The 52366-nt window shown below is 62.0% G+C and carries 66 protein-coding genes (2 of these 66 cut by a window edge); 34 read left to right on the top strand and 32 right to left on the bottom strand.

Going from position 1 to position 52366, the window contains the following annotated elements; translation table 11 throughout:
* Both ACR0FC_RS18305 and ACR0FC_RS18300 read left to right on the top strand, forming a co-directional pair.
* Positions 1-450: the 3' portion of a GntR family transcriptional regulator gene (locus ACR0FC_RS18305; protein ID WP_093965127.1), read on the top strand. The gene continues 198 nt to the left of window position 1, outside the view; 450 of the gene's 648 nt are visible here — the last part of the coding sequence; its start codon lies beyond the left edge, outside the window; the stop codon is at positions 448-450.
* A gap of 112 nt (positions 451-562) precedes the next feature.
* On the top strand, positions 563-1702 hold the full coding sequence (locus tag ACR0FC_RS18300) for a lytic murein transglycosylase (protein ID WP_170342791.1): 1140 nt from the start codon (positions 563-565) through the stop codon (positions 1700-1702).
* A gap of 4 nt (positions 1703-1706) precedes the next feature.
* On the opposite strand, the gene ACR0FC_RS18295 is transcribed toward ACR0FC_RS18300, so the two are convergent.
* Both ACR0FC_RS18295 and ACR0FC_RS18290 read right to left on the bottom strand, forming a co-directional pair.
* Complete coding sequence (locus ACR0FC_RS18295; protein ID WP_170342789.1) at positions 1707-2669, bottom strand: acetyl-CoA carboxylase carboxyltransferase subunit alpha; 963 nt, start codon at positions 2667-2669, stop codon at positions 1707-1709.
* A gap of 130 nt (positions 2670-2799) precedes the next feature.
* Positions 2800-3387: a LysE family translocator gene (locus tag ACR0FC_RS18290; RefSeq protein WP_170342786.1), complete on the bottom strand. Its 588-nt coding sequence runs from the start codon at positions 3385-3387 to the stop codon at positions 2800-2802.
* A gap of 72 nt (positions 3388-3459) precedes the next feature.
* Between ACR0FC_RS18290 and ACR0FC_RS18285 the strand changes: the two genes are divergently transcribed.
* Together ACR0FC_RS18285 and ACR0FC_RS18280 are read left to right on the top strand one after the other, a co-directional pair.
* Positions 3460-3912, top strand: coding sequence for an Lrp/AsnC family transcriptional regulator (locus tag ACR0FC_RS18285; RefSeq protein ID WP_170342784.1), 453 nt, complete (start codon positions 3460-3462; stop codon positions 3910-3912).
* Positions 3913-4031: 119 nt separating this feature from the next.
* Positions 4032-4607 (top strand): PA14 domain-containing protein, encoded by a 576-nt coding sequence (locus ACR0FC_RS18280; protein ID WP_170342782.1) that lies wholly within the window; start codon positions 4032-4034, stop codon positions 4605-4607.
* A 55-nt stretch (positions 4608-4662) separates the two neighbouring features.
* Here ACR0FC_RS18280 and ACR0FC_RS18275 read toward each other — a convergent pair whose 3' ends face one another.
* The gene (locus tag ACR0FC_RS18275; RefSeq protein ID WP_170342781.1) at positions 4663-5625 is read right to left on the bottom strand and encodes an L-malyl-CoA/beta-methylmalyl-CoA lyase; all 963 of its coding nucleotides are present in this window, start codon (positions 5623-5625) and stop codon (positions 4663-4665) included.
* 293 nt (positions 5626-5918) lie between these two features.
* Here ACR0FC_RS18275 and dgcN point away from each other — a divergent pair, with 293 nt between their 5' ends.
* The 3 genes from dgcN to ACR0FC_RS18260 all read left to right on the top strand — a co-directional run bounded on the left by dgcN (position 5919) and on the right by ACR0FC_RS18260 (position 8830).
* Complete coding sequence (gene dgcN / locus ACR0FC_RS18270; RefSeq protein ID WP_170342779.1) at positions 5919-6920, top strand: N-acetyltransferase DgcN; 1002 nt, start codon at positions 5919-5921, stop codon at positions 6918-6920.
* 72 nt (positions 6921-6992) lie between these two features.
* The gene (gene dgcA / locus ACR0FC_RS18265; protein WP_170342777.1) at positions 6993-7958 is read left to right on the top strand and encodes an N-acetyl-D-Glu racemase DgcA; all 966 of its coding nucleotides are present in this window, start codon (positions 6993-6995) and stop codon (positions 7956-7958) included.
* Positions 7959-7969: 11 nt separating this feature from the next.
* Positions 7970-8830 (top strand): D-amino-acid transaminase, encoded by an 861-nt coding sequence (locus ACR0FC_RS18260; protein WP_170342774.1) that lies wholly within the window; start codon positions 7970-7972, stop codon positions 8828-8830.
* Positions 8831-8872: 42 nt separating this feature from the next.
* Here the strand turns inward: ACR0FC_RS18260 and ACR0FC_RS18255 are convergent, their stop codons facing one another.
* From ACR0FC_RS18255 to ACR0FC_RS18245, 3 genes are all read right to left on the bottom strand, one after another.
* Complete coding sequence (locus ACR0FC_RS18255) at positions 8873-9187, bottom strand: DUF1244 domain-containing protein (protein ID WP_170342773.1); 315 nt, start codon at positions 9185-9187, stop codon at positions 8873-8875.
* Positions 9188-9258: 71 nt separating this feature from the next.
* Positions 9259-9498, bottom strand: a complete 240-nt coding sequence (locus ACR0FC_RS18250; RefSeq protein WP_093965143.1) for a DUF6868 family protein — start codon at positions 9496-9498, stop codon at positions 9259-9261.
* An 86-nt stretch (positions 9499-9584) separates the two neighbouring features.
* Positions 9585-10322: an N-formylglutamate amidohydrolase gene (locus tag ACR0FC_RS18245; protein ID WP_170342771.1), complete on the bottom strand. Its 738-nt coding sequence runs from the start codon at positions 10320-10322 to the stop codon at positions 9585-9587.
* A gap of 117 nt (positions 10323-10439) precedes the next feature.
* Here ACR0FC_RS18245 and pyk point away from each other — a divergent pair, with 117 nt between their 5' ends.
* Positions 10440-11885, top strand: coding sequence for a pyruvate kinase (pyk, locus tag ACR0FC_RS18240; protein ID WP_170342769.1), 1446 nt, complete (start codon positions 10440-10442; stop codon positions 11883-11885).
* Positions 11886-11887: 2 nt separating this feature from the next.
* Here the strand turns inward: pyk and ACR0FC_RS18235 are convergent, their stop codons facing one another.
* Entirely contained in the window at positions 11888-12373 is a 486-nt protein-coding gene (locus tag ACR0FC_RS18235) for an Lrp/AsnC family transcriptional regulator (RefSeq protein ID WP_093965149.1), read from the bottom strand.
* A gap of 189 nt (positions 12374-12562) precedes the next feature.
* Between ACR0FC_RS18235 and ACR0FC_RS18230 the strand changes: the two genes are divergently transcribed.
* The 6 genes from ACR0FC_RS18230 to ACR0FC_RS18205 all read left to right on the top strand — a co-directional run bounded on the left by ACR0FC_RS18230 (position 12563) and on the right by ACR0FC_RS18205 (position 17211).
* Entirely contained in the window at positions 12563-13000 is a 438-nt protein-coding gene (locus ACR0FC_RS18230) for a universal stress protein (RefSeq protein WP_093965150.1), read from the top strand.
* Positions 13001-13014: 14 nt separating this feature from the next.
* Complete coding sequence (locus tag ACR0FC_RS18225) at positions 13015-14568, top strand: alanine/glycine:cation symporter family protein (RefSeq protein ID WP_170342767.1); 1554 nt, start codon at positions 13015-13017, stop codon at positions 14566-14568.
* A gap of 181 nt (positions 14569-14749) precedes the next feature.
* Positions 14750-14950: a 50S ribosomal protein L35 gene (gene rpmI / locus ACR0FC_RS18220; RefSeq protein WP_005981143.1), complete on the top strand. Its 201-nt coding sequence runs from the start codon at positions 14750-14752 to the stop codon at positions 14948-14950.
* A 14-nt stretch (positions 14951-14964) separates the two neighbouring features.
* Positions 14965-15330, top strand: a complete 366-nt coding sequence (rplT, locus tag ACR0FC_RS18215; RefSeq protein ID WP_093965154.1) for a 50S ribosomal protein L20 — start codon at positions 14965-14967, stop codon at positions 15328-15330.
* 279 nt (positions 15331-15609) lie between these two features.
* Positions 15610-16203 (top strand): hypothetical protein, encoded by a 594-nt coding sequence (locus ACR0FC_RS18210; RefSeq protein WP_170342766.1) that lies wholly within the window; start codon positions 15610-15612, stop codon positions 16201-16203.
* Positions 16204-16434: 231 nt separating this feature from the next.
* Positions 16435-17211, top strand: a complete 777-nt coding sequence (locus tag ACR0FC_RS18205) for a methyltransferase domain-containing protein (RefSeq protein WP_170342764.1) — start codon at positions 16435-16437, stop codon at positions 17209-17211.
* A 121-nt stretch (positions 17212-17332) separates the two neighbouring features.
* On the opposite strand, the gene ACR0FC_RS18200 is transcribed toward ACR0FC_RS18205, so the two are convergent.
* Positions 17333-18724 (bottom strand): aminotransferase family protein, encoded by a 1392-nt coding sequence (locus ACR0FC_RS18200; RefSeq protein ID WP_170342762.1) that lies wholly within the window; start codon positions 18722-18724, stop codon positions 17333-17335.
* Between the two features lie 222 nt (positions 18725-18946).
* On the opposite strand from ACR0FC_RS18200, the gene ACR0FC_RS18195 reads away from it, so the two are divergent.
* Positions 18947-20575 (top strand): acyl-CoA synthetase, encoded by a 1629-nt coding sequence (locus ACR0FC_RS18195; RefSeq protein WP_170342761.1) that lies wholly within the window; start codon positions 18947-18949, stop codon positions 20573-20575.
* On the opposite strand, the gene ACR0FC_RS18190 is transcribed toward ACR0FC_RS18195, so the two are convergent.
* The 7 genes from ACR0FC_RS18190 to hmgA all read right to left on the bottom strand — a co-directional run bounded on the left by ACR0FC_RS18190 (position 20572) and on the right by hmgA (position 27196).
* Positions 20572-20913 carry a DOPA 4,5-dioxygenase family protein gene (locus ACR0FC_RS18190; protein WP_170342759.1) on the bottom strand — a complete coding sequence of 114 codons (342 nt, stop codon included), beginning with the start codon at positions 20911-20913 and terminating at the stop codon, positions 20572-20574. The genes ACR0FC_RS18195 and ACR0FC_RS18190 overlap by 4 nt on opposite strands.
* A gap of 90 nt (positions 20914-21003) precedes the next feature.
* A complete protein-coding gene (maiA, locus tag ACR0FC_RS18185; protein ID WP_170342757.1) occupies positions 21004-21642 on the bottom strand; it encodes a maleylacetoacetate isomerase in 639 nt (212 codons plus the stop codon).
* Positions 21639-21830: a DUF2783 domain-containing protein gene (locus ACR0FC_RS18180; RefSeq protein ID WP_005981201.1), complete on the bottom strand. Its 192-nt coding sequence runs from the start codon at positions 21828-21830 to the stop codon at positions 21639-21641. The genes maiA and ACR0FC_RS18180 overlap by 4 nt, the downstream gene beginning before the upstream one ends.
* A 5-nt stretch (positions 21831-21835) precedes the next feature.
* The gene (locus ACR0FC_RS18175; RefSeq protein ID WP_170342756.1) at positions 21836-23446 is read right to left on the bottom strand and encodes an FAD-dependent oxidoreductase; all 1611 of its coding nucleotides are present in this window, start codon (positions 23444-23446) and stop codon (positions 21836-21838) included.
* 134 nt (positions 23447-23580) lie between these two features.
* Complete coding sequence (locus ACR0FC_RS18170) at positions 23581-24531, bottom strand: MBL fold metallo-hydrolase (protein ID WP_170342754.1); 951 nt, start codon at positions 24529-24531, stop codon at positions 23581-23583.
* Between the two features lie 10 nt (positions 24532-24541).
* Positions 24542-25798, bottom strand: a complete 1257-nt coding sequence (fahA, locus tag ACR0FC_RS18165; RefSeq protein ID WP_170342753.1) for a fumarylacetoacetase — start codon at positions 25796-25798, stop codon at positions 24542-24544.
* A 42-nt stretch (positions 25799-25840) separates the two neighbouring features.
* Complete coding sequence (gene hmgA, locus ACR0FC_RS18160) at positions 25841-27196, bottom strand: homogentisate 1,2-dioxygenase (RefSeq protein ID WP_170342752.1); 1356 nt, start codon at positions 27194-27196, stop codon at positions 25841-25843.
* A gap of 56 nt (positions 27197-27252) precedes the next feature.
* Here hmgA and ACR0FC_RS18155 point away from each other — a divergent pair, with 56 nt between their 5' ends.
* Together ACR0FC_RS18155 and ACR0FC_RS18150 are read left to right on the top strand one after the other, a co-directional pair.
* The gene (locus ACR0FC_RS18155) at positions 27253-27705 is read left to right on the top strand and encodes a MarR family winged helix-turn-helix transcriptional regulator (RefSeq protein WP_093965172.1); all 453 of its coding nucleotides are present in this window, start codon (positions 27253-27255) and stop codon (positions 27703-27705) included.
* Between the two features lie 59 nt (positions 27706-27764).
* Entirely contained in the window at positions 27765-28997 is a 1233-nt protein-coding gene (locus ACR0FC_RS18150) for an adenylate/guanylate cyclase domain-containing protein (protein ID WP_170342750.1), read from the top strand.
* Here the strand turns inward: ACR0FC_RS18150 and ACR0FC_RS18145 are convergent.
* Entirely contained in the window at positions 28994-29803 is an 810-nt protein-coding gene (locus ACR0FC_RS18145) for a division plane positioning ATPase MipZ (RefSeq protein WP_093965175.1), read from the bottom strand. The two genes, ACR0FC_RS18150 and ACR0FC_RS18145, sit on opposite strands and share 4 nt — an antisense overlap.
* Positions 29804-30021: 218 nt before the next feature.
* On the opposite strand from ACR0FC_RS18145, the gene ACR0FC_RS18140 reads away from it, so the two are divergent.
* Entirely contained in the window at positions 30022-30909 is an 888-nt protein-coding gene (locus ACR0FC_RS18140) for an AEC family transporter (protein WP_170342749.1), read from the top strand.
* Between the two features lie 25 nt (positions 30910-30934).
* The gene (locus ACR0FC_RS18135; protein ID WP_170342747.1) at positions 30935-31255 is read left to right on the top strand and encodes a Dabb family protein; all 321 of its coding nucleotides are present in this window, start codon (positions 30935-30937) and stop codon (positions 31253-31255) included.
* A 64-nt stretch (positions 31256-31319) separates the two neighbouring features.
* Here the strand turns inward: ACR0FC_RS18135 and rpmE are convergent, their stop codons facing one another.
* Together rpmE and rplS are read right to left on the bottom strand one after the other, a co-directional pair.
* The gene (gene rpmE, locus ACR0FC_RS18130) at positions 31320-31541 is read right to left on the bottom strand and encodes a 50S ribosomal protein L31 (RefSeq protein WP_093965180.1); all 222 of its coding nucleotides are present in this window, start codon (positions 31539-31541) and stop codon (positions 31320-31322) included.
* Positions 31542-31552: 11 nt separating this feature from the next.
* Entirely contained in the window at positions 31553-31936 is a 384-nt protein-coding gene (rplS, locus tag ACR0FC_RS18125) for a 50S ribosomal protein L19 (RefSeq protein WP_093965183.1), read from the bottom strand.
* 395 nt (positions 31937-32331) lie between these two features.
* Between rplS and ACR0FC_RS18120 the strand changes: the two genes are divergently transcribed.
* Positions 32332-33135: a glycoside hydrolase family 25 protein gene (locus tag ACR0FC_RS18120; protein ID WP_170342745.1), complete on the top strand. Its 804-nt coding sequence runs from the start codon at positions 32332-32334 to the stop codon at positions 33133-33135.
* On the opposite strand, the gene trmD is transcribed toward ACR0FC_RS18120, so the two are convergent.
* Genes trmD through ffh form a run of 10 tightly spaced genes read right to left on the bottom strand, consistent with a single transcriptional unit; the run spans position 33132 to position 39448 of the window.
* Positions 33132-33941, bottom strand: a complete 810-nt coding sequence (gene trmD, locus ACR0FC_RS18115; RefSeq protein WP_170342744.1) for a tRNA (guanosine(37)-N1)-methyltransferase TrmD — start codon at positions 33939-33941, stop codon at positions 33132-33134. The genes ACR0FC_RS18120 and trmD overlap by 4 nt on opposite strands.
* Positions 33938-34756 (bottom strand): hypothetical protein, encoded by an 819-nt coding sequence (locus tag ACR0FC_RS18110; RefSeq protein WP_170342742.1) that lies wholly within the window; start codon positions 34754-34756, stop codon positions 33938-33940. Before ACR0FC_RS18110 ends, trmD begins: the two co-directional genes overlap by 4 nt.
* Positions 34753-35256 carry a ribosome maturation factor RimM gene (gene rimM / locus ACR0FC_RS18105; protein ID WP_093965189.1) on the bottom strand — a complete coding sequence of 168 codons (504 nt, stop codon included), beginning with the start codon at positions 35254-35256 and terminating at the stop codon, positions 34753-34755. The genes ACR0FC_RS18110 and rimM overlap by 4 nt, the downstream gene beginning before the upstream one ends.
* Entirely contained in the window at positions 35249-35398 is a 150-nt protein-coding gene (locus ACR0FC_RS18100; protein ID WP_170342739.1) for a hypothetical protein, read from the bottom strand. Before ACR0FC_RS18100 ends, rimM begins: the two co-directional genes overlap by 8 nt.
* A gap of 6 nt (positions 35399-35404) precedes the next feature.
* Positions 35405-36040: a 5,6-dimethylbenzimidazole synthase gene (bluB, locus tag ACR0FC_RS18095; RefSeq protein WP_170342737.1), complete on the bottom strand. Its 636-nt coding sequence runs from the start codon at positions 36038-36040 to the stop codon at positions 35405-35407.
* Positions 36041-36052: 12 nt separating this feature from the next.
* A complete protein-coding gene (rpsP, locus tag ACR0FC_RS18090) occupies positions 36053-36448 on the bottom strand; it encodes a 30S ribosomal protein S16 (protein ID WP_093965193.1) in 396 nt (131 codons plus the stop codon).
* A gap of 41 nt (positions 36449-36489) precedes the next feature.
* On the bottom strand, positions 36490-36786 hold the full coding sequence (locus ACR0FC_RS18085) for a chorismate mutase (protein ID WP_170342735.1): 297 nt from the start codon (positions 36784-36786) through the stop codon (positions 36490-36492).
* Complete coding sequence (locus ACR0FC_RS18080) at positions 36783-37334, bottom strand: GNAT family N-acetyltransferase (protein ID WP_170342733.1); 552 nt, start codon at positions 37332-37334, stop codon at positions 36783-36785. Before ACR0FC_RS18080 ends, ACR0FC_RS18085 begins: the two co-directional genes overlap by 4 nt.
* Positions 37331-37939: a GNAT family N-acetyltransferase gene (locus ACR0FC_RS18075; protein WP_170342732.1), complete on the bottom strand. Its 609-nt coding sequence runs from the start codon at positions 37937-37939 to the stop codon at positions 37331-37333. The genes ACR0FC_RS18080 and ACR0FC_RS18075 overlap by 4 nt, the downstream gene beginning before the upstream one ends.
* Positions 37940-39448: a signal recognition particle protein gene (gene ffh / locus ACR0FC_RS18070; RefSeq protein WP_170342730.1), complete on the bottom strand. Its 1509-nt coding sequence runs from the start codon at positions 39446-39448 to the stop codon at positions 37940-37942.
* Positions 39449-39706: 258 nt separating this feature from the next.
* Here ffh and ACR0FC_RS18065 point away from each other — a divergent pair, with 258 nt between their 5' ends.
* A complete protein-coding gene (locus tag ACR0FC_RS18065) occupies positions 39707-40237 on the top strand; it encodes a prolyl-tRNA synthetase associated domain-containing protein (RefSeq protein ID WP_170342729.1) in 531 nt (176 codons plus the stop codon).
* Here the strand turns inward: ACR0FC_RS18065 and ACR0FC_RS18060 are convergent, their stop codons facing one another.
* On the bottom strand, positions 40238-40978 hold the full coding sequence (locus tag ACR0FC_RS18060) for an aspartate/glutamate racemase family protein (RefSeq protein WP_170342727.1): 741 nt from the start codon (positions 40976-40978) through the stop codon (positions 40238-40240). It lies immediately after the preceding gene.
* A 73-nt stretch (positions 40979-41051) separates the two neighbouring features.
* Positions 41052-41633 carry an FMN-dependent NADH-azoreductase gene (locus tag ACR0FC_RS18055; RefSeq protein ID WP_170342725.1) on the bottom strand — a complete coding sequence of 194 codons (582 nt, stop codon included), beginning with the start codon at positions 41631-41633 and terminating at the stop codon, positions 41052-41054.
* 121 nt (positions 41634-41754) lie between these two features.
* Here ACR0FC_RS18055 and ACR0FC_RS18050 point away from each other — a divergent pair, with 121 nt between their 5' ends.
* From ACR0FC_RS18050 to ACR0FC_RS18035, 4 genes are all read left to right on the top strand, one after another.
* A complete protein-coding gene (locus tag ACR0FC_RS18050; protein ID WP_170342724.1) occupies positions 41755-42633 on the top strand; it encodes a LysR family transcriptional regulator in 879 nt (292 codons plus the stop codon).
* Positions 42630-43544 carry a DMT family transporter gene (locus tag ACR0FC_RS18045; protein ID WP_170342722.1) on the top strand — a complete coding sequence of 305 codons (915 nt, stop codon included), beginning with the start codon at positions 42630-42632 and terminating at the stop codon, positions 43542-43544. The genes ACR0FC_RS18050 and ACR0FC_RS18045 overlap by 4 nt, the downstream gene beginning before the upstream one ends.
* Before the next feature lie 57 nt (positions 43545-43601).
* Entirely contained in the window at positions 43602-43871 is a 270-nt protein-coding gene (locus ACR0FC_RS18040; RefSeq protein WP_170342720.1) for a hypothetical protein, read from the top strand.
* A gap of 74 nt (positions 43872-43945) precedes the next feature.
* Positions 43946-44359, top strand: coding sequence for a universal stress protein (locus tag ACR0FC_RS18035; protein WP_170342718.1), 414 nt, complete (start codon positions 43946-43948; stop codon positions 44357-44359).
* Here the strand turns inward: ACR0FC_RS18035 and ACR0FC_RS18030 are convergent.
* Positions 44356-44691, bottom strand: coding sequence for an ArsR/SmtB family transcription factor (locus ACR0FC_RS18030; RefSeq protein ID WP_093965326.1), 336 nt, complete (start codon positions 44689-44691; stop codon positions 44356-44358). The two genes, ACR0FC_RS18035 and ACR0FC_RS18030, sit on opposite strands and share 4 nt — an antisense overlap.
* Before the next feature lie 231 nt (positions 44692-44922).
* On the opposite strand from ACR0FC_RS18030, the gene ACR0FC_RS18025 reads away from it, so the two are divergent.
* From ACR0FC_RS18025 to ACR0FC_RS17990, 8 genes are all read left to right on the top strand, one after another.
* Positions 44923-45255, top strand: coding sequence for an AtpZ/AtpI family protein (locus ACR0FC_RS18025; protein WP_093965213.1), 333 nt, complete (start codon positions 44923-44925; stop codon positions 45253-45255).
* Positions 45256-45257: 2 nt separating this feature from the next.
* Positions 45258-46013 (top strand): F0F1 ATP synthase subunit A, encoded by a 756-nt coding sequence (locus tag ACR0FC_RS18020; RefSeq protein ID WP_093965215.1) that lies wholly within the window; start codon positions 45258-45260, stop codon positions 46011-46013.
* 69 nt (positions 46014-46082) lie between these two features.
* Positions 46083-46307 (top strand): F0F1 ATP synthase subunit C, encoded by a 225-nt coding sequence (locus ACR0FC_RS18015; RefSeq protein ID WP_005981269.1) that lies wholly within the window; start codon positions 46083-46085, stop codon positions 46305-46307.
* Positions 46308-46393: 86 nt separating this feature from the next.
* On the top strand, positions 46394-46945 hold the full coding sequence (locus tag ACR0FC_RS18010; protein WP_093965216.1) for a F0F1 ATP synthase subunit B': 552 nt from the start codon (positions 46394-46396) through the stop codon (positions 46943-46945).
* Between the two features lie 5 nt (positions 46946-46950).
* A complete protein-coding gene (locus ACR0FC_RS18005) occupies positions 46951-47511 on the top strand; it encodes a F0F1 ATP synthase subunit B (RefSeq protein ID WP_093965218.1) in 561 nt (186 codons plus the stop codon).
* Positions 47512-47641: 130 nt separating this feature from the next.
* Positions 47642-48589 carry a glycosyltransferase family protein gene (locus tag ACR0FC_RS18000; protein ID WP_170342716.1) on the top strand — a complete coding sequence of 316 codons (948 nt, stop codon included), beginning with the start codon at positions 47642-47644 and terminating at the stop codon, positions 48587-48589.
* On the top strand, positions 48586-49386 hold the full coding sequence (locus ACR0FC_RS17995; RefSeq protein WP_170342715.1) for an FkbM family methyltransferase: 801 nt from the start codon (positions 48586-48588) through the stop codon (positions 49384-49386). Before ACR0FC_RS18000 ends, ACR0FC_RS17995 begins: the two co-directional genes overlap by 4 nt.
* 102 nt (positions 49387-49488) lie before the next feature.
* Positions 49489-50727 carry a glycosyltransferase gene (locus ACR0FC_RS17990; RefSeq protein WP_170342713.1) on the top strand — a complete coding sequence of 413 codons (1239 nt, stop codon included), beginning with the start codon at positions 49489-49491 and terminating at the stop codon, positions 50725-50727.
* Between the two features lie 13 nt (positions 50728-50740).
* Here ACR0FC_RS17990 and ACR0FC_RS17985 read toward each other — a convergent pair whose 3' ends face one another.
* Positions 50741-51517: a FadR/GntR family transcriptional regulator gene (locus tag ACR0FC_RS17985; RefSeq protein WP_170342711.1), complete on the bottom strand. Its 777-nt coding sequence runs from the start codon at positions 51515-51517 to the stop codon at positions 50741-50743.
* A gap of 159 nt (positions 51518-51676) precedes the next feature.
* On the opposite strand from ACR0FC_RS17985, the gene ACR0FC_RS17980 reads away from it, so the two are divergent.
* Positions 51677-52366, top strand: the 5' portion of a protein-coding gene (locus tag ACR0FC_RS17980; RefSeq protein WP_170342709.1) for an aminotransferase-like domain-containing protein. The gene runs 504 nt beyond the window's last position; only the first 690 of its 1194 coding nucleotides appear in the window; the start codon lies at positions 51677-51679; its stop codon lies off the right edge, out of view.

Here is a 52366-nt window from a genome sequence, read left to right as displayed (position 1 = left end):
CTGTCCAACTCGGGTCGGGTCTCTACGCCCGAACTCAGCAACGACCGGATCGAAGAATTGGCCGCGCTGCGGGCCCTGCTGGAGGTCGAGCTGGCCAGCCGTGCGCTGCCTCGGGCGCATATGGCTCTGATCGACCGGTTGCAGAGCATCAACATGACCGTGGCCGAAATGGTGACCAAGCGTGATGCGGTCGGCTACATCCGAACGAACCTCGAGTTTCACCGCACGCTTTATCTGCGTGCGCAGGCTCCGGCCATGCTTGCGATGGCCGAAACCGTCTGGCTACAGCTTGGCCCGACCATGCGGGCTCTTTATGGCCGCCTGCGACGGACCGAACCGCCGCATTATCACAAGCTGATCATCGCCGCTCTGAAGGCTGGGGACGAGCCGGGTTTGCGGTTGGCGGTGCGATCGGATGTGACCCAGGGTCTGCGCCTGCTGGTCAGCTGAGCGGGCCTTTGCCCAAAGTGAAAAATCCAAACGGGCGGCGGTTGCGAAGCTGGCCTCAAGGCATTTGCTGCGCTACGCTGCTGCCAACAACAAACAAGAGCAGATTTCAGCCATGATCAATCGACGGACATTCTCACTGGGTCTCGGTGCAGGTTTCCTGAGCGCCTGCGCGGGCGGGCCCGCGCCAACCGGAACAACCGTGTCGCGAATGCGGGCAGTGCCCAATGCCGGCTGGGATTCTTGGGTTGCAAGTTTCAAGGCGCGCGCGGCGGGGCAGGGTATTTCGCAAGCGACTATCGACCGGGCGTTTCAGGGTGCCGGTTACCTACCAGATGTGATCGAACGCGACCGCAACCAGGTCGAGTTCAAGCGCTCGCTCGAAGACTATCTGGCCATCGCCGCGTCCGACGAGCGGATCAGTACCGGCAAGCAGATGCTGCAACGCCACAATGCCACCCTCACGCAGATCGAGTCGCGCTATGGCGTGGACAAAGAGGTTGTGGTGGCGGTCTGGGGGCTGGAAAGCCGCTATGGGCAGCGGCGGGGCGATGTGCCCGTGATTTCGGCCCTTTCCACGCTGGCCTATGACGGGCGTCGCGGGGCGTTCTTCGAAAGCCAGCTGATTGCGGCGTTGAAGATCCTTCAGAACGGTGACACGTCGCCGACGAACATGACCGGTAGCTGGGCCGGCGCCATGGGGCATACGCAATTCATCCCGACCTCGTATCTGGCCTACGCAGTGGATTTCACCGGAGACGGCCGACGCGACATCTGGTCCGACGATCCGACAGACTCGTTGGCTTCGACAGCTGCCTACCTGTCACGGGCGGGTTGGGTGCGAGGGCAGCCTTGGGGAGGTGAGGTCGGATCTGCAGCGGCAAATTCGGGCACACCGGTTGCAATTCTGCAGCCGCAGAAACCCGGGCCGCGCATAGCGGTGTTCCGCAATTTTCAGGTGATCAAACGCTACAACAACTCGGACAGCTACGCGATCGGGGTCGGGCACCTGTCCGATCGGATCGCCGGTGGCGCACCTTTTCAGGCGTCATTCGGGCCCGATGAAACCGGCCTGACGCTGGAAGATCGCAAAGAGTTGCAGCGGCGTCTGACTGCTGCCGGGTATGACACGCAAGGGGCTGATGGGGTGATCGGCAAGAACACCACCGCGGCCATCACCGCGTATCAGCAAGCCAAGGGCCTGCCCGTTACGGGCGTACCCTCGGTCAGCTTGTTGCGCTCTTTGGGTGGTTGACGGATCAGGCCGCCAGTCCCTTGGACCCCAGGTCCAGGAATTTCTGACGCCGGTCCTTGATCAGCGCGGCGGCATCCTTGCCGTTCAGATCCTTCAGCATCTTGGCGATCGCCTTGCCCACGGATTCGATCGTAGCCGGGCGGTCGCGATGCGCGCCACCTTTGGGTTCGGAGATGATCAGGTCGCAGACGCCCAACTTTTGAAGGTCCTGCGCGGTCAGGCGCAGCGCCTCGGCGGCCTCGCGCATTTTTTCTGCATCTTTCCAAAGGATCGACGCGCAACCCTCGGGCGAAATCACCGAATAGATCGAGTGCTCCAGCATCGCCACCCGGTTGGCCGTGGCAAATGCCACCGCGCCGCCCGAGCCGCCTTCGCCGATGATGACAGACACCAGCGGAACACCGATTTTCAGACACATCTCGGTTGAACGGGCGATCGCTTCGGATTGCCCGCGTTCTTCCGCGCCCTTGCCCGGATACGCGCCGGCGGTATCCACCAAGGTGATCACCGGCAGACCAAACCGACCAGCCATTTCCATAAGGCGCACGGCTTTGCGATAGCCTTCGGGGCGGGCCATGCCGAAGTTGCGCTCGATCCGAGATTTGGTGTCCGAGCCTTTTTCATGCCCGATCACCATCACCGGCTGATCGTTGAACCGTGCTAGGCCGCCGATGACCGCCAGATCGTCGGCAAAATTGCGGTCACCAGCCAGCGGGGTGAATTCGGTGAACAGGGCCTCGACATAATCCTTGCAGTGCGGACGTTGGGGATGGCGGGCCACCTGGCATTTTCGCCAGGGCGTCAGGTCCTTGTACAACTCGTCCAGCAGCTTGGCCGCCTTGGCGTCCAGCGCGGCGGCTTCGTCCGCTACGTCCATCTCTTCGTTGGCGCGGGCCAGGGCGCGCAGCTCTTCAGCTTTGCCTTCAATCTCGGCCAGCGGTTTTTCGAAATCCAGATACTGGGTCATGACGCCTCTCAACGCGAAAGTTCTCCGCTATATGACCCGAGGTCGCCCCGGATGCAACTCGGCACCGCATCTCGGGGTGCGTTTCCCCGCGCGCGGCGACATGGTACGCGAGCCGGCGACCTCAGTCTGGCTACAGCACCGGGTACAACGAAATCACCAGAAGAACCGCCATCGACCAGTTGAACACGGTCAGGCGTCGCCGGTTGGTCAGCACGCGCGCCATCTGCTGGCCCAGAACCGTCCAAGTGCTGACAGATGGCAGATTTACGCAGCCGAATACAAGGGCAACCAGCGCAATGGCTTGCAGGGTCTGGTCCGGGGCATAGGCGGTCGTCGCCGTCAGCGCCATGGCCCAGGCCTTGGGGTTCACCCATTGAAACGCCGCCGCCTGCAGAAACGTCATGGGCCGTCCGACGTGCCCCGGGCCCTTGGCAGGAGCCGCATTGGCAATTCGCCACGCGAGGAATAGCAGATAGGCCACCGACGCGATTTTGAGGATCACGTGGCTGATGGAATAGGTCTCGAACACCTGCACCAATCCTGCGCCGACCAACAAAACCATCAGCATAAAGCCCAAGCCGATACCCAGCATATGGGGGATTGTCCGCCGGAACCCGAAACTTGCCCCTGAGGCCATCAGCATCAGATTGTTCGGCCCCGGCGTGATGGACGAGACAAAGGCAAACGCGACCAGCGCAAGTAGGATGTCGTAAGTCATGGCGCAAAGATCGCCCAGGTTTGGTCAAATGAAATTGCGATTTCGTTCTCGATTACATAAAGCTTGCAACAAATGGCGAATATTGACCTAAAGAATCAGCAAATATTGCAAGAGCTGGCCCGAAATGGCCGGATCAGCAACCTTGAACTGGCGGACCGCGTAGGGCTTTCGCCGTCAGCCTGTCTGCGCCGGGTGCAAGAGCTTGAGCGGTCCGGCGTCATCAGCGGGTATCGCGCCGTTTTGAACCCTGCGGCGATGGGCGTCGGTTTTGTCGCCTATATCGGCGTCGGACTGGGTGAGCATACAAAGGCCGCTCAGGAAGGTTTTGAAAAAGCGGTGCAATTGGCGCCCGAAGTGGTCGAATGCCACAACATCACCGGTACGATCGAATACTTGCTGCGGGTGGAATGCGCCGACCTGTCGGCCTACAAGACCTTCCATACCGACGTATTGGGCACGTTGCCCCATGTCACCTCGATCACGTCCTACGTGGTCATGGGATCCCCGAAAGACCTGCGGGCCTGAGCTTGAGCCCACTGCCGCTAGGGCCTTGCAGGCATGTGTATCCCGGAATATCGTCGGCCTGAAAGCGCCAGAAATTCGGCATCAGATCGAACAGTGCGCGATGTCAGGGAGACACGATCATGAGTTTTGTTCGGACAGGCGCATTGGCGGCCTTGGTGGCGATTGTCGCCGGTGCCGCATTTGCCGCGCCTTTGAAATTGCAGCCCGCCAACCCGCAACCCAATCCCAAGGCGGGGTTGAACGTGAAATATGTTGGGCAGGGTACTCAGAGAAAGATCCGCGATCTGAGCCAGGCCAAAAGCGTGTTGTCCAAGGCCAAGCCGGGCAAGCCACTGCGCGGGCTGGACTATGCCGACACCAACAAGGGCGAGCCGGTTCTGACGTTCACGGACCCCTACAATGTTGCCGCTGAAATCACCGGGTACATGCGCTTTGATTCTCCAGGCATTTACGAACTCGAAACCTGGTCCAATGACGGGCTCGAGGCCTATGTCGGTGGTCAGCAGATCGGCCGTGTCACCGGGATTCAGGGGTGTGAAGCCAACCAGCGCACCGAGGTCGAAGTTCCAAAGGCGGGCTGGTACCCTCTGAAGATCATCTATTTCCAGAAGCTGGGAACGTCCTGCCTGATGATGAAATCCGGCAAGCAGGGTGAGAAGTTTACCTGGACACCAAACAACGTGTTCGGCCGCTGAGGCCAACCGAAGTCAGGAAAAGGCGCTCGGAACGAGCGCCTTTTTTATATCCCCATCAGCCGTTTGCGGCGATCAGTTCGGCCTGCGCCACGATCACCTCGGCCTGCTTGATCGAGGCGATGTCCACCAGCCGTCCTTTGTAGACCGTGGCGCCTTCGCCATTGGCCTTGGCTTGCTCCATCGCGGCTAGGATCTCGCGCGCTTCGGTCACCGCCTCGTCCGACGGGGTGAAAACCTGATTGGCCAGCGCGATCTGCTTGGGGTGGATCGCCCATTTGCCGACCATGCCCAGCGTCGCCGAGCGGCGCGCCTGCGCGATGTAGCCTTCGTCGTCCGAGAAGTCGCCGAACGGTCCGTCGACCGGCAGCACCCCGTGGGTGCGGCAGGCAGCCACGATGGCAGCCTGCGCCCAGTGCCACGGGTCCGACCAGTATTTCTGGGCCTCGCGCAGCATGTAATAGTTTTCCTGCGTGCCGCCGATTCCCGTGGTCTGCATCCCCATTGAGGCAGCGAAATCGGCCGCGCCCAGGCTCATGGCCTGAAGGCGCGGGGAGGAGGCCGCGATTTCCTCGACATGGGCGATGCCGGCGGCGGATTCGATGATGACCTCGAAGCTGATGGGCTTGGTGCGGCCCTTGGCGCGTTCAATCGCAGTGACCAGAGCGTCAACCGCATAGACATCCTCGGCGCAGCCCACCTTGGGGATCATGATCTGATCCAGCCGGTCGCTGGCCTGTTCCAGCAGGTCCACCACGTCGCGGTACCAATAGGGCGTATCCAGCCCATTGATGCGCACCGACATGTACTTGTTGCCCCAATCCACGGTGTTCAGCACCTCGATCACGTTGGCGCGGGCGGTCTCCTTGTCGGACGGGGCCACCGAATCTTCGAGGTCGAGGTTGATCACGTCCGCGGCCGAGGCGGCCATCTTGGGGAACAGCTTGGTGTTGGATCCGGGGCCGAACAGCTGACAGCGGTTTGGTCGCGCCGGGGCGGCGGGTTGGATACGAAAGCTCATCGGCACCTCGCTGAGTAATGAAATTGCGATTTCAGTTGGCAATTGGGTATTAAATTGCGCGACCCTGCGCAAGCCTGATTGTGCAGTTGCGGCAATGCTGTTGCAGAAAGCTGTGCGCAACCCCCGGAACGCAGCGGTCAAAGTTTCATCATTTTGAAAATTTCGAAGCTTTTTGCGCCACTCGGGGGAATCTTGCAAAATTCTCCGTTCGATGTGCGGCAGGTCGGAGGAAAACGAGAAACGCTCGTTGACGGCCTTCAATAGGTTGTGGCGCAAGAAAAGGAGAGCGCGCGATGATCGAGACACCGTATTTGCTGTTTTTGGGAGATGCCCCCGACCAACTGGCCGCCAAGGTCGCGATCGGCATTCGGGACTGGCGCCCGGAAAACGCCGTGGGTCAGCTGCGGATGGAGGGCTGCAAGGCCGATCTGGGACTGACCGACATGACCCTGGCCGAAGGCAAGGCCGCCGGCGCCAAGACGCTGGTGATCGGTGTCGCGAACCGCGGTGGCGTTATCAGCCAGGCCTGGAAAGAGGTCCTGATCGCCGCGCTGGAAATGGGCTATGACCTGGCCTCGGGCCTGCACAACCTGCTGCGCGACGAAGGCGATCTGGTGGCCGCGGCCCAGACCCATGGATGCACCCTGCATGACGTTCGCGTGCCCACGGTGGGTTATCCGATCGCCAACGGGCGCAAACGCAGCGGCAAGCGCTGTCTGGCGGTGGGCACCGATTGTTCGGCGGGCAAGATGTACACGGCCATGTCGATGGATGCCGAGATGCGCAAGCGCGGCATGAAATCGACCTTCCGCGCTACCGGTCAGACCGGCATTCTGATCACTGGGCAGGGCGTTCCGCTCGACGCCGTGGTGGCCGATTTTATGGCCGGTTCCGTCGAGTACCTGACGCCCGAGAACGATCCTGATCACTGGGATCACATCGAGGGGCAGGGGTCGCTGTTCCATGTCTCGTATTCCGGCGTGACCATGGCGCTGATCCATGGCGGTCAGCCGGATGCTCTGATCCTGTGCCACGAGCCGACCCGCACCCATATGCGCGGTCTGCCGGAATACTCCCTGCCGACGCTGGAACAGCTGCGCGACACGGCCCTGCCTTTGGCGCGCGTCGCCAACCCTGCCTGCCAGGTCGCGGGTGTGTCGATCAACACCCAGCACCTGAGCGAGGAGGACGCGAAAGCCTACATCGCCAAGGTCGAGGCCGAGATGGGCCTGCCAACGACCGATCCGTACCGGTTCGGCGCGGGCAAGCTGGTGGACGCGCTGGCCGCGATGTGATCCAACCGGGGCGCCGATGGCGGGGGAGCCCGCCACCGGCCCGGGAAATTGCAAAGAGTAAGGAGTGGACGCGTGCAAATCGACGTCTCTCGTGATGTGTTCCAGTTGGCGCAGGTATTCACCATCTCGCGCGGGTCGCGGACCGAGGCCAAGGTACTGACGGTGCGCCTGACGGATGGGGCGCATCAGGGCTGGGGCGAATGTGTGCCTTATGCCCGGTATGACGAAACGCTGGAGTCGGTCGAGGCCGAGATCCGCGCTTTGCCAGAAGCATTCACGCGCCAGTCGCTGATGGACCTGCTGCCCGCCGGCGCCGCGCGCAATGCGGTGGATTGCGCCCTGTGGGACCTTGAGGCCAAGCGGGCGGGCAGGCGCGCCTGGGAACTGGCCGGCCTGCCCGCGCCCAAGCCCGAGATCACCGCCTATACCCTGTCGCTGGACACGCCCGGCGCCATGCGGGCGCAGGCGGCGAAGAACGCGCATCGTCCGCTGTTGAAGATCAAGCTGGGCACGCCCGACGACATGCCGCGGCTCGAGGCCGTACGAGCCGGGGCGCCGGATGCGAAGATCATCGTGGATGCCAACGAGGGCTGGTCGGCCGAGGTCTATGCCGATCTGGCGCCGAATCTGGTGCGGTTGGGAGTCGCGCTGGTCGAACAGCCGCTGCCCGCCGGAGATGACGAGGCGCTGATCGGACTCGATCGTCCGGTGCCGGTCTGTGCCGACGAGAGCTGCCACGATCGCGCCAGCCTGCCCGGGCTGAAGGGCAAATATGACGTGATCAACATCAAGCTGGACAAGACCGGCGGCTTGACCGAGGCGCTGGAGCTGCGCCGCGCGGCGCAGTCCGAGGGCTATGGGATCATGGTGGGCTGCATGGTCGGCAGCTCTCTGGCGATGGCGCCTGCGACACTGGTGGCGCAGGGTGCGCTGGTGACGGACCTTGACGGCCCGCTTCTGTTGGCCGAAGACCGCGACACCCCGCTGATTTTTGATGATGCCGGAGTACACCCGCCCGAGGCGGAACTCTGGGGCTGATGGAGACGAACATGACCCGTACCGTTTACGTGAACGGCGAATACCTGCCCGAGACCGAAGCCAAGGTCTCGATCTTCGACCGAGGCTTTCTGATGGCGGATGCCGTCTATGAGGTGACAAGCGTGCTGGACGGCAAGCTGATCGATTTCGAGGGTCACGCGGTGCGCCTGAAGCGGTCGCTGGACGAATTGCAGATGGCCGAACCCTGCAGCAAGGACGAGCTGCTTGAAATCCACCGCAAGCTGGTCGAGCTGAACGGCATCACCGAGGGGCTGGTCTATCTGCAGGTCACCCGAGGCAGCGACGGCGACCGCGATTTCGTATTTCCCTCGGCCGGCACCAAGCCGACGCTGGTTCTGTTCACTCAGAACAAGCCCGGTCTGGCTGACAATCCGGCGGCGAAGAAAGGGGCCAAGATCATCTCGATCGAGGATATCCGCTGGGGCCGCCGCGACATCAAGACGGTGCAACTTCTGTACCCGTCCATGGGCAAGATGATGGCCAAGGCCGCTGGGTGCGACGATGCTTGGATGATTGAAGACGGGTATGTCACCGAAGGCACCAGCAACAACGCCTATATCGTCAAGAACGGCAACATCGTTACCCGCCCGCTGTCGAACGACATCCTGCACGGGATCACCCGCAAGGCGGTGCTGCGCATGGCGGCCGAGGCTCAGATGGAAGTCGAAGAACGCCTGTTCACCATCGACGAAGCAAAAGAGGCCGACGAGGCTTTTACCACCTCGGCCAGTGCTTTCGTGATGCCGGTGGTCGAGATCGACGGCGTGGCGCTGGGCGACGGCACGCCGGGCCCGATCGCCAAGCGGCTGCGCGAGATCTATCTGGACGAAAGCCGCAAGGCGGCGATCTGAACCCCATGGCCCGCCGATCTGGCGGGCCTTTTCGTTAATGCGTCAGTCTTTTTTGCCGACGTTTTCCTCGAACGCGACCTTGAAGGCGGCCTGTTTGTCGGGGCTGGCCTCGGTCTGGTATCTGGATTTCCACTCGTCCATGGTCATGCCATAGAAAATTTCGCGGGCTTCATCCTTGCCCATTTCGATGCCTTTTTCATTGGCGGCTTCCTGAAACCACCGCGCCAGGCAGTTTCGGCAGAACCCGGCCAGATTCATCATGTCGATGTTCTGAACGTCGGTACGGTCCTGCATCAGGTGTTTTCGCAGGCGGCGGAAAGCGGCGGCCTGCAGTTCAATCTCGGTCTGGGGGTCCATGGGCGGGCTCCGGTTCGTGGGATTTGATCCAGACCTAGCAAGCCCGAGGCCATTGCACAACGCGCGCCGGTTCAGACCAGCTTGAGGGCAATCCAGGGCATCAGGCAGAAGATCAGGGTCAGGATCTTGTAGTTCGCAAGATACTTGAAATAGGCCTTTCTGACCTCGGCCTTGTCCATCTGGAACATGCGGCCGTGAATGGCGGCGATGCGGTCCTGCAGGGCCACCACCATCAGGGTCGACAGCAGCAGGACCGCAAAGTTCAGAACGGTCATCCAGCCGAAAAAGGCTGTCAGGGTTTCAGGTGTCATGACGGCCTCCTTTCAGCCCAAAAATGGGGACCGCCTGCGCGCCGCGCAAGAGCATGGGCGTCGTTTGGTCGCGGATTTTTCCAGCGTTACAGACCGCTTGCGGCCAGCGCGTCCTGCAGGATCGGCGCCAGCCGCTCGGCCCAGGCGCGCTGCCCGGCATGGTCGGCGATCAGGTCGTTGCGCAGCTCGATCAGTGCGTTGGGGCGGCCAAAGGCGGTGGCGTGCCGGTCGATCGCATCCCCGGGCAGCACGCCGGTATAGGGTTCGTTGACGCCGACGCACAGATCCTCCTCGGCCCGCAGGCGCTCGATCAGCGGGGCCGAGAACCGCTCGTCCTCGGTGTGAAGGATGCCGACATGCCAGGGGCGCGGCGGGCGGCCCCGCAGCTGGCGCGTGAAGGAATGCATCGACACGATTACGGCGTGGGGCAGGGCGGCCATCTTGGCCAGCGCTTCGTGATAGGGGCGATAGCACAGGTTCAGGCGCCGTTCGCGCTCGGCGGCGTCGGCGTGACGGTTGGCCGGAATGATCGACCCGTCATACAGCTTCATCAACAGGGTCGGGTCGTCCTCGCCCCGGTTCGGGTCGATCACCAGCCGAGAGAAATTGGCGGCAATCACCGGCGCGTTCAGGATCTCGCCCAGATGTTTCGATACCTCGTAGGCGCCCACGTCATAGGCGATGTGGCGCTCCATGTCCTCACGCGGAAGGCCGAGGTCGCCGCCGTTGATCTGCGGCGGTACGATGTTGGTGGCATGGTCGCACGTGATCAGCCAGCGGGACGGGCGATCCGCCCCGTGCACGTAAAACGGAGTGTATGTCATGAGCCTGTCATCTTGTTTGCCGCAGGTGTAGGACAGTTGCCTCGGAAAGGGAATTGCGCAATAAGCAAACCGACTATTGTTTGCGGTAACATTCGACCATCAAGGAGAGCAAGATCGATGCGACGCCTGAGAAATGTGAAAATCGTGGCGACGCTGGGCCCGGCGTCCAACGACTATGATATGATCCGTGCTCTGCACGAGGCCGGCGCCGATGTTTTCCGCCTGAACATGAGCCATGGCAGCCACGACGAAATCCGTGAACGCCACCGGATCATCCGTCAGATCGAAAAGGACCTCGACAGCCCGATCGCCATTCTGGCTGACCTTCAGGGCCCGAAACTGCGGGTCGGTGTGTTTGCGAATGATGCAGAGGACTTGGTCGAAGGTGCCGCGTTCCGTCTGGATCTGGACGAAACTCCGGGCGATGTCAGCCGGGTCTGCCTGCCGCACCCCGAGATTTTTCAGGCGTTGGAAGCGGGGGCGCATCTGCTGGTCAACGACGGCAAGATCCGGCTTGTGGTTGAGAAATGCGGCCCCGATTTCGCGGATTGCAAAGTTGAAATCGGCGGGACCATCTCGAACCGCAAAGGTGTGAACGTGCCCGACGTGGTGCTGCCGCTGGCGGCCCTGTCGGAGAAGGACCGCGACGATCTGGAGTTCGTTTGTCAGCTGGGTGTCGACTGGCTTGCGCTGAGCTTCGTGCAGCGGGCCAAGGACGTGTACGAAGCGCGCGCCCTGGCTGACGGTCGCGCCGCTATCCTGTCCAAGATTGAAAAACCCGCGGCGGTCGAGGCGTTTGACGAAATCCTCGACGCATCGGACGGCATCATGGTCGCCCGTGGCGATCTGGGCGTCGAACTCCCGGTCTCGGCCGTGCCTCCGATTCAAAAGCGACTGGTCCGAAAGTGCCGCGCTGCCGCCAAGCCGGTTATCGTTGCGACCCAGATGCTAGAAAGCATGATCGAAAGCCCGATGCCCACCCGCGCCGAAGTGTCGGACGTCGCTACCGCCATCTACGAGGGAACCGACGCCATCATGCTGAGCGCCGAGTCGGCCGCGGGCTCGTATCCGATCGAGGCCGTTCAGACCATGAACAAAGTCGCGATCGAGGTCGAAGCCGACCCAACCTACAAACAGATCATCGACGCCTCGCGCCAGACCAAGGGAACGACCGTTGCCGACGGCATCGTGGCCGCGGCCCGTGAAATCGCCGAAAAGACCGACATCAAGGCGATCTGCTGCTTTACCCAAAGCGGCACCACCGCACTGCTCACCGCCCGCGAGCGTCCCGGTGTCCCGATCATCGCCATGACTTCGCTGCGGGGCACCGCGCGGCGTCTGTGTCTCAGCTGGGGCTGTCACTGCGTGATGACGCCCGAGCTCGAGCGGTTCAAAAGCGCCGTGGTCAATGCGGCGCGCGCGGCGCGAGCCAGCGGGTTTGCCGGCGCCTCGGATCAGATCGTGGTGACCGCCGGTGTCCCGTTCAACGTGCCAGGCTCGACCAACATCCTGCGCGTCGCACCCTGCGACGAGCGACTGATCTACTCGACGGATCCCGAATAGGATCAGCCACCCGGTCCGCCGGGCCTTGCTTTGGCGCCGACAGGCTCTTTTACGGTCTCCATAACCGTGAACGAGCTTGTCTGGTGTATCCCCGGAAGCTTGTTGATCTTGTCGCCCAAAACCGTTCGGAAATGCGCGATGTCGCGTGTCCGAACGGTCAGCATGTAGTCGAATGATCCGGCGACCATCAGGCAGGTTTCGATTTCAGGTACCCGTCGCACGGCTTCGTTGAAACGGTCCAGCGAGTGTTCGGCTGTGGCCGTCAGCGAAACCTGCACCACCGTCAAGTGCCCCAGCCCCAGCCTCTCTTTGTCGATCACCGCGCTGTAGCCGGTGATGTACCCGCTCTTTTCCAGCCGTTTCACCCGCTCGGAACACGGCGTGTTGGTCAGGTTTACTCGGGCCGCCAGTTCGACTATTGGCAGGCGTCCATTGGCCTCGAGCTCGGCCAATATCCGTTGATCGATCTTATCCAAATCCCTGTCCATCAGGCAATTTCCCTGCGTTTTTGAGGTCTGGCGGCATATTTTCTTGAAAATAGACCGAAAAAATCTCCTTTTCCTAGTGATTTTTCCTGATACTTGACCGAAGGGCAGCCTTGTAAAACGAGTTCCAGGTTCCGGCTGCCCTGCCGGGGGCACGGGCCCCGGCCAAATCAACAAAAACGGAGGAACGAGATGACAACGAAAATTGTCATAGGACTGGACGGGACAGAGACCGGAGATCGCGCGGTCGGCTTTGCCAAGGATCTGGCAAGTCGGATTGGATCGTGTGAACTGCTGGTTGCCTATGTCATCGAATGGTCGCCCTATACTTTCCAAACTCCCGAGGAAAACGCCCTGCGGCACAAGCGGCGCGAAGAGGAGATCGCGCTTGCCACCAGCCGCGTGGTGGAACCCGCCGTCGAGGCCTTGAAGGCCGCAGGCTTCAGCGCCCGCGGTATTGTCCGCCATGGCGATGTGGCCGAAACGCTGAACGCGATCACGGTCGAAAACGGCGGATCGCAGATCGTCGTGGGACGATCCTCGGCTGACGGCATCAAAAAGCGAATCTTCGGCAGTTCGACCCAGAATCTGGTCATGCACGCCGACGTTCCGGTCACAGTCGTGAACTGACGGGAGGAGCAGACATGAAATCGATCAAAACCCTGGGCCTGTCCGGTGCGGCCGCGGCCCTGCTGGCCAACCCCGCACTTGCGCAGGAGGCCCCCGGTCTGGATGAAAAGATCAACCAGACCTTCGCGAATCTGACGGGCCCCTTCGTCAGCTTCATCTTCGCACCTTTTCCGGGAACGAGCTTTCCCTGGATCGTGATGTGGCTGGTCGTGGCCGCAACGGTGTTCACGCTGTATTTCGCCTTTGTGCAGATGCGGTTCTTCAGCCATGCGATCAGCTTGGTGAAAGGTGACTATTCCGACCCCAACGATGCGGGCGAGGTCAGTCACTTCCAAGCGCTGGCAACGGCGCTGTCCGGCACCGTCGGCCTGGGCAACATCGCGGGCGTCGCCGTGGCAGTCGGCATCGGCGGACCCGGTGCGACCTTCTGGATGATCCTCGCCGGCCTTCTGGGCATGGCGTCGAAATTCACCGAATGTACGCTGGGTGTGAAGTACCGCAACGAGTACGAAGACGGCACCGTTTCGGGCGGCCCGATGTACTACATGTCCAAGGGCTTTGCCGAGCTGGGTCTGCCCGGCGGCAAGATCCTGGCGGTCCTGTTCTCGATCTTCTGTATCCTTGGCGCGCTGGGCGGGGGCAACATGTTCCAGGCCAACCAGGCGCACCAGCAGATCGCGGGTATCGTTGGTGACTATCCCGGTTGGATCACCGGCCTGGTCTTCGCGGCCGTGGTGTTCATGGTCATCGTGGGCGGCCTGAAGTCGATCGCCCGCGTGACCGAGAAGGTCGTGCCGTTCATGGGCATCCTGTACGTCGCAACTGCGCTGGTCATCATCATCATGAACGCTGACATGATCGGCTGGGCCTTCGGTCAGATCTTCGCTGGTGCCTTCACCGGTCTGGGCGTGGCCGGCGGCATGGTCGGTGCTCTGATCCAGGGCTTCAAACGCGCCGCCTTCTCGAACGAGGCAGGCGTGGGTTCGGCGGCCATTGCACACTCGGCCGTTCGCACCAAGGAGCCGATCACCGAGGGCTTTGTTTCACTGCTCGAGCCGTTCATCGACACCGTGGTGATCTGCACCATGACCGCGCTGGTGATCATCATCACCCAGCAGCTGGTGATCGACCCGGCAACCGGCCTGTACGTGCTGAACGAAGCGGGCACCGCGATCGCAACCGTCGATGGCAACACCGGTGTCAGCCTGACTTCGGCCGCCTTCGGCAGCGCCTTCAGCTGGTTCCCCTACATCCTGGCCATCGCGGTGATCCTGTTCGCCTTCTCGACCATGATCAGCTGGTCCTATTACGGCCTCAAGGCCTGGACCTATCTGTTCGGCGAGGGCCACACCAAGGAACTGGTGTTCAAGATCATCTTCTGCGTCTTCGTGGTGATCGGGGCTGCGGCCAACCTGGGCCCGGTGATCGACTTCTCGGATGCGGCGATCTTTGCCATGGCCGTGGTCAACGTCTTTGCGCTCTACTTCCTGATGAAAGTGGTGCGTCAGGAACTGGCCTCGTACAGCGCGCGACTGAAAAGCGGCGAAATCCGCAAGTTCGCCGACTGATGACACCAACCGGGGCGGCCCTGCTGCCCCGGTTCCCGACCCCGGTGCAAAAAGCACCCGAACGGGTCAAAAACCCCTTGCCAGCATGACCGAACTTGCGTAAACGGCGCATCTGATCGCGCGACCGGCCGATGTGGCATGCCGAGTCGCGTTTCGGACCGAACCCTGAAAGGAGACGGAAATGCCCAAGATGAAGACCAAATCGAGCGCCAAGAAGCGCTTCAAGGTGACTGCGACCGGCAAGGTCATGGCTGGCCAGGCCGGCAAACGGCACGGCATGATCAAGCGGACCAAGAAGTTCATCCGCGACGCCCGTGGCACCACCACCCTGTCCGCCCCCGACGCCAAGATCGTCAAGGGCTACATGCCCTACGACCGCTAAGAGGAGATACCGATATGTCCCGCGTTAAAGGTGGAACCGTAACTCACGCCCGTCACAAGAAGGTCATCAAGGCCGCCAAAGGTTACTATGGCCGCCGCAAGAACACCTTCAAGGTTGCCCGTCAGGCCGTCGACAAGGCCAACCAGTACGCAACCCGCGACCGCAAGAACCGCAAGCGCAACTTCCGTGCTCTGTGGATCCAGCGCATCAACGCCGCTGTTCGTTCGCATGACGAAGCTCTGACCTATTCCCGCTTCATCAACGGCCTGAACCTGGCCGGCATCGAAGTGGACCGCAAAGTCCTGGCCGACCTGGCCGTGCACGAGCCGGAAGCGTTCGGCGCGATCGTCGCCAAGGCACAGGCCGCTCTGGCTGCCTGATCCTCTTTCGAGAGACAGTGAAAGAAAGGCCGTCCCGTTCGGGGCGGCTTTTTTCTTTGGATCGACCAGATTGGATTTCGCGTAAACCAAGTATGGGATTCCGTTATGGTCACTACACGCATTTGATGTAATCATCTGTTAAGTTTCACTGATGAATTGAATGCGGAATACTGAAATGCCTATTTGCCAAAGACTTACCCAAGCCCTTCTTGTCTTGACTGCAGTGGTGATCTGCCACCCGACAGTGGCACGATCACCGAACCTGACCTCCCTGACGTATTGGTTGAAACCTTTGATGGCGACGACACGACGCTCATACTGGGTGGGCAGATCGACTTTCAATCGGCCAAGCCGCCCTGGGTCGTCTATATGGCCGATGGAAAATTCGTCATGGAGAACAGACAGGATGCGCGCAGCCTTCAGTTCAACGACGTGGCGTGGGTGAAGTTTCCCGGCTCGGATTCGTTGGAGAGCACGCAGGACATGGTAATCTCTGCCGTGGTGGACGGAGAGTTCAGCGGCAAAAGCGGTGTGGGCATTCTGGTTGGCAGCGGAAAGTCCGGGAAATACGTGGCGTTCACTGTGGACGACAAAGGGCGCTATCACGTACTGCAAAAGGACGGCCGCCAATTGAGGCTGGTACACGCAGACAGACATGACGCGATACGCGTCGGCGCCCCGAACAAGCTGACCTTCCAGGTCCGAGGAGCGCATGTGGTTTTCTATGCCAACGGAACCAAGGTCGTTCAAACGCTGTTTTCAAAGCGAACGTCCTCGAACCCCGGCCAGGGCGCTCGGGCAGGGATAGGCCTGGCAGCCTTTGGAACTGGTCGTTTCGAATTTGATGAAGTTGAGATCAAAAGAGCCAACTGACGCCCAAAAACGCAGGTCGCGCGAACTGGAACCGTTGGGTGGTGTCCTCGCGAGGGTACTTGCCCCTCTGGCCTCCTGATCCTCATTCGCTAAACAGTGAGAGAAAGGACGCCCGACTAGGGGCGGCTTTTTTGGTGCCTGAGTGCCGGCTTTTTGCGCAGGCAGACATCCGGGCCAAAAACCGCTAGGCTTGCACGTGCTGAATTGACCAACATTGGTTTTGCGAGTGCCATGCTTGAATTTGATGCAGCAACAACGCGCCTACTCGATAGCGTGTATCAAGGTGCCGATGTCACCCGACGGCGGCGAGGGTCTTTTGACGCGTTGCGACCAGCCCCGGGTGATACCATCGCGGACGTTGGGTGCGGAAATGGTCTTTTAACAGCAGAGCTTGCTCGGGCGGTTGGTCCGACCGGGCGTGTTTTGGGCATCGACCCAAGTGAGGCGATGCGGAGTTCCGCCAAAAACCGCTGCCATGAATATGACTGGGTCCAGATCATGGAGGGTGAGGCAGGCCAACTTCCGGCCAAGGACGCGTCACTCGACAAGGCGGTGTCGGTTCAGGTTTACGAGTACTTGAACGACATTGCCGCCGCGGTGGAGGAGGCCCATCGCTGTCTCAGGACGGGTGGTCTGCTTGTCGTGGGCGACATCCATTTCGACAGTCTGGTTTGGAGCAGTGATGATCCGGCAAGAATGGATCGGATGATAAAAGCCTGGGACAAGCACTTTGTCGGGAGAGACGTGCCCGCTCTACTGCCGCCGATTTTGAGAGACCAGGGTTTCACAGTGGAAAGCGTCGCGCCAATCACGATTTGCGATAACGAACTCCGGCCAGATGGGCTGGCCAATATGATGATCACCCTGATGAAAAGGTTCGCCGAGTCCAACAAGCTCGTTCCGGATCAGGAAGCCAGGGAATGGGCGGATGAGCAGAGATCGTTGGCCGCGAAGGGCCGGTTTTTCTTTTCTCTAACCCATTTTGTCATCAGCGGGCGCAAATCCTAATATTTGGGTCTGGATGCGCTGATTGACTCAAACAAAGTCTATTGCCTGAGCGAATAGGGCTCAAAAAAGAAACCGGCGCGAAGAACGCCGGTTTCACTTGGTCTTTTATCCCGCGCTGGGTTTACCCGAACACACGCCCCAGTGCGCCATCAACCGCATCGGTGATTTGGTCGATGTCGTCCGCCGTGGCGATCAAAGCGGGCGAGAAGCACAGCGTGTTGTTGCGCCCGGGGACTGAACGGTTGGTCACGCCGATGATTACCCCTTGCGCCATGCAATCGGCCACGACCGCTTGGGCCAGCTTTTCGTCCACCGGTTCTTTGGACGCGCGATCCGCGACTAGTTCGGCACCCAGGAACAGGCCCTTGCCGCGCACGTCGCCGATGACCTTGTGCTTGTCCATCAGTGCCTGCAGGTTGCCCATCATGCGATCACCCATCGCGGCGCAATTGCCCAGCAGGTTCTCGTCTTCGATGATGCGCATGTTCTCGATCGCCGCCGCGGGCCCAGCGGTGCAGCCGCCAAAGGTCGAGATGTCGCGGAAATAGTTCATCGGGTCCGCGGCATCGTCTTTGAACATGTCAAAGACTTCCTCGGTGGTCACCATGCAGGCAATCGCGGCATAGCCCGAGGCCACGCCTTTGGCCATGGTCACGAAATCGGGTTTCACGCCGTATTGCTGGTACCCGAACCAGGTACCGGTGCGACCCACGCCGCAGACGACCTCGTCGATATGCAGGAGGATGTCGTATTTCTTGCAGATCTCCTGCACGCGCTGCCAATAGCCCTCGGGCGCTTCGATCACGCCGCCGCCGGCGGTCACCGGCTCAAGGCACAGCGCGCCTACGGTGTCGGGGCCTTCGCGCAGGATCACGGCTTCGATCTGATCGGCGGCCCATTCGCCAAAGCTCTCTTCGGGTGCGCCGTCCAATTCGTGCTTGCGGTATTCCATGCAGTGCGGAACGCGCACGAAATCCGGCGCAAAGGGGCCGTATTGCGCGTTGCGCTCATCCTGACCGCCCGCCGACATCGCCGCCAGAGTCGAGCCATGATAGTCGCGGTCGCGATACAGGATCTTGGTCTTCTTGCCGCCGTATTTCTTGTGGGCGATCTGGCGGACCATCTTGAAAGCCTTCTCGTTCGCCTCGCTTCCCGAGTTGGTGTAGTAGACCCGGCTCATGCCCGGCATCTTCTCGATCAGCTTTTCGGCAAACAGCGCCCCGGGGATCGAGCCCGCCGAGTTCGCAAAGTAGCACAGCTTCATCAACTGGTCGTAGACGGCCTTGCAGATGGATTCGCGGCCATAGCCCACATTCACCGTCCATACGCCGCCCGAGACGGCATCCAGGTGTTCCTTGCCCTTTTGATCCCAGACGCGCATGCCCTTGCCTTCGACGATGATGCGCGGATCGTTCGTCTCAAACGGCTTGTGCTGGATCAGATGGTGCCAGATATGGGCGCGGTCGGCCTCGACCACGCGGGAAAGATCGTTTTCGTTGAACGTGCCGTCCATGACATGTCCTTTCAGTAAGACGCGACGCGCGGGAATCACGATGCCCGGCGGGCGCGGATGAACCAGATACCGCAGATCAGCCCGAAAGCCCGGTACGCAGTAGGGCCAGATTACCCGATCACGTAGCTCCAGTATATTCGCCTCGCGTATTTTTACGGGTTTGTTTTGCGGCAACCTTTGTGCTCAATACGAAAAATCCGACGACTTGGGGAGGAGAGGCGGATGGCGACCCACAGCATTTTTCAGCGCGATCTGGACAAAGGCCCGGCAAATTTTACGGCCCTGTCCCCGCTCAGCTATATCGAGAGGACCGCGGCCGTTTACCCTGACTATCCCGCCGTGGTCTATGGTGACCGGCGCCATAGCTGGGCGCAGACCTATGCGCGCTGCCGCCAGTTGGCCAGTGCGCTGGCCGCGCGTGGGGTGGGCGCGGGCGACACGGTATCGATCATCGCCGCCAACATCCCCGAAATGTACGAGGCGCATTTCGGTGTGCCCATGGCAGGCGCGGTGTTGAACACGATCAACACAAGGCTCGATGCCCCGATCATCGCCTTCATCCTCAACCACGCCGAATCCAAGGTGCTGCTGGTCGATCCCGAATTCTCGGGCGTGGTGAAACAGGCGCTGGAGCAGGTGGATCACGACATTCTGGTGATCGACATCGAGGACCCGAGTTTCGACGGCGGCGAGAAACTGGGCGCGTTGACCTATGACGCGCTGCTGGCCGAGGGCGACCCGGAATTCGACTGGTCTCTGCCCGCCGATGAATGGGACGCGATCACGCTGAACTATACCTCGGGCACCACGGGCAACCCCAAGGGTGTCGTCTATCACCACCGTGGCGCGGCGCTGAATGCCACGTCGAACATCCTGACATGGGGCATGCCGCAGCATTCGGTCTATCTGTGGACGCTGCCGATGTTCCACTGCAACGGCTGGTGTTTCCCCTGGACCATGGCCGCGAACGCGGGCACGTCCGTCTGCCTGCGTGCGGTGCGGGACGAGCCGATCTACCGCGCCTTCCGCGACGAGCGCGTGACCCATTTCTGCGGCGCGCCCATCGTTCTGAACATGCTGGCCAACGCGCCCGATCACCTCAAGGATTTCGACCACGAGATCAAGGTGATGACCGCAGGTGCCCCGCCGCCTGCCGCGGTGATCGCGGCGATGGAGGGGATGGGCATCGAAGTCACTCATGTCTATGGCCTGACCGAGACCTACGGGCCGTCGGTCGTGTGCGCCTGGAAGGACGAATGGAACGACAAGCCCGCCGAGGAGCGCGCCGCGCTCAAGGTGCGGCAGGGGGTGAAATACGTTGCCCTGTCGGGGCTGATGGTGGCTGATCCCGAAACGCTCGAGCCGGTGCCGGCCGATGGCGAGACCATGGGCGAGATCTTTATGCAGGGCAACATCGTGATGAAAGGGTATCTGAAGAACCCCGAGGCCACGCAGAAAGCGTTCCGCGGCGGCTGGTTTGCCTCGGGCGATCTGGGGGTGATGCATCCCGACGGCTATATCGCGCTGAAGGACCGGTCAAAGGACATCATCATTTCGGGGGGCGAGAACATCTCGTCGGTCGAGGTCGAGGATGTCCTCTACAAGCACCCCGCCGTGATGGAGGCCGCCGTGGTCGCCAAACCGGACGAGAAATGGGGCGAGACGCCTTGCGCCTTTGTCGAGCTGAAGCCGGGCGCCGAAGCGACCGAGGCCGATTTGATCGCGTTCTGCCGCGATCAGATGGCCCATTTCAAGGCACCCAAGACGGTGGTGTTCGGGCCGCTGCCCAAGACATCGACGGGCAAGATCCAGAAATTCAAGCTCAGGGAACAGGCGCGGGCGCTGGGCTAGGCGCCCTGCCGGTCAAAGATCGACAGGTCCAGATCCAGCATCTCGCCCATCCAGATCGCCCGGTCGCGGTGGTCGGGCAGGTGCTGGCCGGTTTCGGGGTGGGTGAACACGGTCAGCCCCTGCCGGTTCAGCATCAGCCACGGTATCACCTTGTCGAAGGCATCGGCGGCAAAGCTCAGCTGGCAGCTCCAGCGGGGGTGAGGGCCGACATTGCGGCTGTGCATGTGGCCCATCTGGACAGGGAGCAGGCGTGCAGCCTCCCCGCAGACACGGCGGGCGGTGTCCTGCGTTTCGGCGTCGAAATAGACATGGGCGTGATAGCCGGTGATCTGTGGCATCGGGGGCCTCGTGCGGTGGTTTCCGGCACAAGGCTAGGCCCGATCGGCGCCGGTGCACAGACGCATCGGCAAACAGACCCTGTGCGCGGCTCAGCCCGGCGCGTGGGCGTCCGGGTGGGCCGCTGCAAAGGCGGGGTGGTCGGCACAGGCCGCCTCGACCGCCAGAATGCGCGGTATGTCCGACAGATCGACCTGCCAGCGCCGGGCGTTGTACATCTGCGGGATCAGGCACAGATCGGCCAGCCCGGGCGTTGATCCCGTGCAATAGGGGGCTTGTTCGAACCCTTCCAGCATCGCCTCGAAGGCCAACAGACCGGGGCGGATGAAATGGCGCATCCAGTCGCCGGGCATGTCGCCCCGTCTGCCGCTCAGCTGCGTGGCGCGGCGGGCGACCTTCAGGTTGCAGACCGGGTGCAGATCGACCGCGATGGCATGGGCCAGCGCCTGCGCCCTGGCCCGCGCAACCGGCTCGTCCGGCAGTAGGTTCAGGCCCCGCGTCCGGTCGAGATAGTCCAGAATGGCCAGCGACTGGGTCAGTTGCACGCCGTCGATCTCGAGCACCGGCACAAAGCCCTGCGGGTTGCGTGCCAGATGCGCGGTCGCGGTCTGCTCGCCCTTGACCAGATCGACGGTCTGCGCGCGATAGGCGATCCCGGCCAGGTTCAGCGCGATGCGCACCCGGTAGCTGGCCGAGGACCGCCAGTAGTCATACAGGACGACGTCGCTCATCGGGCTTTGGCCGCGTCGATCGCCTGTTTCAGGATGGCCCGGTCGCCGATATGGTTGGCCAGCACCAGCACCAGCCGCGCATTCAGCGCATCGCTTTCGGCCTTGTCCAGACCGTCGTGCGCGGCCAGCAGATCGGCATAGAAATCATCCGCGCCGTCGATATTCGGGGTGAGGATCAGTTCATCCATTGTGCCTACTCCTTGCCGATGGCCCGGCGGATCGCATGCCGGAACGCGTTGTCTTCATAGCTGTCGCGCCGCGCCGCCACATGCTGGTCGGGCCGGATCAGATAGACCGCACCTTCCGCGTCGCCCAGATACCGCCGCTTTAGCGCCAGCGTCCGGTCGTCCTTGACCGACAGCGCCAGCCGCTCGACCGTCACGCCCTCTTCCTCGATCCTGTCTGGGGCGTCGGCGTCGATGGTCAGCAGGGTGAACTTGCCCGCCAGCTTGGGCAACAGGAACGCATCCCCCAGCGGCGCATCGGGGCAGGGCGATCCGGGGCGCGTTTCGGCCGGACCATTCAGCGCATCGGCCGAATTCAGCAGCGAGCCGTCATAGGTGCAGGGCACGCTCAACCGCCCGGAATTCACCAGCGGGCGGGCGAACTCATAATGTTCGCTCAGGTCCAGCACCGCGTCGCGCAGGATGCGTGACATTTCCGATTTCGGCGTGATGAAATCAGTCGAGCGGGTGGAGTTCAGGATGTTTTCGTCCGCGCCGTGGATGCGCTCGACATCATAGCTGTCCAGCAGGCTGTCGGGGGCGGTGCCGTCAAGGACCATCTTCATTTTCCAGCACAGGTTGTCGGTGTCCTGCAGGCCCGAATTGGCCCCGCGCGCGCCGAAGGGGCTGACCTGATGCGCGCTGTCGCCGGCAAACAGGACGCGGCCGTGGCGGAACTTCTCCATCCGGCGGCACTGGAAGGTATAGATGCTGACCCATTCCAGCTCGAACTGGACATCCTCGCCCAGCATCGCCTTGAGGCGCGGGATCACGTTTTCGGGGCGCTTTTCCCGTTCCTTGTCGATGTCCCAGCCCAGTTGCAGGTCGATGCGCCAGACATTGTCGGGCTGTTTGTGCAACAGCGCCGACTGGCCACGGTTGAAGGGCGGGTCGAACCAGAACCAGCGCTCGGTCGGGAAATCGGCCTCCATGATCACGTCGGCGATCAGGAAGTTGTCCTCGAACACGCGGCCCACGAAATCCAGTCCCAGCATCCGGCGGGTGGGCGAGTTGGCCCCGTCGCAGGCGATCAGCCAGTCGGCCTCGACGGTGTACGACCCCTCGGGCGTTTCCACCTCGAGCTTGACGTGGTCGTCATGGGTGCCGATCGCCTCGACCTTGTTGCGGCCACGGATCTCGAGCGGTGCGCCCTGGGCCTGCAACTCGCGGACCCGTTCGACCATGAACTGCTCAAAGTAGTATTGCTGAAGGTTGATGAAGGCCGGATGGGCGTAGCCCTCATCGGGCTGCAGGTTGAATTCATAGACCTTTCGGTCGTCGAAAAACACCTTGCCGGTGTTCCACAGCACGCCCTTGTCCACCATCGGCCGAGCACACCCCAGTCGGTCGGAGATTTCCAGCGTGCGCTGGGCGAAACAGATGGCGCGGCTGCCGAAACTGACCTTGTCGTTGTCGTCCAGCACCACCACCTCGACGTCCTGCTGGGCCAGGTCGATGGCGGCGGCCAACCCGACCGGCCCAGCGCCTATCACGATCACCTGATGCCGCACCGGGGTGGGGGCATCCTGATCGGGGCTGCGGGCATAGGCATAGAGCGGCTGTTCAAAAATCTTGTTCATGGGCTCTCTCCCCAAGTTCTGTGCGCGTGGCGCACAATCCCTGCCCACCGGCGCGTGGCGCCGATGGCTCTCCTCCATGGTCGCATCGTTTTCAGGCCGGCAACACGATCTGGATCAAGTCGCCGGGCCATTTCTCAGCCTTGCAGGGCCTCCCACATCTCCAGATCGCGCTGGGCGGTCCAGATGCGCGGGGTGTCGATGCCGCGCGCTTCATCATAGGCACGGGCCACGTTGAAGGGCAGACAGTGTTCATAGATGGCGTAGTCCGAGAATTTCGGATCGCATTCCGCACGCACTGCGTCCCAGGCCTCTTTCAGACTGCCGCCGCGCGCCGCCACCTTGGCGGCCGGGCGATAGGTGCTTTCGACGAAATCGCGGGTGTTCTCGATGGCGGCGTTCACCATTTCCTTGCCGACAAGCGCATCGCCGCGCCCCGGGGCGATGGCGTCCACGTCGAACCACTGGATCTGATCCAGCGTATCGCCCCAGTCGCTGAAATGCCCGTCACCGCAATAGCAGGCCGAGTGATATTCGACGATGTCGCCGGTGAACATCACGTTCTGGTCGGGCACGTGGATGACGATGTCACCGGCGGTATGCGCCCGCCCCAGATGCATCAGGTCGACCCGGCGGTTGCCCAGATAGACCGTCATCGTGTCGTTGAAGGTGGTGGTGGGCCAGGTCAGGCCGGGGATGCTTTCGTGGCCTTCGAACAGGCGAGGGAAACGCTGGAACTCGCTGTCCCAGTCCTCTTGCCCGCGCGCGACGACCATGGCGCGGGCCATGTCCGACATGATGATCTGTTGCGCACCGAAGGCGCTGGCGCCCAGCACGCGGACCGCGTGGTAGTGGGTCAGCGCCACATGAGTGATCGGCTTGTCAGTTACGGACCGGATGCAGTCGATCACCTTTTGCGCCAGGCGCGGTGTGGCTTGCGCCTCGACCACCATCACGCTGTCATCGCCGATGATGACGCCCGAGTTGGGATCGCCCTCGGCGGTGAAGGCATACAGCCCTTCGCCCACCTCGGTGAACGAGATCTTCTTTTCGGTCATGTCCCCTTGGGACGCGAATGCCTTGGCCATTTGGCGCTCCTTATCGTGCGTATGGGTCTTCAAGGGCGGGCAGCACCGTGCCGGTGCAATCGCCGAAGCCGATCGTGTAGCCGTCGCCCAGGGCAGCGCCCTTCAGGGTCAGCGTGTCGCCGTCCTCGATGAAGCTGCGCGTTTCGCCGGTCTCCAGCGTGATGGGTTCCTTGCCGCCCCAGCTGAGTTCCAGAAGCGAGCCGCGGCTGTCCTTCGTCGGCCCCGAAATCGTGCCCGAGCCAAGCAGGTCGCCCACGTTCATCGGGCAACCCGAGGTGGTATGATGCGCCAGTTGCTGCGCCGAGGAATAATACATTTCCTTGTAATTGGTGCGGGCGATGGTGGATGCCGGTTTGCCCTCGGGCGCCATCGTCACCTCAAGCTCGATGTCATAGAGCATTGGGCCGCAGTCCTTGAGGTGGTCCAGCAGTTCGACCTCACGCGGGGGCGTGTCGCAGCGGAAAGGGTCCAGCGCGGCCTTGGTTACGATCCACGGCGAAATCGAGGTAGCGGTCGCCTTGGCCTGGAACGGGCCCAGCGGCTGGTATTCCCAGGCCTGGATGTCGCGCGCAGACCAGTCGTTCAGCAGGACATAGCCAAAGATATGATCGTCGGCCTCCTGCACGGTGATCGGGCCGTCGGACGGGGTGCCGACGATGGCGCCCATCTCCAGCTCGATGTCGAAACGGCGGCTGGGCAGGAAGGCGGGGCGGTCATGGTCGGGCGACTTCAACTGCCCCCACGGGCGGCGGATATCGGTGCCCGAGACTACCACAGACGAGGCCCGTCCGTTGTAGCCAATGGGGATGTGCAACCAGTTGGGTGGCAGCGCGTTTTCCAGGCCGCGGAACATGGTGCCGACGTTGGTGGCGTGGTGCTTGCCCGCATAGAAATCGGTGTACTCGCTGACGGCGAAAGGCATGTGAAAATGGGCCTCGGCCTGCGGAACCAGCAGCGGTTCGACCTTGTCCTGTTCTTTCGACCCTTTCGCCAGCAGGGCGGTCAGCCGCTCGCGCAGCGCGGCCCAGACGGCCGGACCCTGTTCCATCAGCGGGTTCCAGAAGGGCAGATCGAACAGCGGCTCGTCGCCCAAAGTGATCAGCCCCTCGGCCTCGGCGGCGGACACGTCGAGGATCATGTCCCCGATGGCCACGCCGCAGCGCGGCTCGGAACCTGCAGTCGAAAAGACGCCATAAGGCAGGTTGTTCAGCGGAAACGGGTGGTTCGCGTCATTGGCCGAGGCCACCCAGGATTTCATCAAAGGCATTGCGTTTCCTTGTGCGGTGCGGTGGCCGTGGGGCCACCGGTGTCATTTCTTGCCGGGCGTGCCGTCGAATTTCTTTTCCAGATCCGTCCAGCAATCGATGTAGTCATCCTGCAGCGGCGCCTCGTTCGCGGCAAAGGCGGTCAGGTGCTGCGGGAAGCGGGTCTCGAACATGAAGGACATGGTGTTGTCCAACTTGTCCGGACCCAGATTGGCGTTGGATGCCTTTTCAAAGGCTTCCTTGTCGGGGCCATGCGGGATCATCATGTTGTGCAGGCTCATGCCGCCCGGCACGAAGCCTTGCGGTTTGGCGTCATACTGGCCGTAGATATTGCCCATCAGCTCGGACATGATGTTCTTGTGGTACCACGGCGGGCGGAACGTGTCCTCCATCACCATCCAGCGTTCGCGGAATAGGACGAAATCGATATTCGCCGTGCCCGGCACGCCCGAAGGCGCGGTCAGCACGGTAAAGATCGACGGATCGGGGTGGTCGAACAGGATGGCCCCGACCGGGCAGTAGGTGCGCAGGTCGTATTTGTAGGGCGCGTAGTTGCCATGCCAGGCCACCACGTCCAGCGGGCTGTGGCCGATCTTGGTGGTGTGGAACTGGCCGCACCACTTGATCGTCACGGTCGAGGCCACCTCGCGATCTTCGAACGCCGCGACAGGCGCCTTGAAGTCACGCGGGTTGGCCATGCAGTTGGCGCCGATCGGGCCACGGCCCGGCAGCTCGAATTTCTGGCCGTAGTTTTCGCAGACGAAACCGCGGCAGGGGCCTTCCAGCACCTCGACACGGTAAACCAGGCCGCGCGGGATGATGGCGATCTCCTTGGGTTCCAGGTCGATGATGCCCAGCTCGGTCGCAAAGCGCAGCCGGCCTTCCTGCGGCACCACCAGCAGCTCGGAATCGGCCGAGAAGAAATAGTCGTCGACCATCGATTCAGTGACCAGATAGATGTGGCTGGCCATGCCGACTTGGGTGTTCACGTCCCCGGCGGTGGTCATGGTGCGCATGCCGGTCAGCCAGGTCAGCGGCTGGTCGGAATGGGGCACCGCGTCCCAGCGGTACTGGCCCAGGCTGATCACGTCTGGATCGACATTTGGGGCGCTTTTCCAATAGGGCAGGTCGATCTTTTCATAGCGGTGGGAATGCTTGACCGACGGCCGGATGCGATAGCACCAGGTGCGCTCGGGCGGGTTGGCGGTGAAGGCGGTGCCGCTGAGCTGTTCGCCGTAAAGGCCATAGTTGCATTTCTGCGGGCTGTTCATGCCCTGCGGCAGCGCGCCGGGCAGCGCCTCGGTCTCGAAGTCATTTCCAAAGCCGGGCATATAGCCTGCGTGGGTGCCAACGGGCGTGCTGGCTTGGGTCAGAGCGTGCGGGTCAGTCGGACGATTCATCGGGGTTCCTCCGTTTGCTGCTTGTCGAATAATAGTTGATTTTGTAACTAACAACCATGACACAGCCAGATTCCGCCGAAAAAGATGACTTCGACCTGCGAAATTTCCTGCCCTTCCTGCTCAACCAGGCAGCCGAGGAAAGCTCGTTGGATTTTCAAAAGGTCTACAAGAACCGCTATGGGATGCTGCGCACCGAATGGCGCGTGTTGTTCCACCTGGGCAATTACGGAGAGATGACCGCCAAGCAGATCGGGGAACGTGCCAAGATGCACAAGACCAAGATCAGCCGCGCGGTGCACAAGTTGGAACAGCGCCGATACCTGCGGCGCACCCGCGACGAAAACGACCGCCGGATGGAGCGGCTGACCCTGACCCCCGCCGGTCTGACGGTGTACCGCGAATTGCGCGACATCGCCCGCGACTATGACGCCCGGCTGGCGGGCATGTTCACCACAGGCGAGGCGGCCCTGTTGCGGATGATGCTGCGGCGGCTGGCCGGGATGGACTGACCTCTGGTAATCTGGCCCCGCAACCCCCAAGTGGGGTGCAGACCAGACGGAGCCACAAGATGCCATCCACCGACCCCAAAGCCTACGCCGAAAACCTGATCGGATGGTTGCTGGACCGGGGGCTGGAGGGGGCCGAACAGTCGGAAATACTGGAAGGCTATTGCCTGCGGCTTGTGGATGCGGGCGTTCCCCTGATGCGGTTTCACGCCGCCCAGAGCGCCTATCACCCCACTTATGGCGGTACCGGCTTCAACTGGTACCGTGACGAAGGGGGCAGCGTCGAGAATTACGAACACACCGAGGTACCGCCCGCACAATGGGTGAACAGCCCGCTTTACGAGATGCTGCAGACCGGCGCGAAGGAACTGCGCGAGAGGTTGAAGGACCAGAACGAACCCAGCCGGTTTCCGTTTCTCAACGAACTGCACCAGAGGGGCGCCACCGACTATTTCGCATCCGGGCTGGTTTTGCAGAAGGTCGAACCCGAGCGCCGGATCGCGCTGGACCAGATGCCCGAGGGGGTTCTGATGTCTTGGGCGACGGATCACGCCGAGGGGTTCGACGAAACGCATCTGGATCTTATCCGATATGCCCTGCCGCATCTGGGCCTCGCCTTGAAATCGGCCGCGAACCGGAAGATGGCGCAGGATCTGTTGCGTGTCTATCTGGGCGGGGATGCTGGCCACCGTGTACTGTCGGGTGAAATCCGGCGCGGGTCGCTACAGCAGATCGACGCTGTGATCTGGAATTTCGACCTCGAGGGCTTTACCGGCCTGGCCGAACGCCTTCCGGGGTCGGACATCATCGCGATGCTGAACGACTATCTGGCCGTGGCGGTCGAGGTCGTTCAGGGTTGTGGCGGCAATATCCTGAAATTCATGGGCGACGGCTTGATGGCCATGTTCGACGTGGGCGAGATCGACGAGGACGCCCGCGCCGCGCTGGCCGCTGTGACTGTTCTGCAAGAGCGCATTGCAGTGCTCAACGCGGAACGGGCTGCCGCCGGCTTGCCGGTTGCCAATTTCACCCTTGCTCTGCATTCGGGCGAAATCCTTTACGGCAATATCGGTGCTGAAAGCCGGCTGGATTTCACTGTGATCGGACCGGCGGTGAACCAGGCTGCGCGTATTGCAGGCATGCACCGATCGCTGGATCGACGTATCTTGATCTCGGATGACGTGGCCCGCGCCGCTCAGCCCTGCGAACAGGAACTGATCTCGGTCGGGCGCTACATGCTGCGCGGCGTACCCGAACCCAAAGAGCTGTTCACGATCTTCGCGCCGACGGCTTAGAAGTCGATCTCGACCCCGGGCAGGTTCAGTTCACGCATCATGTCGCGCAGCTCCTGCCGCGCGGCGATGTTCGAAATGTTGAGCTGTTTCACCCCGATATCCTTGAGGTCCAGCAGAGTCAGCCCGCGCGGAAACAGTTCGCGAAAGATCACACGCTCGGAAAAGCCCGAGGCAACGCGGAAGCCGATGCGCTGCGACAGCATTTCGATGGCGCGCTGCATCTTTTCCTTGTTGACCATGCGTTGGGTGCCCACGCGGTTGCGCACCACGACCCAGTCGATCGGTTTCAGCCCGGCCTGCGCCCGCAATTGCCGCGCGTTCCAGACCATCTCGGAATAGACCGAGGGGCCGAGAATCTTTTCGCCCTTCGAGTCGATCCGGGCCAGCAGGTCGAAATCGATGAAACTGTCGTTCAGCGGCGTGATCAGCGTGTCGGCCAGCGAATGGGCCACCTGGCTCAGCCTTGTGTGGGAGCCGGGGCAGTCGATCAGGATGAAATCGCTGTCGCTCTCCAACTCGGCCACGGCGGCGGACAGGCGGTGGTCATAGATGTTCTCTCCGGGTTTGAGCTTGCTTGCGTCGATCTCGGGCAGGTCATGGTGGCGCGGGCTGGGCAGTTCCAGCTTTTCCGTGGACAGGAAATTGCGGCGGTTCTCGAAGTAGCGGCCCAGGCTGCGCTGCCGCAGGTCCAGATCCAGGGTGCTGACCTTGTTTCCCAAACGCGCAAGCGCGGTTGCAACATGCATGGAAACCGTCGACTTGCCTGCGCCGCCCTTTTCGTTCCCCACAACGATGATATGTGCCATACCTGTATTCCCAAGTCGCGCCGTGTTTGCCTACACGTTGTTTGAACCCACTATATGTTGTGTGATCCGCGAAGAAAAGCGGTCCTGTAGGGTCTGCGGGACAATATCAGTGTCTAAATTGGATTTTTTCGCGATACCCGCCGCTTGACGCTTGGATGTTGCCAAACGGGGCGTCCGTCGCCACAGTCTGCAAACTGACTTGGACGCAAGGACCCGGTTTGGAGCACGTATTCCTGAACGTATTGAACATCGTTCTGCCGGTGCTGATCTGTGCCGGTGTGGGGTACGGGCTGGCGGTCGCGCGCGCACCGTTCGACAACAAGGTGATCGGCGGGATTGTCTCGAAGGTGGGATATCCGACACTGATCATCTCCCATCTGTCCGCCACCAAGATCCAGATTGCCACGTTTCTGGACATGATGGCTGCTGCTGCCCTCGCCATTGCGGCGTTCGGCGTGCTCGGATTTCTGGCGTTGCGGCTGTTGCGTTGGCCGGTGCGGGCGTTTCTGACCCCGCTGATGCATGGCAATGTGGGCAATATCGGATTGCCGATCACTTTGCTGGCACTGGGCGATGCGGGCATGGCCTATACGATGGCTTTTGTCGTCGTGGTATTGGTGAGTATTTTCACGGTCGGCATGTGGATCCCGGCCGGAGAGTTCTCGGCGCGCAAGCTTGCAACATCTCCGATCATCTATGCGGTTATCATCGCGCTGACGCTGATGGCTACGGGGTCTACCCTGCCGCAACCGATCGCCAAATCCTTTGACATTCTGGGCGGGCTGTCGATCCCGCTGATGTTGCTGACACTGGGTCACACGCTGGCCACGCTTCGGACGGGCAGCCTTGGCCGGGCGGTCGTTCTGACAGGTCTGCATCTCGTTCTGGCCGTCGGGATCGCCACCACGCTTGTCTGGCTGTTCGGCTTTACCGGGGTCGAACGCGGAGCGCTGATCCTCTGCTGCCTGATGCCGTCCTCGGTTGCGACATACCTGTTCATCGACCAGCATGTTCCGGAATATGGCCCGGAAGTGGCCGGATACATCATGGTCTCAACCCTGACGACGATCCTGGTGCTGCCACTCGCCTTGGCCTACTGGATCTGACTTTGCCCAACCAGGAACCGAAATCATGATATTGCACTGCGTGTTCTTCACTTTCCGATCAGATGCACCGCAGGACGCGCGCCGTGCCGTTCTGACCGGCTTGGCCGAGCTATGCGCCGACCTGGAGGGGGTCTTGACCTTTGAAAGCGGCCCCAATCTCGATTTTGAAGGAAAGTCGCAGGACTATCGCGATGGGTTCGTGATCCGCTTTGCGGATCGAACCGCCGCGCAGGCTTATGCCGAACACCCGAAACACCGCCGGTTGGGCGGTCAGCTGTGTGATCTGTGTCAGAATGGTGCTGACGGGATCATCGTCTTTGATCTCGACGTGCCGGACGCGCAATAGAAGCGGCCAACGAAAAAGGCCGCCCCCATGGGGACGGCCTTGGAAATTCCGAAAAGGCGTGGGTTCAGAAACCCAGGCCTTCGTATTTCTTCTTGAACTTCGACACGCGACCGCCGGCGTCCATCAGACGCGACGAGCCACCGGTCCACGCGGGGTGCGAGGAGGGGTCGATTTCCAGGGCCAGCTGATCGCCTTCGGCGCCCCAGGTCGATTTCATCTGGATCACGGTGCCGTCGGTCAGTTTGACGTCGATCATGTGGTAGTCGGGATGGATGTCTTTTTTCATCTTTCCGCTCCTTACGCCTCGGCGCCAGCCTTGGGCTTGTAGTTGGTGACTTCTGCGATACGAGCGGATTTACCGCGACGGGTACGCAGATAGTACAGTTTGGCGCGACGGACGCGGCCACGACGGACAACGGTGATGCTGTCGATGTTGGTCGAATACAGCGGGAACACACGCTCCACGCCTTCGCCAAACGAGATCTTGCGAACGGTGAACGATCCGGCGATGCCGTCGCCGTTTTTGCGCGCGATGCAGACGCCTTCGTAGTTCTGCACACGGGTGCGCGAGCCTTCGGTCACCTTGTAGCCGACACGGATGGTGTCACCGGCTTTGAAGTCGGGGATGTCTTTCCCCAGGGCGGCAATCTGTTCCGCCTCAAGCTGTGCGATCAGGTCCATCGCAGTTACTCCTATCTGCTCGTGGTTGGTCCACGAAGTTGGGCACGATCTGAGAGCTCTTGGTCTTCTCCGGGTCCCGCGATCTGCAGCCCGCCAGAGGTCAGGTCGAATGTTCCTTTTGGTCCGGGTTATTCCACAGCTTCCCTGATCCGAAGAAGGGCAGGTGCGTTCCTGCGATCAACCCAAAACACCGGAGTCGCCCGAAAGGCGGCACCAGATTGCGCCCGTTTAGGGAAGTCGGACGTGTATTTCAAGCCCAAATCGCCGGTTTTCCGGCCAAATCGCGGTGGATTTGGTGGGAATCCGCCGTCACCTGTACCGCGACGTTGCCTTGTGCCGGGGATCGGGCATTCTGGGTCATAATTTGAGGGCAGGTTTAGAGGCAGAGCAACAGGATGAGCAAAGCGATTTTATGCGTGGTTCTAGCGCTGGCACTGATGTCTTGCGGGCGTCGTGCGCCGGCGCCCCAAATCGTAGACCAACCGATGGTCGCGGGCCTTTCCGGACCTTCGGTTTTGTACCCAGCCTTTGCGGATGCCGACCCGCATGACTGGGAGCGGCGGCGGCCCGAGCACTATCCCGTGCATGGGCTCGACGTCTCGCGCTGGCAGGGACCGATCGACTGGCGCCAGGCCAAGGCCTCGGGGGTCAGTTTCGTGTTCATTAAGGCGACCGAAGGGGGCGACGTGGCCGATCCGATGTTCCAGGATCATAGTCAGGGCGCCCGGGCGGCTGGGGTTCCGTGGGGTGCATATCACTATTACTACTTCTGCCGCCCCGCGGCCGAGCAGGCCCGCTGGTTCATTCGCAACGTTCCCCGAGGGGCCGACCTGCCGCATGTGCTGGACATGGAATGGACCCCCCATTCCAAAACCTGCACCCTGCGCCCCGATGGCAAAACGGTGCGGTCCGAGGCGGAAAGGTTCCTCGACATATTGGAGCGACATTACGGCCGCCGGCCGATCGTCTACACCACGGTCGATTTCTACGAGGACACAGGTATCGGACGGCTACCAAAGACCGAGTTCTGGCTGCGCTCGGTCGCGGGGCATCCGCGCAATGTCTACCCTAAGGCAGTCTGGCGGTTCTGGCAGTATACGGGTACCGGTTTGGTTCCCGGCGTGCAGGGGCGGGTGGACATCAACGCCTTCAATGGCTCGCCTGATATCTGGGCGCGATGGAAGGCGGGCGCACCCTAGTCGTCGGCTTCCCCGCGCGCCTTCAGGTAGGCATCCCACAGGTCCGGGCGGCGCGCGCGGGTAATCTCTTCCGCCATCTGGTGACGCCATTCGGCGATGCGACCATGATGTCCGGACATCAGGATCGGTGGGATCTCGCGCCCGTTCCACTCGGCTGGCCGAGTGTATTGTGGATGTTCCAGCAAGCCGGACGAAAAGCTCTCTTCCTCGGTCGAGGCCTGGTTTCCCAGAACCCCGGGCAGCAGTCGCACGGTGGCGTCGATCAGCGCCTGCGCGGCAATTTCGCCTCCGGTCATGACGAAATCGCCCAGCGAGACTTCCTGGATGCCGTAGTGCTCCAAAACCCGTTCATCAACGCCTTCAAAGCGGCCACACAACAGGGTTATGCCATCGCAACGGGCCAAGTTCTGCATCATGCGCTGATCCATCCGGCGCCCGCGCGGGCTGAGGTAGATCAGCGGCCAGTTGCCCTGTACCCCATCCATCGTGTGATCGATCGCGGCCCCCAGTACATCCGGCCGCAACACCATGCCGGCACCGCCGCCTGCGGGCGTGTCGTCGACATTGCGATGCTTGCCGACCCCGAACTGCCGCAGATCTACCGTTTCCAGTTGCCATAGCCCGTCTTGCAGCGCCTTGCCGGTCAGGCTTTCGCCCAAGACGCCGGGAAAGGCAGATGGGAACAGCGTGATCACCTTGGCCTTCCACACGCCATGCAGGTCCGGCGTGGGCGTCAGCAGCTCACGCGGTTTCAGCGTGGGGCGAATAGCCTTGCGGCCATGTGACTTTGCAGGTTTGTTCGTCATGTGTTCGTGGTCAGGCTGTTTTGGGCGCGTTCGACGATGCGCGCTTTCTGTCTGACCAGCGCCGCCTCGTCCAGCCCCGATCGGTTCAACTCGAGCATTTCGGATAGCGCTTCTCGCGGCAATGCCGGGTTTGACCGAGTGGGCTTGACCAGCAGGGCGGCTTTCTCGGGCGGCAGATCCAGGAACTCGGCAAAAGGTGTTCCGGGGCCAAAGCTGCGCTCACGTAGGTCTTCCAGCCATTCGGTCTGCACTCGAACCGAGGGCAGCCGATCACGAACGGCGTCCGCAGTCTGCTGCAGCGAAGGGAGCTCTTCGAGCCTCTCGCGGAACGTGTCAAAATCCTGCACAAGCCGCGTGCGCTGAAGATCATGGGCCCAGAGGCTGCGGATCCAACTACCGCGCTGGCGCAACGAGAGATAGACGGTGATGTCCAGTTCCGACCCGACAAGCCGGTTGCGCAGCGTATCGACCACGCAGGCGGCCAGATCAGGGGCTTCGGCGTATCCCACAACCAAATTGCGGCTGGGGCGAAGCCCCGAGAAGTTCTCCTCGCTCAGGATCAGGCCGCGCTTTTCCCCGAAATCCAGCGTCGCCAGAAGTTCGCGCCAGCGATTGCCGAATTCGGACAGCGTACCGAATGTCCCATACAGCGAATGGCGCGTGGCGGCTTCGGATAACCCGGATTTGCGGGTGACATATGGCAGAACCAATGCGTGGCGCGGCCAGATCAACGCTCGGTTCTCGAACAGAAAGGATTGCGCGGCGGTCGTGCCGGTTTTGTGAAGGCCCAGATGCAGCAGGATGCGCCGCGTCACAGCAGGCCCTCGGGAGGGTCGGCGACGATACGCCCGGCCTCAAGGTCAACTGTGGGTACGGCGGCCTTGGTGAATGGCAGGAATACAGTCGATTTCAGCCCCGGCCCGTGCAGTTCGAGCAGGTCGTCGGCGCCGTGGTTTTGCACCGATTTGACCCGCCCCAACAGGGTTCCGCCGGTGTCATAAACCTCAAGCCCCAAAAGGTCGGCGTGATAGAATTCGTCATCCGGAAGCGATGGCAACTGCTCGCGCCGGGCATAAAGGCGCAGCCCCTTAAGGGCGTCCGCCTGTTCCTTGGTTTCGACTCCGCCCAGACGCGCGGCAAACCCGTTCTTGATTGCGCGGGTGATGATCAGTGGATAGCGCTGGGCGCCACTCTCGTCAGTCAGGGGGGAGTAGGTCTCGATATCCTCGGGTACCGCACAATAGCTTTTCAGGCGGACCTCGCCGCGTACGCCGAAGGACCCGGCGATGCTGCCGACACAGATCAGATCAGTCATTGGGCATTTCCGTTGTCACGCATATTCCACTTTCCCAGACACCGATTTCGCCGCAGGCTTCGCGTTGATTGTTGCGTTCAAAGAACACGCCCACAATAAAGGCGATCAGCAGCAGGATGGGAAGGCGTATCAATCCAAACATGCCACCCTACCGCGTTTCCACCGGCAGGCTGCCGCGGCGGCACTCCCAGCCATGGGTTTCCAGTTCGGGCGTGTCCGAGCAGTCCTCGGGCCAGCCCACGCAGAAATAACCGATCAGCCGCCAGCCTTCGGGCACTGACAGGTCGCGGGCTAGCCGGTCGGGATCGAGGATCGAGACCCAACCCAGCCCCAGGCCATGCGCGCGCAGCGCCAGCCAGAACAAAGTGACGGCCGAGACCACCGAATAACGGCGCATCTCGGGCATGGTGCCTGCGCCCAGCCCCTGGCCCTTGTCGGTGGCGTCATCGCAGAACACCGCTAGCTGCACCGGCGCCTCCTGCATGCCCGACAGTTTCAGCTGGCTGTACAGCTGCGCCCGGTCACCGGAATAACCCGCCAGCGCGGCGTCATTGGCCGCCTTGAAATTCTCCAGCGCCGCGGTCCGGGCCGCGGGGCTTTCGACGCGGATCACGCGCCACGGTTCGCTCAGCCCCACCGAAGGGGCCAGCTGAAACGCGTCGAGGCAGCGCGTCAGCACTGCCTCGTCCACCGCGTCTGTGCGGAACCGGCGTACATCGCGCCGGAGCCGCATCAACAGATCGAACTGCGTGCGGAAATCTTCGGTGAAAGCCTGATCCTGCACGCGCCCGCCTGTTTACTCTTCTGCAGCAGCAGCTTCTTCTTCGGCCGGAGCGGCAGCAGCCTCTGCGGCTTCAGCAGCCTTGGCGGCTTTCTCTTCGGCGCGCTCCTGGGCTTTCTTGCCCGGGGTGCCCTTCTGAGGGTTGTTGCGCTCGGCTTTTTCCTTGGCGCCGGCGGCTTCCAGCATGCGGGCGATCCGGTCGGTCGGCTGCGCGCCCTGGTCCAGCCAGTACTGGATGCGCTCCATGTTCATCTTCACGCGCTCTTCGCTGTCTTTCGGCAGCAGCGGGTTGTAGGTGCCCAGCTTCTCGATGAAGCGGCCGTCACGCGGCATGCGGCTGTCCGCTGCGACGATGCGGTAGAAGGGGCGCTTTTTCGAGCCGCCACGGGCCAGACGAATTTTCATTGCCATTGTGGTATCTCCTTTGGATGGCGTTGGCCGGAAAGCTCCGGCTATTTCTGGTGTTTCTTGTGGTGTCGGATGACTTCCTGAATGATGAAATTCAGGAAAGCCTTGGCAAAATCGGGGTCCAGATCCGCCTCTTTCGCCAGGTCTTCAAGCCGTGCGATCTGCGCGGCCTCGCGCGAGGGATCGGACGGGGGAAGTTCGTGTTCGGCCTTGAGCTTGCCAACGGCCTGCGTGTGCTTGAACCGCTCGGCCAGCGTATAGACCAGGATCGCGTCCAACCGGTCGATGCTTTCGCGGTGGTCTTTCAGCAAGGCCGCGGCCCGCGTCACGGGATTGTTCATTGGCCGGTCCTTTCGGTGGTCAGATCGGTCGTTGACGTGTCGAGTTTCGGGTGCCGCCAGATCTGCGCGGACTTGCCCAGCACTTCGCCCTCGCGCTCGTAGGTCGCACCGAGGCGCTCCGCCAGAGCGCGCGAGCGGTCATTGGCGTGGGCGATATAGCTGATGACGCCGTTCAGCCCCTGATGGCGCGCCGCGTGGTCGCGGGCGGCCTGCGCGGCCTCGAAGCCCAGGCCCTTGCCCTCGGCCTGTTCCATCAGGGTCCAGCCCAGTTCGGGTTCGTCCCAGCCCGGCACATAGATCATGCCGGTCCAGCCCACGAAAGAACCGCTGGACTTTTCGGTCAGGTGCCACAGGCCATAGCCACGCAGCGCCCAGTGGCCAAGCCGGTTCGCCAGTCCGTTCCAGCAGCCCGCCGCATCCCTTGGCCCGCCCACCATGTGGCTGCGCTCGGTCGCGTAGAAGGCTGTCATCGCCGGCAGATCGTCCAGATGCGGCGCCCGCAGGATCAGGCGCTCGGTCTCAAGGGTCGGGATGGCGAAGGTCGTCATGCGTAGGCCTCCATCCCGCCATCTTCGTCGCCGGGCAGGTGGCGATAGACCAGAACCGGCTCGTCGAACCCGGCCTCGGCCTGTAGGTCGCGCTGGGCGCCCAGGCGCTCGGCCACGCGGACCGAGGCCGCGTTGTCGAGGTCTACATAGCTGACCAGTGACGGCAGGGCCTGCGGACCCAGCGCAAAGTCGCGGGCGGCTTCGGCCGCCTCGGTTGCAAAGCCACGCCCCTCGGCGGCTTCGGTCAGCAGATAGCCCAGCTCGTGTTCGCGGTCGCCGAATTCCATGCCGACCGACACGAACCCCAGAACCTGACCGCCCGAGCGGTCCTCGATGGCCCACATTCCCGCGCCGCGCAGCAGCCAGCCCGCGACGTATTGCGAGAAATCTAGCCAAGCCGCCTGCCGGTCAAACGGGCCGTCCATGTGTTTGGCGCGGTCCGACATCAGGATGTCGGCATAGGTGTCGAAATCCCCGATCCGCGGCGCGCGCAGCACCAGCCGCGCAGTCTCCAGCCGCGGCAAGTCCGCAGCCAGCCGCGCCGACAGAGCGGCAGCGGGGCCGGTGGCCGGAGCCTCCCAAGGATATGCGACGGGCGCGGTCACTTACTTCTTCTTTCCGAACCCGCTCAGGCCGGGGGGCAGGGCCATGCCGCCGCCCATGCCGGGCATGCCGCCGGGCATCTTGCCGCCCATCGCCTTGGCTGCGGCTTCCAGCGCCTTGGGGTCCATGCCCGCAGCCATGTCCTCGGGGCTGGGCCCGCCTTTGCCGAACATGCCTTTCATGGCCTGTTTCAGCATCTTGCCTTTGCCCATCTTGCCCATCTTCTTCATCATGTCCGACATCTGCCGGTGCATCTTGAGCAGCTTGTTGATGTCGCTGACTTCCATGCCCGAACCGGCCGCGATGCGTTTCTTGCGGCTGGCCTGCAGCAGCGCGGGGTTGGCGCGTTCCTTCTTGGTCATCGACTGGATCATGGCGATCTGCTGGCGCAGGATCCGGTCGTCCAGTCCGGCCTGATCCATCTGCTTGGCCATCTTGCCCATGCCCGGCATCATGCCCATCATGCCCTGCATGCCGCCCATCTGGATCATCTGCTCCAGCTGCATCTTCAGGTCGTTCATGTTGAACTGACCCTTCATCATGCGCTTCATCATGCGCTCGGTCTGCTCGAGCTCCATGGTCTCCTGGGCCTTTTCGACCAGGGCCACGATGTCGCCCATACCCAGGATTCGGCCCGCGATGCGGTCGGGCTCGAAGGTTTCCAGCGCATCCATCTTCTCGCCCAGACCCACGAAGCGGATGGGCTTGCCGGTGACCGCGCGCATCGACAGTGCCGCGCCGCCGCGCCCGTCGCCGTCCATCCGAGTCAGGACCACGCCCGAGATGCCGACCTTGGCGTCGAACTCCTCGGCCACCTCGACGGCGACCTGACCGGTCAGGCCGTCGACCACCAGCAGGGTCTCGCGCGGGTCGACCACGTTGCGGACCTGCTCGACTTCGTCCATCAGCGCTTCGTCGATATGCAGACGGCCCGCGGTATCCAGCATGTAGACGTCATAGCCGCCCAGCGTGGCCTGCTGCTTGGCGCGCTTGGCGATGTCCACCGGTTTCTGGCCCGGCACGATCGGCAGGGTGTCCACCCCGATCTGGGTGCCCAGAACCGCCAACTGGTCCATTGCCGCCGGGCGGTAGACGTCCAGCGAGGCCATAAGGACCTTCTTGCCCTCTTTCTCTCTCAGACGTTTCGCCAGCTTGCCGGTGGTCGTCGTCTTGCCCGAGCCCTGCAGGCCGACCATCAGGATCGGCGCGGGCGGGTTGTCGATCTTGAGCTTGCCGGGGTCTTCCTCGCCGCGCAGGGTATCGACCAGCGCGTCGTGCACGATCTTGACGACCTGCTGGCCCGGCGTGATCGACTTGGTCACCGCCTGGCCGGTCGCCTGTTCCTGCACCTTCTTGACGAACGCACGCGCCACCGGCAGCGACACGTCAGCCTCAAGCAGCGCCACGCGAACTTCGCGCAGGGCGGTCTTGACGTCTTCCTCGGACAGGGCGCCCTGTTTGGTCAGCCGGTCAAAGACGCCAGAGAGGCGTTCGGATAGATTTTCAAACATGCCTTCGGCCTCCTTCGCCGGTTGTCGGTTGGCGCCCCATAGATAGGGGCAGACGGGTCAATGCACAAACGCCCCCACGGGCGAAACTCGCTGGTGGGGGGCGATCCCTGAACGACTCAAGGGACCGGAAGAACAGACGCTTCCGGATGTTGCGTTGGCGTTTAGGCCCATTGGCCACCCGAGTCAACCATCCGCGCTTGCCGGGTTGCATCGTCTTGCCCCGTCGGCCATGACTGCTGCGCTATTCGGGAGAAGACCATGGACGCCTCATCCGCCTTTCAGGACACATTGCCGCTTAGTTCCGATGCACTGCTGGCGCAGCTGGACGATTGGGGGCTGCCCTATCGCCTGCACAGCCACGTCCCGCTGCGGACGGTCGAAGAGTCGAAGGCGGTCGAGGATCAGTTCATGGTGCCGGGCGAAAACGCGTTGCGGCTCAAGAACCTGTATCTGCGCGACAAGAAAAAGCGGAACTACCTGGTGACGCTGGAGCAGAGCCGCGAGATCGACCTCAAGGCGCTGGGCGCCGAACTGGGGGTGGGCAACCTGTCCTTCGGGTCGGCGGATCGGCTGATGCAGAACCTTGGCATCCGTCCCGGCGCGGTCAGCCCGCTGGCGATGATCAACGGCGTCGGCAACGATGTGCGGTTTTTCATGGACGACGCGGCGCAGCATGCGGACGTGATTTATATGCATCCGCTTGTCAACGACCGGACGGTGGCCATGGCGCGCGACGACCTGATGGCCTTCTTCGACCGGATCGGGTGCGAGGTTACCTGGCATCCCTGATCAATCGCTCAGCGCCTCTTTCAACGCGGCGGCGACATGGGCGGCCGAGGGATTGACGAACAGGTGCCCGTCGGTCTCGAAAACCGGGTCATCAAGATGTTGGGGAAAGGCCAGCGGCAATTCGGTGCAGGCCAGCAGGATCGCGGTTCCGGGGGCGGCGTGCCGGTTGCAGAACGCCAGCAGACGGTGGCGGGCATTGGCCGAGGCACCGCCATAGAACTCGGTGTCGATCATGGCCTGCATTTCCGCGATCTGGTCCTCGGGAAGTCGGTCATTGGCTGTGATGCCTTCAACCGCCAGCCTTTCCGCATAGTGGCGCGCTTGCATCGTGACCGAGGTTCCCAGCACCAGCGCGCATTTGGCGCGTGTCGTTTTGGTGGCCACGGCGGTTGCATCAAAGATACTCAGGATCGGCATGGTCACGCCCTGCCGGATCGCATGCAAACGGGCGTGAGGTGTGTTCGAGGCAATGATGCCGAAATCACATCCCGCCTGCTCAAGCGTCAGCAGTGCATCGCGGAAAAGGGCATCGAACGCGGACCAGCTTGCTTCGTCGCCGGCAGTTCCGCGCAGCGCGCGGGTTCTGGCCTGGGTGACGGATTCGATGGTCATCGGAGGAACAGGCAGCGGTGATCCGTGCCCACGGTCTGCAAAATGGCGCCCGGCGCCCTCGGCGATGGCGCGGTAATAGTCTATTGTCGACGCCCAGCCGACCCCGCCCAGAATTCCGATCTTCTTCATGACAACCGTCCAATCTGCCGATCCAGTTCGGGTGCAGATTGGACGGTTTGACCAAGGATGGCCAGTGGCCGGATCAGGCGGCCAGTTCGGCCACGGCTTTCTGCGCGTTGCTCAGCGCGGCTTCCGGATCCAGCGCCATGCGGTCGGCGGCCACCACATCCACGTCGTGGATGCCGATGAAGCCCAGCACATGGCGGGCGTATCCGGTGGCGAAGTCGATCTCGGACCCCACGGCAGTGCCGCCCGAAGCGATGGCGAGGATGGCGCGCTTGCCTTCCAGCAGGCCCTTGGGGCCGTTTTCGGTATACGAGAATGTCAGTCCCGCGCGGGCGACCAGGTCGATCCAGGCCTTGAAGGCAGCGGGGACCGAGAAATTGTAGATCGGCAGCCCGATCACCACCGTGTCGGCCTGCTGCAGTTCCTTGACCAACTCGTCCGACAGGGCCAGCAGGTCGCGCTGGGTGGCGTCGCGTTGATCGGCGGGGGTGAAGTTGGCGGTGATCCAGTCCTCGGTCAGCAGGGGCAGGGGCGTGGCCAGGTCGCGGCGGATGATGCGGCCGGCGCCCAGGTGCTGGACGATGCGGGCCGACAGGTCGCGGGTGGCCGAGCCGGTGCGGCGGGCCGAGGCGTCGATATGCAGGATGGTCTTTGTCATAGCGTGGGTCCTTCTCAGGGTTCGGATTTTGTGTCTGAGCCCAATATGAGTATTGCGTGAGCGAACGAAACTGGGATAAATCAACAGTCATTGTTGGAAATTGCACAGAATTGGTATTGTCATGGACAATTGGGACGAGGTCCGCACCGCCTATCAGGTAGCGCGTATGGGCACGGTCAGCGGCGCGGCCGAGGTTCTGGGGGTGCACCACGCCACGGTGATCCGCCATATCGATGCGATCGAGGCCCGGCTGAAGGTCAAGCTGTTCCAGCGCCACGCGCGCGGCTACACCCCGACCGAGGCGGGCGAGGATCTGCTGCGCGTGGCCCAGGCCACCGAGGATCAGTTCAACCAGCTGGTCGGGCGGCTGAAGGGGCGCGGAGACGATGTCTCGGGCGAGCTGGTGGTGACTTCGCTGGCCTCGCTGGCACCGCTGGTGGTGCCCACGCTGACCGCGTTCCAGCAGGACCATCCCGATCTGATCGTGCGCTATCTGACCGGCGACCGCCTGTTCCGCCTGGAATATGGCGAGGCGCATGTGGCCATCCGTGCCGGTGCGGCCCCAGATCAGCCGGACAACGTGGTGCAGCCCTTCATGACGCAAGAAGTGGGGCTTTATGCCAGTCAGGACTATATCGCGCGGCGCGGCCTGCCCGCGGGCGTCGAGAATTTCCCCAACCACGCCTTCGTCGGGGCGGATGACGAAAACAGCCGCGCGCCTTTTTCGCGCTGGCTGCGCGCCAATGTCCCGGCCGAGGCGATCACCTTCCGCTGCTCCAACAACTTCACCGTGGCCGAAGCGGTTCTGGCCGGGGCAGGGATCGGCTTCATGGCCCGGTGGGAGGCCGCCCGCCATCCGCAGTTGCAGGAGGTGATGGAGCCGCTGCCGGAATGGGCCGGCAACCTGTGGCTGGTGACCCATGTGGATCTGCACCGCACCAACAAGGTGCAGACCTTTCTGAAATTCCTCAAGGAGCAGGCAAAGGACTGGCTGCCATGAGCCCGCAGGCGCGTGGCCATCTGGCCATGCTGGTGTTCTCGGCGCTGGTGGCGGGCAGTTTCTCGCTGGGCTCGATGATCGCCAACGAGATCGCGCCGGCGGCGTTGAACGCCGCGCGGTTCGCAATTGCCGGCGTGGTGATCGGCATCGCGGCGCTGATGACGACCGGCCTGCCGCGCAGCGCGGCGCGCGCGCCGTGGCGGTATCTGGTGCTGGGCGGGCTGTTCTCGGCCTATTTCGTGTTGATGTTCTACGGGCTGAAGACCGCGCCGCCGGTCAGCGCGGCGGCGGTGTTTACCCTGACGCCGATCCTGTCGGCGGTGGCGGGTTGGGTCCTGCTGCGCCAGATCACCACCCCGCACATGGCCCTTGCATTGAGCGTGGGCGCGGTTGGCGCGCTTTGGGTGGTGTTCCGCGCCGATTGGCTGGCCTTTCGCGCCTTTGAGATCGGGCAGGGCGAGATCATCTATTTCTGGGGCTGCGTGGCCCATGCGATCTATACGCCCATGGTGCGCAAGCTGAACCGGGGCGAGCCGCCGGTCGTGTTCACCTTCGGCACGCTTGTGGCCGGATGCGCGGTGCTGACGGTGTTCGGCTGGTCCGACATCCGCGCGACCGACTGGGCCAACCTGCCGGCGATCGTCTGGATCGGTCTGTTCTATGTGGCCGTCTGCGCCAGCGCGGCCACCTTCGTTCTGTTGCAATATGCCACGCTACTGCTGCCATCGGCCAAGGTCATGGCCTATACCTACCTGACGCCCAGCTGGGTGATCATCTGGCAGATCGCGCTGGGCCAGCCGGCGCCTGGCCTTCTTGTTCTTGTGGGGATAGGGCTGACGATCCTTGCCCTGGTGCTGTTGCTGAAAGGGGATGACCTGGGGATGGCTCGGCGACAAACCGCGTTGGACTGACCTTTGCCAAAGCGCCCGTTCGTGGCAGGGTGGGGCAAACTCCGAAAGGACCGGAACATGCACAGATTGATTGCCTCGGCCACGCTAATGCTGGTTTTTGGGTGTACGCAGGACACCACCGACAATTCAACCCTTCAAGCCAGCTGCGAGGCATTGGTGGCTGCTGAGGCCAACCGGAGCCCCGCGGATGTCCAGGCTCTGTCGACAACTGCCGAACCGGCGGGAACCGTCACACAAGTCACAGTGGCCGGCGCTCAGGCCCCGTGGCTGTGCCGCGCCGATCCCAGCGGTGTGGTCACAGGGGTCGAGTACAGCCAGCAAGGCTGATCCTCTTGGATTGAGCCACATCAAGGGCCGGTTATGTCAAACCCGCTAAGCTGTCGGCGTGAAAGGAGGGACTGATGTTCCAACACATAATGTTTCCCGTCGATCTGCATCTGCCACCCGAAGTGCGCAAAGCGGCCGAAGTTGCGGCACAGATCGCCCGGTGGCAGGGCGCGCGGATCACCATCGTCAGCGTGACAAGCAACCAGCCCGGCGACCCCACGCAAACCGAATCCGCGATCAAGGACCACCTTTCCGATCTGGCGGACGAGTTGTCCCAGGCCAGCGGAGCGCAAGTTGATTTCCGCAACATTCATTCGGTGGATGTGGCGGTCGAAGTGGATGGTGATCTGGCCCGCACCGCTGAAGAGATCGGTGCCGACCTGATCGTGGTGGGCACCCATGCGCCACGGATTACCGACTTCATCCTGTCCAGCCATGCCGGATATCTGGCCAAACATGCCAGCATGTCGGTCTTCGTGGTGCGCTAGGCCTCGTCCCCCGCGGAAAGCTGGTTTTCCAGAAACCGCTCGAACGCGTCCAGATTCACGGGTTCGAACTGCCCGAACCCCTGCATCCAGACCGAGGCCGCGCGCAGGGCGTCGGGTTCCAGCTTGCACCATTTCACCCGGCCACGCTTTTCCTGACTGATCAGCCCGGCTCGGGTCAGGATCGTAAGGTGCTTCGAGATCGCCGCCAGCGACATCTCGAACGGCTGGGCCACGTCGGTGACGGCCATGTCATCCTCGAGCAGCATCGCCAGTATCGCGCGCCGCGTGGGGTCGGCCAGGGCCGCAAAGACGGTATCGAGGTCATCGGACATGATCCCGCTGAACCACAGCGGGAAAGTTTGGTCAACCATTTGGTTGAATATGCGGAATCCGATGTTTCCAGCGGCATGGTTTGTTCGCGGCCCGATCGTCAGTCAGAGCGTGTCCATAAAAATCATTTGAAAACATAGGCTTAAGCTGCGTCAATTGGAGCCATCAACAGCGTTGACTCTGCGCGCGAGGCCGCTTAGCAACTGCGCCAAGACTGTGCGAGGGAAACGCCCGTGACCGATGACGACCCAAAGCAGCGCCTGACGCAGCTTGAGGCCAAGATCGACGCGGCAAAAAAGGCCAAAGCGCCGAAACCTCGTGCGGACGCTGACATATCCGGGGGCGAGCTGGCCTGGCGGATGGTCATCGAGATGGTTTCCGGTCTGGGGATCGGATTTGGCATCGGGTACGGGCTGGACAGCCTGTTCGGGACGATCCCGATCTTCCTGGTGCTGTTCACATTGCTGGGCCTTGTCGCGGGCGTGAAGGTCATGCTCCGCAGCGCGCAAGAAGCTCAAGAGAAACAAGCGGCCTCGACACAGGCCGAGAAGGACGAGAGGGACTGAACGTGGCGACCGAGACCACCGCAGCAGAAGGCAGCAGCCTGGTTTTCCATCCGATGGACCAGTTCATCGTCAAGCCGCTTTTCGGCGGTGAGATGGCTTGGTACACGCCCACCAACGTGACCCTGTGGCTGTTCTTCGCGGTTCTGGCCATCATCGGCCTGCTGGTGCTCAGCACCTCGAAGCGCGCCATCGTTCCGACCCGCATGCAGTCGATCGCCGAGCTGGCCTACGGCTTCATCTACAAGATGCTGGAAGACATCTGTGGCAAGGAAGGCGTCAAGTACTTCCCGTATGTCATGACCCTGTTCATGTTCATCGTCACCGCGAACTTCCTCGGCCTGATCCCGACCTCGTTCACCACCACGTCGCATTTCGCAGTCACAATTCCGCTGGCGCTGGCCGTGTTCCTGACCGTGACCGTTCTGGGCTTTGTCAAGAACGGCGCCGGCTTCCTGAGCCTGTTCTGGGTGTCCAGCGCGCCGCTGGCGCTGCGCCCGATCCTGGCGATCATCGAGCTGATCTCGTACTTCGTGCGCCCGGTCAGCCACTCCATTCGTCTTGCGGGTAACGTCATGGCCGGCCACGCCGTGATCAAGGTTTTCGCCGGCTTCGCCGCGGTCGCCGTGATCTCGCCCGTATCGGTTCTGGCGATCACCGCAATGTACGGTCTCGAGGTCCTGGTGGCCTTCATCCAGGCCTACGTATTCACCATTCTGACCTGTGTTTATCTGAAGGACGCTCTGCATCCGCATCACTGATCAGGGGCGACCCTGAGCACAGGAACGATAACCCAAAATCGAAACTTCCAATTCGTAAGGAGATACATCATGGAAGGCGATCTCGCACACATCGGCGCAGGCCTGGCAGCAATCGGTTCCGGCGCGGCCGCAATCGGGGTGGGCAACGTGGCCGGCAACTTCCTGGCCGGCGCTCTGCGCAACCCTTCGGCGGCTGCTTCGCAGACCGCAACCCTGTTCATCGGTATCGCATTCGCAGAAGCCCTGGGGATCTTCGCATTCCTGGTCTCGCTGCTGCTGATGTTCGCCGTTTAATCTGCGGAACCTGATCCTTACGCGCAGGTGGGCCCAAGCCATAGCGGCCCACCTGTTGTAAAGACAACGTTCCGACGGAGGACATCATGGCGACAGAACCCATAGCTGCAGAAGCAGTCGGCAAATGCGTCGATTCCCATGGCTCGGCCATCGGGATGCCGCAGCTCTGCTTCGATTGGTTCCCCAACCAGATCTTCTGGCTGGTCATTACGCTGGTCGTCATCTTTCTGGTCCTGTCCCGCGTGGCCCTGCCGCGCATCGCGGCGATCCTGGCCGAGCGTCAGGGGACCATTACAAATGACCTGGCTGCGGCCGAAGATCTGAAGGCCAAGGCGGTCGAGGCCGAAGAGGCCTATAACAAGGCGCTGGCCGATGCCCGTGCCGAGGCTCAGCGGATCGCAGCCGAAGCGCGCGCCGAAATCCAGGCGGACCTGGATGACGCGATTGCCAAGGCAGACGCGGAAATCGCGGCCAAGGCGGCAGAATCGGAGAAGGCAATTGCCGAAATCCGTGCCGGAGCGCTGGAAAGCATTCAACAGGTTGCCAACGATACGGCGGCCGAACTGGTGACTGCGCTGGGCGGCGAGGCGGATGCCAAAGCCATCAGCAGTGCCATCAGCGCGCAGATGAAAGGATAAGTGACATGCGGAATACACTTGCTCTTATCCTGACCGCAGGCTTCGCCAGCCCGGCGCTGGCCGCAAGCGGTCCGTTCTTCTCGCTGGCGAACACCGATTTCGTCGTGACGCTGGGCTTCATCGTCTTTATCGCGGTCCTGTTCTATTTCAAGGTTCCCTCGATGATTGGCGGGGCGCTGGACAACCGCGCCGAAGGCATTAAGGCCGAGCTGGACGAGGCCCGTGCCCTGCATGAAGAAGCGCGCAGCCTGCTGGCCTCATACGAACGCAAGCAGCGCGAAGTGCAGACTCAGGCCGAAGCCATCGTGGCCGCGGCGAAGGAAGATTCGGTTCTGGCTGCCGAACAGGCAAAGGCGGATCTGGAGAAATCCATCGCGCGTCGTCTGGCTGCCGCACAGGATCAAATCGCATCGGCCGAGGCCTCGGCAGTGAAGGAAGTGCGCGACCAGGCTGTTACTGCGGCCGTTGCGGCGGCCAAGTCCGTGCTGGCCAAGCAGATGACTGCGGCGCAAGCCAACAAGCTGATTGACTCGGCGATCTCCGAGGTCGGTGACAAGCTGCACTGAGCTGTTCGGCGTGACCCAATCTCAATTTCCAAAACCCGAAAGCTGCCTGCTTTCGGGTTTTTTTGCTTGTAGCCCGTGTCATTGTCTGTTGATTCAGGGCAGTCAGCTTGTGGCGTTTCGGTGAGGTACGATGACATCCGGACATACCAAGATTGTTGATCCCGCCCCTGTGTGCGTGTTCGCGTTCAACCGACCCGAACATACGCGGCGGACGTTGGACGCCCTGGCCCAATCGCCCTTGGCCGCGTCGACATCCTTGACCGTATTCATCGACGGCCCCCGCAATGATGCCGAAAAGCCGATTGTTGACGCTGTTGCGCAGGTGGCCGAAACGCAGCGGGGCTTTGCCAGTATCGAGCTGCGCCGACGTGACCGGAATGCAGGGCTGGCCGTATCGATCGAGGAGGGTGTTTCGCAGATGATGGCGGAGCATGGCCGCGCGATCATTCTCGAGGATGATATACTCACGTCGCCAGCCTTTCTTCATTATATGAACCTTGCGCTGGACCGCTACAAGGACGAGCACGCGGTCTGGCATATTGCCGGCTACAATGAGGACGTGCCTGCCTTTCGCCGAGCGCAGGGCGCATATCTTTGGCGTTTCATGAGTTGCTGGGGATGGGCAACCTGGGCGGACCGTTGGGCGCATTACAGCCGCGACCCTGACGCGCTGGTGGATGAGTTTTCAGACGCAGACATCGCCCGCTTCAACCTCGACGGGGCACAGGACTATTGGTCGCAGGTTCTGGCGAACCAGACCGGCGAGTTGAAGACATGGGCGGTTTTCTGGTACGCGACCATTTTCCGGAATCGCGGATTGTGCCTGTCCCCATATTTTTCCTATGTAGAGAACATCGGTTTTGATGGATCCGGCAGTCATGGTGTGGTGAACAAGTCCTACACGCGCAGCCGCCTGAACTCCAACCTTTCGCCGGGCTTACCTGACCAGATCTCGGAAAATACCGATGCGGTGGAGCAGGTGAAACTGTATTACCTGACCAAACCCGGCAAACTGGAAAAGATCAGGCGCAAGCTCAACAGGTTTGTCGGCAGGCTCATGTCCAAGAGGGAAAGATGATAGAGCGCATAGGAAACTGGCTTCGCGAAAAGCGCTACAAGCGCCACAGGCTGCAAACGGTTCGGGCCAGGCACGGTTTGCGCCTGGTCACACTCGGCTCTGACTATGGTGGCTGGACTTTCCTCGAGGACGAGAGTCTGCAGGGCTGCACGATCGTCAGCGCTGGTCTTGGAGAGGACGCGTCTTTCGACGTCGAGTTTGCGAACCGCTACAGCGCTAGGGTCGTGATCATCGATCCGACACCTCGGGCCGTGGCCCATTTTGGCGCGATGAAAAAGCGTTTCGGCCAAGTGGGTGAAACGGGCTACGTTTCAGGTGGTTCACAGCCCGTTGAAGCCTACGACCTGAGCACCTGCAGTGAAGACAACCTGATAATGGTCGATCGCGCCCTTTGGTGCCGCAACGAGACACTGCGTTTTTTTCTTCCCAAGAACCCCGAGCATGTGTCGCACTCGATCGTGAATTTCCAGAACGATTATCGTCAGGATACCGATCACCTGATGGTTCAGGCCGATACATTGCAGGAAGTACTGGACGATCACGCAATTCCAATCGAGGAAGTCCAGCTGTTGAAGCTCGACATAGAAGGTGCGGAAGTCGAAGTTCTTGAGCAGATTCTGGCAGACGGGCTGCGGCCCCAGCAGATCTGCGTCGAATACGACGAACTCAACCGGCCCGGAAAGAAAGCCTTTCAGCGGGTTGATGCCGCAGACAAGGCGCTGAGGGCAGCAGGGTATGTCTGCGTCTATGGAAATGGCAGTACCGACTATTTGTACCTGCACGAGAAACAGCCCTGACGTGCTTCTTTCGAGTATTTCATGCGCTAGAAAACGGGCGGAACCAAGCGTCGTGACTCTGGGGCTCGTGACCAGATTCTACGCCGGACAAATGGAGTCGCGGTGCTCAAGGTAAACCACATCAGTTTCAGTAGTTCTGAGGGGGGCGCGGCGATTGCGGCGCACCGGCTGCATATGGCCCTAAACGCCAGCGGCGTGAACTCAACCATGACCGTTGCGCGAGGTCAGGAAGGGCCAGGCATCACCACGTTCAAGCCGGCCAAGGGTCTGGGACGAATGATTCAACGGGAAATGGCGCGCAGTATCCGGCGCCGGCATGAAGCGGATTTCTCGGGTTTGATTTCGCTGGGTCAGGTCCGTTCGGGCTTGGCGAAGTACCTGAACCAGCAGCCCTCACAAATTCTGAACCTGCACTGGGTCAACTCGGATCTGATGTCAATCCGCGAGATCGGAAACCTGTGTCATCCGGTTGTATGGACCATGCATGACATGTGGCCGTTCTGTGGGGTGGAGCACTACTCTGAGGGCGATGCCTGGAAAAACGGTTACGCGACCGAGCAGGATAGCCGAGCGAGCAGGCTGAACCGCCGTGTCTGGAAGAGAAAACAGCGGTTTTGGACGCGGCCGTTCCATCTTGTTGCACCCAGCCGCTGGCTGGCGGATTGCGCCCGGCAAAGCACCTTGACGCAGGACTGGCCCGTTTCAGTCATTCCCAACGCAATCGATACCGATGTCTGGCGCCCCACCGACCGAGACGCGGCAAGAGATCGATTGGGTCTGCCACGCGACTCTGCTGTCATCGGTTTTGGGGCCATGGGGGGCGACAGCGATCCGCGCAAAGGATTTAGGCACCTCAAGGAAGCTCTGTCGATCCTGAAACAGGAAAGATCTGATATCCGGGTTCTGATATTCGGCGCGGATGCGCATGAGGTCGATCTGCCCTTTCCGGCTCATTTCACTGGACAACATTCAGTGCCCGAGGAACTGCGGTCTGTTTATGCGTGCGCGGACGTTTTTGCGTTGCCGTCCCGACAAGACAACCTGCCCAACACCGGCGTCGAGGCGCTTTCTTGCGGTATTCCGATCGTCGGGTTCAAGATCGGTGGATTGCCCGATCTGGTCCCGAACCCCGGGTGCGGGCGGCTGGCCAAGCCGTTTGATGCGCGGGACTTGGCGGATTGCCTAAAGGGGGTGATTGATGATCAGCGTTCCTGCGAGGCTCAAGGGCAGAAGCGCGACGGGAATGCTGCGCGCAAACATGCCCTGCAGAGCTATGCGATGCCAATCGTGGCCGAGCAATACAGGCGCCTTTATGAAACGCTGGGGTTGAAGGCGCAGTGAGAGGCAGAGGGCCTCAACCGCCCAAGTTGCCAACCTCATGTTCCAGCCGCTGGCGCGCGATCAGTTCGTTGCGCCGGGCCTTCTGCTGGTCTTCCATGCAGCGTTCGACAAAGCTCAGATGCTGTTCCACTGCCTGCCGGGCGGTTTCGGGGTCGCGGGCCTGAAGGGCTGCGTTGATTGCCCTGTGCTGGTTTAGGATAGCGTCGCGTGTGGTGCGCTGGTGGAACATGATCTGGCGGTTGTAGAACACGCCCTGCCGCAGCAGATCGAACATCGACCGCATCATGTGCAGCATCACCACGTTGTGGCTGGCCTCGATGATGGCCATGTGGAACTGCGCGTCCAGATGGGCCTCGTCATCGGCCGCGTTGCGGGCATGGGCGGCCTCCATCTTGTCGAAAATCGTCTGGATCACCTTCAGGTCGCTGCCCGAGCCCAGACGCGCGGCGCGTTCGGCCGCCAGCCCTTCCATGTCGCGCCGGAACGACAGGTAATCGAATACGGCCTCGTCATGGCTGCCGAAAAGACGGATCAGTGCGGGCGAAAAGGCCGAGCCCAGAACCTCGGCCACATAAATGCCTGACCCTGCCTTGGCGGTCAGCAGGCCCTGCTCCTGCAGTTGCGAGATCGCCTCGCGCAGCGACGGGCGCGACACACCCAGCCGGTCGGCCAGCTCGCGCTCGGACGGCAGGCGCTCACCGGGGCGCAGGATCCCGCGCAGGATCAGCAGTTCGATCTGTTTGACGACGGCCAGGGACAGTTTCTCGGTCTGGACTTTCTGAAAGGGCATCGGATCATCGCTGAAAATTGGTCAAATCATATGACCACATATGCCCGGCCCGTGCAAGAACGGGCCGCGATCACATTGGCTGAAACACTAGGTCAGTATTATTGACTTTAAACGCAGAGGTCATAGCGTCGGTCCGACCCAGCGGAGGAGGCTCGGCACATGCACCAGCTATTTGCAACGCGCGCCGCGCGAATGAAGGCGTCTGAAATCCGAGAGCTGCTGAAGCTGCTGGATCAACCCGGCATCATTTCCTTTGCCGGCGGTATCCCCGACCCGGCGCTTTTTCCGACCGAGGCGTTTTCTCAGGCATTCCAACAGGCACTTGGTGCTGGCGGCGGCGCGCAGGCGCTGCAGTATTCCGTGTCCGAAGGGTACATGCCGTTGCGGGAATGCATCGCCGACCACATGCGCAAGATCGGCATCAACTGCGGCCCCGACGACGTACTGATCACCTCGGGCTCGCAGCAGGCGCTCGACTATCTGGGCAAACTGTTTCTGTCGCCCGGCGACACGGCGCTGGTCGGGTGGCCGACCTACCTGGGCGCCTTGGCGGCCTTCAACGCCTATGAACCACGCTTTGACCGGTTGCGCGAAGGCGGCAATGCGGGCGCGGCGCAATACCGGGCCGCGGCGGGGCCGGGGACCGTCAAATACGGCTATCTGTCTCCCGATTTTGCAAACCCGACCGGTGAGACCGTCGATCGGCAGGGGCGCGAGGCCCTTCTGGATCTGGCCGAGGAGTTGGACTGCGCCCTGATCGAGGACGGCGCCTATCAGGCCCTGCGCTATGACGGGCAGGCGATCCCGCCGATCCTTGCGCTGGAACTGGCGCGGAAGGGCGATCTGCAA

Source organism: Ruegeria sp. BB9, assembly GCF_056539345.1.
Note: the sequence above shows the minus strand (reverse complement) of the source record. Positions and strands in the feature narration are given on the sequence as shown.

What these genes read in the sequence shown, in the direction of transcription:
- ACR0FC_RS18295 (WP_170342789.1), bottom strand. Translation starts at nt 2,669, where the DNA reads ATGACCCAGTATCTGGATTTCGAAAAACCGCTGGCCGAGATTGAAGGC.
- ACR0FC_RS18290 (WP_170342786.1), bottom strand. Translation starts at nt 3,387, where the DNA reads ATGACTTACGACATCCTACTTGCGCTGGTCGCGTTTGCCTTTGTCTCG.
- ACR0FC_RS18135 (WP_170342747.1), top strand. Translation starts at nt 30,935, where the DNA reads ATGATATTGCACTGCGTGTTCTTCACTTTCCGATCAGATGCACCGCAG.
- ACR0FC_RS18045 (WP_170342722.1), top strand. Translation starts at nt 42,630, where the DNA reads ATGAGCCCGCAGGCGCGTGGCCATCTGGCCATGCTGGTGTTCTCGGCG.
- ACR0FC_RS18195 (WP_170342761.1), top strand. Translation starts at nt 18,947, where the DNA reads ATGGCGACCCACAGCATTTTTCAGCGCGATCTGGACAAAGGCCCGGCA.
- ACR0FC_RS17985 (WP_170342711.1), bottom strand. Translation starts at nt 51,517, where the DNA reads ATGCCCTTTCAGAAAGTCCAGACCGAGAAACTGTCCCTGGCCGTCGTC.
- ACR0FC_RS18245 (WP_170342771.1), bottom strand. Translation starts at nt 10,322, where the DNA reads ATGACATACACTCCGTTTTACGTGCACGGGGCGGATCGCCCGTCCCGC.
- ACR0FC_RS18260 (WP_170342774.1), top strand. Translation starts at nt 7,970, where the DNA reads ATGACCCGTACCGTTTACGTGAACGGCGAATACCTGCCCGAGACCGAA.
- ACR0FC_RS18285 (WP_170342784.1), top strand. Translation starts at nt 3,460, where the DNA reads ATGGCGAATATTGACCTAAAGAATCAGCAAATATTGCAAGAGCTGGCC.
- ACR0FC_RS18180 (WP_005981201.1), bottom strand. Translation starts at nt 21,830, where the DNA reads ATGGATGAACTGATCCTCACCCCGAATATCGACGGCGCGGATGATTTC.
- rpmE (WP_093965180.1), bottom strand. Translation starts at nt 31,541, where the DNA reads ATGAAAAAAGACATCCATCCCGACTACCACATGATCGACGTCAAACTG.
- trmD (WP_170342744.1), bottom strand. Translation starts at nt 33,941, where the DNA reads ATGACGAACAAACCTGCAAAGTCACATGGCCGCAAGGCTATTCGCCCC.
- rimM (WP_093965189.1), bottom strand. Translation starts at nt 35,256, where the DNA reads ATGACTGATCTGATCTGTGTCGGCAGCATCGCCGGGTCCTTCGGCGTA.
- ACR0FC_RS18005 (WP_093965218.1), top strand. Translation starts at nt 46,951, where the DNA reads ATGCGGAATACACTTGCTCTTATCCTGACCGCAGGCTTCGCCAGCCCG.
- ACR0FC_RS18085 (WP_170342735.1), bottom strand. Translation starts at nt 36,786, where the DNA reads ATGAACAATCCCGTGACGCGGGCCGCGGCCTTGCTGAAAGACCACCGC.
- maiA (WP_170342757.1), bottom strand. Translation starts at nt 21,642, where the DNA reads ATGAGCGACGTCGTCCTGTATGACTACTGGCGGTCCTCGGCCAGCTAC.
- pyk (WP_170342769.1), top strand. Translation starts at nt 10,440, where the DNA reads ATGCGACGCCTGAGAAATGTGAAAATCGTGGCGACGCTGGGCCCGGCG.
- dgcN (WP_170342779.1), top strand. Translation starts at nt 5,919, where the DNA reads ATGATCGAGACACCGTATTTGCTGTTTTTGGGAGATGCCCCCGACCAA.
- ACR0FC_RS18065 (WP_170342729.1), top strand. Translation starts at nt 39,707, where the DNA reads ATGGACGCCTCATCCGCCTTTCAGGACACATTGCCGCTTAGTTCCGAT.
- ACR0FC_RS18230 (WP_093965150.1), top strand. Translation starts at nt 12,563, where the DNA reads ATGACAACGAAAATTGTCATAGGACTGGACGGGACAGAGACCGGAGAT.
- ACR0FC_RS18250 (WP_093965143.1), bottom strand. Translation starts at nt 9,498, where the DNA reads ATGACACCTGAAACCCTGACAGCCTTTTTCGGCTGGATGACCGTTCTG.
- ACR0FC_RS18235 (WP_093965149.1), bottom strand. Translation starts at nt 12,373, where the DNA reads ATGGACAGGGATTTGGATAAGATCGATCAACGGATATTGGCCGAGCTC.
- ACR0FC_RS18225 (WP_170342767.1), top strand. Translation starts at nt 13,015, where the DNA reads ATGAAATCGATCAAAACCCTGGGCCTGTCCGGTGCGGCCGCGGCCCTG.
- ACR0FC_RS18010 (WP_093965216.1), top strand. Translation starts at nt 46,394, where the DNA reads ATGGCGACAGAACCCATAGCTGCAGAAGCAGTCGGCAAATGCGTCGAT.
- ACR0FC_RS18100 (WP_170342739.1), bottom strand. Translation starts at nt 35,398, where the DNA reads ATGTTTGGATTGATACGCCTTCCCATCCTGCTGCTGATCGCCTTTATT.
- ACR0FC_RS18055 (WP_170342725.1), bottom strand. Translation starts at nt 41,633, where the DNA reads ATGACAAAGACCATCCTGCATATCGACGCCTCGGCCCGCCGCACCGGC.
- ACR0FC_RS17995 (WP_170342715.1), top strand. Translation starts at nt 48,586, where the DNA reads ATGATAGAGCGCATAGGAAACTGGCTTCGCGAAAAGCGCTACAAGCGC.
- ACR0FC_RS18175 (WP_170342756.1), bottom strand. Translation starts at nt 23,446, where the DNA reads ATGAACAAGATTTTTGAACAGCCGCTCTATGCCTATGCCCGCAGCCCC.
- ACR0FC_RS18060 (WP_170342727.1), bottom strand. Translation starts at nt 40,978, where the DNA reads ATGAAGAAGATCGGAATTCTGGGCGGGGTCGGCTGGGCGTCGACAATA.
- ACR0FC_RS18150 (WP_170342750.1), top strand. Translation starts at nt 27,765, where the DNA reads ATGCCATCCACCGACCCCAAAGCCTACGCCGAAAACCTGATCGGATGG.
- ACR0FC_RS18035 (WP_170342718.1), top strand. Translation starts at nt 43,946, where the DNA reads ATGTTCCAACACATAATGTTTCCCGTCGATCTGCATCTGCCACCCGAA.
- ACR0FC_RS18205 (WP_170342764.1), top strand. Translation starts at nt 16,435, where the DNA reads ATGCTTGAATTTGATGCAGCAACAACGCGCCTACTCGATAGCGTGTAT.
- fahA (WP_170342753.1), bottom strand. Translation starts at nt 25,798, where the DNA reads ATGCCTTTGATGAAATCCTGGGTGGCCTCGGCCAATGACGCGAACCAC.
- hmgA (WP_170342752.1), bottom strand. Translation starts at nt 27,196, where the DNA reads ATGAATCGTCCGACTGACCCGCACGCTCTGACCCAAGCCAGCACGCCC.
- ACR0FC_RS18000 (WP_170342716.1), top strand. Translation starts at nt 47,642, where the DNA reads ATGACATCCGGACATACCAAGATTGTTGATCCCGCCCCTGTGTGCGTG.
- rpsP (WP_093965193.1), bottom strand. Translation starts at nt 36,448, where the DNA reads ATGGCAATGAAAATTCGTCTGGCCCGTGGCGGCTCGAAAAAGCGCCCC.
- ffh (WP_170342730.1), bottom strand. Translation starts at nt 39,448, where the DNA reads ATGTTTGAAAATCTATCCGAACGCCTCTCTGGCGTCTTTGACCGGCTG.
- ACR0FC_RS18015 (WP_005981269.1), top strand. Translation starts at nt 46,083, where the DNA reads ATGGAAGGCGATCTCGCACACATCGGCGCAGGCCTGGCAGCAATCGGT.
- ACR0FC_RS18255 (WP_170342773.1), bottom strand. Translation starts at nt 9,187, where the DNA reads ATGGACCCCCAGACCGAGATTGAACTGCAGGCCGCCGCTTTCCGCCGC.
- ACR0FC_RS18120 (WP_170342745.1), top strand. Translation starts at nt 32,332, where the DNA reads ATGAGCAAAGCGATTTTATGCGTGGTTCTAGCGCTGGCACTGATGTCT.
- ACR0FC_RS18280 (WP_170342782.1), top strand. Translation starts at nt 4,032, where the DNA reads ATGAGTTTTGTTCGGACAGGCGCATTGGCGGCCTTGGTGGCGATTGTC.
- ACR0FC_RS18030 (WP_093965326.1), bottom strand. Translation starts at nt 44,691, where the DNA reads ATGTCCGATGACCTCGATACCGTCTTTGCGGCCCTGGCCGACCCCACG.
- ACR0FC_RS18145 (WP_093965175.1), bottom strand. Translation starts at nt 29,803, where the DNA reads ATGGCACATATCATCGTTGTGGGGAACGAAAAGGGCGGCGCAGGCAAG.
- ACR0FC_RS18050 (WP_170342724.1), top strand. Translation starts at nt 41,755, where the DNA reads ATGGACAATTGGGACGAGGTCCGCACCGCCTATCAGGTAGCGCGTATG.
- ACR0FC_RS18275 (WP_170342781.1), bottom strand. Translation starts at nt 5,625, where the DNA reads ATGAGCTTTCGTATCCAACCCGCCGCCCCGGCGCGACCAAACCGCTGT.
- ACR0FC_RS18080 (WP_170342733.1), bottom strand. Translation starts at nt 37,334, where the DNA reads ATGACGACCTTCGCCATCCCGACCCTTGAGACCGAGCGCCTGATCCTG.
- ACR0FC_RS18040 (WP_170342720.1), top strand. Translation starts at nt 43,602, where the DNA reads ATGCACAGATTGATTGCCTCGGCCACGCTAATGCTGGTTTTTGGGTGT.
- ACR0FC_RS18170 (WP_170342754.1), bottom strand. Translation starts at nt 24,531, where the DNA reads ATGGCCAAGGCATTCGCGTCCCAAGGGGACATGACCGAAAAGAAGATC.
- ACR0FC_RS18200 (WP_170342762.1), bottom strand. Translation starts at nt 18,724, where the DNA reads ATGGACGGCACGTTCAACGAAAACGATCTTTCCCGCGTGGTCGAGGCC.
- ACR0FC_RS18300 (WP_170342791.1), top strand. Translation starts at nt 563, where the DNA reads ATGATCAATCGACGGACATTCTCACTGGGTCTCGGTGCAGGTTTCCTG.
- rpmI (WP_005981143.1), top strand. Translation starts at nt 14,750, where the DNA reads ATGCCCAAGATGAAGACCAAATCGAGCGCCAAGAAGCGCTTCAAGGTG.
- ACR0FC_RS18155 (WP_093965172.1), top strand. Translation starts at nt 27,253, where the DNA reads ATGACACAGCCAGATTCCGCCGAAAAAGATGACTTCGACCTGCGAAAT.
- rplS (WP_093965183.1), bottom strand. Translation starts at nt 31,936, where the DNA reads ATGGACCTGATCGCACAGCTTGAGGCGGAACAGATTGCCGCCCTGGGG.
- ACR0FC_RS18190 (WP_170342759.1), bottom strand. Translation starts at nt 20,913, where the DNA reads ATGCCACAGATCACCGGCTATCACGCCCATGTCTATTTCGACGCCGAA.
- rplT (WP_093965154.1), top strand. Translation starts at nt 14,965, where the DNA reads ATGTCCCGCGTTAAAGGTGGAACCGTAACTCACGCCCGTCACAAGAAG.